Origin of the sequence: Dactylosporangium sp. NPDC005572, assembly GCF_040605515.1 — a bacterium.
In the GTDB taxonomy this organism is placed as follows: domain Bacteria; phylum Actinomycetota; class Actinomycetes; order Mycobacteriales; family Micromonosporaceae; genus Dactylosporangium.
Genome location: NZ_JBEXCY010000012.1, coordinates 1 through 54,760, shown reverse-complemented (window position 1 = coordinate 54,760; position 54,760 = coordinate 1). Strand labels below are relative to the sequence as shown.

Here is a 54,760-nt window from a genome sequence, read left to right as displayed (position 1 = left end):
CGGGAGCCCGGGAAATCCTGTGCATCCGTGTGCTCGGTGGCTCGGGTCGCCGCTATGCAGGCATCGGCGACATCATCGTGGCCACGGTGAAGGACGCGATCCCGGGCGCCGGCGTGAAGAAGGGTGACGTGGTCAAGGCCGTCGTCGTCCGGACCACCAAGGAGCGGCGCCGCCCGGACGGTTCCTACATCCGGTTCGACGAGAACGCCGCCGTGATCATCAAGGACGGCGGGGACCCGCGTGGCACCCGCATCTTCGGCCCGGTCGGGCGTGAGCTCCGGGACAAGCGTTTCATGAAGATCATCTCGCTCGCGCCGGAGGTGCTGTAGCCATGAAGGTGAAGAAGGGCGACACCGTCCTGATCCTCGCCGGCAGGGACAAGGGCCAGACCGGCAAGGTGCTGACCGCCCTCCCGCGCGAGGACAAGGTCATCGTCGAGGGCGTCAACCGCGTCAAGAAGCACACCCGCATCCGCACCACCCAGCGGGGCTCCAAGACCGGCGGGATCGTGACGCAGGAAGCCCCCATCCACATCTCCAACGTGATGGTGGTCGACTCGGAGAACAAGCCGACCCGGGTCGGCTCCCGCATTGACGAGAACGGCGTGAAGACCCGCGTGTCGCGCCGCTCCGGTAAGGATCTGTGATGACGACGGTCGAGAAGGTGAACCCTCGCCTCAAGCAGCGGTACCGCGACGAGATCGCGGGCCAGCTGCGTGAGCAGTTCAACTACGCCAACCCGATGCAGATCCCGGGCGTGGTCAAGGTCGTCGTCAACATGGGTGTCGGCGAGGCGGCCCGCGACTCGAAGCTCATCGACGGCGCCGTCCGCGACCTGGCCACCATCACCGGCCAGAAGCCGCAGGTCCGCCGGGCCACCAAGTCCATCGCGCAGTTCAAGCTGCGTGAGGGCATGCCGATCGGCGCGAAGGTCACCCTGCGCAACGACCGGATGTGGGAGTTCCTGGACCGGCTGCTGTCGATCGCGCTGCCGCGTATCCGTGACTTCCGCGGCCTCGACGGGCGCAAGCTCGACGGCAACGGCAACTACACCTTCGGCCTCACCGAGCAGTCGGTCTTCCACGAGATCGACCAGGACAAGATCGACAGGCCGCGAGGGATGGACATCACCGTGGTCACCACCGCCCGCACGGACGAGGAGGGTCGCGCGCTGCTCAAGCTGCTCGGCTTCCCCTTCCGTGAGAACTAGGGAGAACTGACCATGGCGAAGAAGGCGCTCGTCCTCAAGGCCGCCGCGAAGCCCAAGTTCGCGGTCCGCGCGTACACCCGCTGCCAGCGCTGCGGCCGGCCGAAGGCCGTCTACCGCAAGTTCGGTCTGTGCCGCGTGTGCATCCGCGAGATGGCGCACCGTGGCGAACTGCCCGGCGTTTCCAAGGCTTCCTGGTAATCCTCCTTCGCCGTAGGCCCGCCAGTGGGCGAGGAACCGCGGCGAGAAAGGCTGACAAGCAATGACCATGACCGACCCCATCGCAGACATGCTCACGCGTCTGCGTAACGCCAACCAGGCGTACCACGACCGGGTGTCGATGCCATATTCGAAGATCAAGGCGAACATCGCCGAGGTGCTCAAGTCCGAGGGCTACGTGTCCTCGTGGCTGGTGCAGGAGCCGGAGGAGGGCAAGGTCGGCAAGACCCTTGTCGTCGACCTCAAGTACGGCCAGAACCGTGAGCGCAGCCTCGCCGGCATCCGCCGCGTGTCGAAGCCGGGCCTCCGGGTGTACGCGAAGTCGGTCGAGATGCCGCGCGTGCTCGGTGGCCTCGGTGTGGCCATCATCTCGACGTCCCAAGGGCTGCTCACCGACCGGCAGGCCCGCAAGCGAGGGGTGGGCGGGGAAGTCCTCGCCTACGTCTGGTGAGGAAGGTCTCCAATGTCGCGAATCGGACGTAAGCCCATCACGGTGCCCTCCGGCGTCGAGGTCAAGATCAATGGCCCGGTCGTCACCGTCAAGGGCCCCAAGGGCGAACTGAGCCACACCCTCGCCGAACCGATCACCTGCGAGCGGGCCGAGGACGGCAGCTTCAACGTCGTCCGCCCCAACGACGAGCGCAAGGCCAAGGAGCTCCACGGCCTGTCGCGCACGCTCATCTCCAACATGGTGGTGGGTGTCACCGAGGGGTACCGCAAGAGCATCGAGATCGCCGGCACGGGTTACCGCGTGGCCGCCAAGGGCTCGGACCTGGAGTTCGCGCTCGGGTTCTCGCACCCGGTCGTCGTCACCCCGCCGCCCGGCATCACCTTCTCGGTCGAGAAGCCGACGCTGTTCCACATCGCCGGGATCGACAAGCAGCAGGTCGGCGAGGTCGCTGCGAACATCCGTAAGATCCGCCCGCCCGAGCCGTACAAGGGCAAGGGCATGCGGTACCAGGGCGAGGTCATCCGCCGCAAGGCCGGAAAGGCTGGTAAGAAATGAGCGCCACGCTGCTCAAGCGCCGCAACTCCGGCGGCGTTGCCGCCGCGCGCCGCACGGGGCGTGCTCGCCGGCACTTCCGCATCCGCAAGCACGTCAGTGGTACCGCCGAGCGTCCCCGCCTGGTGGTCACCCGTTCGCTGCGGAACATCACCGCGCAGATCGTCGACGACCTCAAGGGTCACACCCTGGCCTCGGCCTCGACGCTCGACGCGACCATCCGGGGCACCGATGGCGACAAGAAGGCGCAGGCCGCGAAGGTCGGCACCCTCCTCGCCGAGCGGGCCAAGGCCGCCGGTGTGGGCAAGGTCGTCTTCGACCGTGGCGGCAACCGCTACGCCGGCCGCCTCGCGGCCCTGGCGAACGCCGCCCGCGAAGCCGGACTCGAGTTCTAGGAAGGGAAACGTTCATGCCTGGTCCTCAGCGCAGGGGCGGCGGGTCCGGTAGCACCCAAGAAGGTGGCGGCCGTCGCGAGAACCGTCGCGAGGGTGGCGGCCGCGGCAACGCGCCCGCCGAGAAGACGCCGCATCTTGAGCGGGTCGTCGCGATCAACCGCGTCGCCAAGGTCGTGAAGGGTGGTCGTCGCTTCAGCTTCACCGCCCTGGTCATCGTCGGTGACGGCGACGGCACGGTCGGCGTCGGCTACGGAAAGGCCAAGGAGGTGCCCGCGGCCATCGCCAAGGGCGTCGAGGAGGCCAAGAAGCACTTCTTCAAGGTGCCGCGGCTCGCGGCGACGATCCCGCACCCGGTGATCGGTGAGGACGCGGCCGGTGTGGTGCTGCTCAAGCCGGCCTCCGCCGGTACGGGCGTCATCGCCGGTGGCCCGGTCCGCGCCGTCCTGGAGTGCGCCGGCATCCACGACGTGCTGTCGAAGAGCCTCGGGTCGTCGAACGCGATCAACATCGTCCACGCGACGGTGGCGGCGCTGAAGAAGCTCGAGTCGCCGGAGGCGGTGGCCGCGCGCCGTGGCCTCCCGGTGGAGGACGTCGCGCCGGCCGCCATGCTGGCCGCACGGGCCGGGGCGGGGGCGTAGCCATGGCTCGTCTCAAGGTCACCCAGATCCGGTCCGAGATCGGCTCCAAGCAGAACCAGCGGGACACCCTGCGGTCGCTCGGGCTGAAGCGGATCCGCGACGTGGTCGTCAAGGAAGACCGCCCGGAGATCCGCGGCATGATCCACACCGTGACGCACCTGGTCACCGTGGAAGAGGTGGAGTAATCCGATGACGATCAAGCTGCACCACCTCCGGCCCGCCCCCGGCGCCAAGACCGAGAAGACCCGCGTGGGTCGCGGTGAGGGCTCCAAGGGCAAGACGGCCGGGCGTGGCACCAAGGGCTCCAAGGCCCGCAAGAACATCTCGGCGGCGTTCGAGGGTGGGCAGATGCCCCTCCACATGCGCCTGCCGAAGCTGAAGGGCTTCAAGAACCGCAACCGGATCGAGTTCCAGGTTGTGAACCTTGCACGCCTGGCCGAGCTGTTCCCGCAGGGCGGCGAGGTCGGCGTGGCCGAGCTGGTCGACGCCGGCGCCGTCCGCAAGGGCGAGCTGGTCAAGGTCCTCGGCGACGGCGAGCTGGGCGGCGTCAAGCTGCAGGTCAGTGCGCACAAGTTCAGTGCGACAGCGCGCACGAAGATCGAGGCCGCCGGCGGCACGGTCAAGCTGCTGGGCGGCGAAACCGAATAGAGCGCTATCGTGGCGTCCACCGGACCGGTGGGCGCCACGCGGTGCCTCAAAGCCGGGCGTGATGTGCTCTCGACATCCTGTTAGAGTCCGTTGCGCAGTAACACGTTCGACTCATACGTTCGACATCGTCACAAGCACCACCAGGACCCCACCTCGTCGGCCGACCGGCCGCCTTGCGCAGGAGGATGAAGTTGCTCTCCGCCTTTGCCAGTGCGTTCCGAACGCCTGACCTGCGCAAGAAGATCTTCTTCACGTTGTTCATGATCGCCATCTACCGGCTCGGCGCGACGCTGCCCAGCCCCGGCGTGTCGTACGGCAACGTGCAGAAGTGCCTCAACATCCTGGAGAACGGTCAGGACAACCAGGTCTTCACCTTGTTGAACCTGTTCTCCGGCGGTGCATTGCTGCAGCTGTCGGTGTTCGCGCTGGGCATCATGCCCTACATCACCGCCAGCATCATCCTGCAGCTGCTGACGGTCGTGATCCCCCGCCTCGAGCAGCTCCGCAAGGAGGGCCAGTCCGGCCAGGCGAAGATCACGCAGTACACGCGCTACCTGACCCTCGGTCTGGGCATCCTGCAGGCCTCGGCGTTCGTCGCCCTGGCGCGGTCCGGCCAGCTCTTCGGCGGCGCGTGCGACCAGTCGCAGTACCCGATCATCCCGGACACCGGCAAGATCCCGATGTGGCTGACGCTCACCGTCCTGGTCATCACGATGACCGCCGGCACCGGCGTCATCATGTGGCTCGGCGAGCTCGTCACCGACCGCGGCGTCGGCAACGGCATGTCCGTCCTGATCTTCACCTCGATCGCGGCCCGCCTCCCCAGCGAGGGCCTGCAGATCTGGCAGGACAACAAGACCACGTTCTTCGTCATCGTCGGCCTGGCCGTGGTGGTCATCGCGTTCGTCGTCTTCCTGGAGCAGGCCCAGCGCCGCATCCCGGTCCAGTACGCGAAGCGCATGATCGGCCGCCGGATGTACGGCGGGACCTCGACCTACATCCCGCTGAAGGTCAACCAGGCGGGTGTCATCCCGGTCATCTTCGCCTCGTCGCTGCTCTACCTGCCGCAGCTGGCGACCTCGTTCGCCGGCTCCGACACGACGAACAGCACGATCCTGTGGATCAACCGGAACATCGTGGCCCAGGACAAGCCGGCCCACATCATCCTGTACTTCCTGTTGATCATCTTCTTCACGTACTTCTACGTCTCGATCACCTTCAACCCCACCGAGGTGTCGGACAACATGCGGAAGTACGGCGGGTTCGTGCCCGGTATCCGCCCCGGCAAGCCCACGGCCGAGTATCTTGACTTCATCCTCAGCCGCATCACGCTCCCCGGCGCGCTCTACCTGGGCATCATCTCCATCCTGCCCAACCTGCTCATCGGTATCGTGGGTGGCGGGCAGGCTCTGCAGAACTTCCCGTTCGGTGGCACCGCGGTGCTCATTATTGTTGGTGTGGGCCTCGAGACGGTGAAGCAGATCGAGAGCCAGCTGATGCAGCGCAACTACGAAGGGTTCCTCCGGTAGTGAGGCTGGTGCTGGTAGGTCCCCCCGGGGCGGGCAAGGGGACCCAGGCCGAGTTCATCGCCGCGCACCTCGCCGTGCCCAAAATCTCCACAGGCGACATCTTCCGCGCCAACGTGGGGCAGGGCACGCCGCTGGGCGTGGAGGCGAAGCGGTACATGGACGCCGGCCAGCTGGTGCCGGACGAGGTCACCATCAACATGGTGTCCGACCGCCTCGCCGAGGGGGACGCGGCCGACGGGTTCCTGCTCGACGGGTTCCCGCGCACCGTCCCCCAGGCCAACGCGCTCGACAAGCTGCTCGCCGACCTGGGCACCGGGCTCGACATCGTGCTCGAGCTCGTCGTGGAGAACGAAGAGGTCATCCGGCGGCTCTCCGGCCGCCGGACCTGCCGCGGCTGCGGCAAGATCTGGCACGTCGAGTTCGACGCGCCCACCCACGACGGGGTGTGCGACCGCTGCGGCGGGGAGCTGTTCCAGCGCGACGACGACAAGGCCGAGACGATCGCCGAGCGCCTGAAGGTGTACGCGCGGGACACCTCGCCCCTGGTCGACTACTTCGGCGCGCAGGGCAAGCTTGTCGGCATCGACGCCACCGGGCCCGTCGAGGACGTCACCGTCCGCGCGATCGACGCCCTCCGTTCGTACGGCGGCTGAAAGCTCCACATGGCCCACCAGGTCGAGATCGAGCTCAAGACCCCGGAACAGATCGGCCTGATGCGCCGCGCCGGGCTCGTCGTCGCGGACGCCCTGGCCCGGATGCGGGCCGCGGTCGCGCCCGGAGTCTCCACCGCCGACCTCGACCGCATCGCCGAGGAGACGATCCGGTCGGCCGGCGCCATTCCCTCCTTCATGGGGTACCACGGCTACCCGGCGTCGATCTGCTCCTCGGTCAACGACCAGGTCGTGCACGCCATCCCCAGCCCGCGGCAGGTGCTGCGGGAGGGCGACCTGATCTCCATCGACTGCGGCGCCGAGCTCGACGGCTGGCACGGCGACGCCGCGATCACCGTCGGGGTCGGTGAGGTCCACGCCGACCAGCGCCGGCTGATCCGGGTCGCCGAGGACGCCATGTGGTCGGGTATCGCGGCGGCGGCCCGTGGCGCCCGCTCCGGCAAGGGCCGGCTCACCGACATCTCCTTCGCGATCCAGTCGTCGATCCGCAAGGCCGGGCGGTACGGCATCGTGGAAGGCTATGGCGGGCACGGCATCGGCAGTGCCATGCACCAGGACCCCTTCGTCGAGAACAAGGGCCGCCCGGGCAAGGGCCCGATGCTGCGGCCCGGCATGGCGCTCGCGATCGAGCCGATGATCACGCGGGGCCGGCCGAAGGTCGCCGAGCTCGACGACGGCTGGACCGTCGTCACGGTCGACGGCTCCGTCGCGGCGCACGTCGAGCACACGATGGCGATCTGCGACGACGGTGTGTGGGTGCTCACCGCCGAGGACGGCGGCCGCTCCCGCCTGGGCGACCTCGTGACGGCGCGGGAGCCGGCGGTCAGCGGTACCACCTAGGGCCCAGTCCGGGGTGGAACGCTCGCCTGGCGGATGGGATGCTGTCTGCACCCGAATTGGGGTGAAGGGGGAGCAGTGGCAGACCGGCGGGAAGACCTGCGTGCGGCCGACGTCGACCGGCAGTTCGTGGCGGAGCGCCTCAAGGCAGCGCTCGACGAGGGCCGGCTGTCCCTGGGCGAGTATGACGACCGGCTCAAGGACGCATACGAGGCCCGGACCTACGGCGACCTCGACAAGATCCTCAAGGACCTTCCGGGCTTCCACCCGCAGGCGGAGTCGCAGCTGGCGCGCTCCTCCTCCCCGGCGGCGTCGTCCGACGGCGAGGAGCGCGACGAATCGCGCAATCCCCGGTGGCTGATCGGCGTGTGGAGCGCCTGGCTGGTCGCGGTCTCGGTCAACATTGTGATCTGGATCCTGGTCAGCATCTCCAACGGTGAGCCCGTCTACTTCTGGCCCATGTGGGTGGCCGGTCCGTGGGGTGCGGTGCTGCTCGCGACGACGTTCAGCATGAAGGTGCTCGGCAACGAGCCACCGCGCCAGCAGAAGCGGTACCGCGACAGCTGACCCCCGATTTGGTCCCACGCGCTTTCGTGCGTAGACTTGCGCATTGGCGCAAAGCGTCCACTCCGGCATGCCTCCACGCGCTTCCAGTGGCATGTTCGGAGCCGCGGCTGGCTCGAGATCCCCGGCACACGTCGGTGACCTCGTGAAACGGATGCAAGCGTCACCCACCAGACCCGATGTCAGGTAGCGGAGGACATGCCGAAGAAAGACGGGGCCATCGAGATCGAGGGCCGAGTGATCGAGCCACTCCCGAATGCGATGTTTCGGGTTGAGCTCGCCAATGGCCACAAGGTCTTGGCGCACATCAGCGGCAAGATGCGGCAGCACTACATCCGCATCCTGCCCGAAGACCGTGTTGTCGTGGAGCTTTCGCCCTACGACCTCACTCGCGGGCGCATCGTCTACCGCTACAAGTAATCGGGTTCGGTTCCCAGGTAACGGTCGGGCCTGCGGCCCCAAACGCGGGCGCGCAGCGAGAGTTAGGCACACCGTGAAGGTCAAGCCGAGCGTCAAGCGGATCTGCAACAACTGCCGGGTCATCCGGCGGCATGGCCGGGTCATGGTCATCTGCAGCACTGACCCGCGCCACAAGCAGCGCCAGGGCTGAGTCCCCGGCACCGCACGTTTTGTTACAGCCCGTTCCAGCCACGGGTCGCCGCGAACAGCGGCGCGCGTGGACACACCCCCGGTCGGAGGCCGGGGCCCGTCTGTGGGCAGACGGGGGCGGAGCGGGCACAGACCTCCGCACATTTGAGGAGTCAGCCCACCTATGGCACGTCTCGTTGGTGTCGATCTCCCGCGCGAGAAGCGCACCGAGATCGCACTCACCTACATCTACGGCATCGGGCGTACCCGGGCCGTCGAGACTCTGGCCGCCACCGGCATCGACCCGAACAAGCGGGCTCGTGACCTGACCGATGAAGAGATCGTGCAGCTGCGCGACTACATCGAGGCCAACTACAAGGTTGAAGGCGACCTGCGCCGCGAGGTCGCCGCGGACATCCGTCGCAAGGTCGAGATCGGCTGCTACGAGGGCATCCGGCACCGCAAGGGCCTGCCGGTGCGCGGTCAGCGCACCCGGACCAACGCGCGCACCCGCAAGGGTCCGAAGCGCACGGTCGCCGGCAAGAAGAAGCCGGGCAAGAAGTAGTAGCCGGTCCGAGATCCGCAAACGTAACTAGGAGCGCATAGAGAATGCCGCCGAAGGCTCGCGCCGGCGCGACCGCTGTCAAGAAGGTCCGGCGCAAGGAACGCAAGAACGTCGCCCACGGGCAGGCGCACATCAAGAGCACGTTCAACAACACCATCGTGTCGATCACCGACCCGACCGGCGCCGTGATCTCCTGGGCGTCCGCCGGGCAGGTGGGCTTCAAGGGCTCGCGCAAGTCGACCCCGTTCGCCGCGCAGCTGGCCGCCGAGGCGGCCGCCCGTCGCGCGATGGAGCACGGCATGCGCAAGGTCGACGTGTTCGTCAAGGGTCCCGGCTCCGGCCGCGAGACCGCGATCCGCTCGCTGCAGGCCGTCGGCCTGGAGGTCGGGCAGATCTCCGACGTCACGCCGCAGCCGCACAACGGTTGCCGTCCGCCGAAGCGCCGCCGGGTCTAAGGGAAGAGACTGACACATGGCTCGTTACACAGGTGCCGACTGCCGTCGCTGCCGGCGCGAGAAGATGAAGCTGTTCCTCAAGGGCAGCAAGTGCGACGGGCCGAAGTGCCCGTTCGAGTCGCGTCCCTTCCCGCCCGGCCAGCACGGCCGCGGCCGGCCGAAGGAGACCGAGTACCTCCTGCAGCTGCGCGAGAAGCAGAAGGCCCGCCGCATCTACGGCGTGCTGGAGCGGCAGTTCGAGGGCTACTTCGACGAGGCTGTGGCCAAGCCGGGCAAGACCGGTGAGGAGCTGCTGAAGATCCTCGAGTCGCGCCTCGACAACGTGGTCTATCGGGCCGGCCTCGCCACCTCGCGCGACGCCGCCCGCCAGCTGGTCGGCCACGGCCACATCCAGGTCAACGGCAAGAAGGTCGACATCCCGTCGTACCGCGTGCGCGAGCACGACATCGTGCAGGTCCGCGAGAAGTCGCGTGAGCTGACGCCGTTCCAGATCGCCCAGGGCCTCGCGGGCAGCAAGACCGTCCCGGCGTGGCTGGAGTTCATCCCGAGCGAGTTCAAGGTCCTGGTGCACAGCCTGCCCGCGCGGCAGGTCATCGACACCCAGGTCCAGGAGCAGCTCATCGTCGAGCTCTACAGCAAGTAGGCAATGCAGGCGGGGCCGCTCCCGGCCCCGCCTTCGGAGCGCGTCATATAGCGGGCGCGCAACGAATCGGAGGAAACGAAAGTGCTCATCTCACAGCGTCCGAGTCTCGCCGAAGAGTCCATCAGCGAGGTCCGGTCCAAGTTCACCATCGAGCCGCTCGAGCCGGGCTTCGGCTACACGCTCGGCAACTCGCTGCGGCGCACCCTGCTGAGCTCCATCCCGGGTGCGGCGGTCACCAGCATCAAGATCGACGGCGTGCTGCACGAGTTCACCACGATCCCCGGCGTCAAGGAGGACGTGGTCGAGCTCGTCATGAACATCAAGGAGCTGTGCGTCAGCTCCGAGCACGACGAGCCGGTCTCGATGTACCTGCGCAAGCAGGGCCCCGGCGACGTCACGGCGGGCGACATCCAGCCCCCGGCCGGCGTCTCCGTGCACAACCCCGACCTCAAGCTGGCCACCCTCAACGGCAAGGGCCGGCTCGACATGGAGCTGACCGTCGAGCGTGGGCGGGGCTACGTGACCGCCAACCAGAACAAGCAGCAGGGCCAGGAGATCGGCCGCATCCCGGTCGACTCGATCTACTCCCCGGTGCTGAAGGTCACGTACCGCGTCGAGGCGACCCGCGTCGAGCAGCGCACCGACTTCGACCGGCTCATCATCGACGTCGAGACCAAGGCGTCGCTGACCCCGCGCACCGCGCTGGCCTCGGCCGGCTCGACGCTGGTGGAGCTGTTCGGCCTGGCGCGCGAGCTCGACGAGACCGCCGAGGGCATCGACATCGGCCCGTCCCCGCAGGACGCGCAGCTCGCGGCCGACCTGGCGCTGCCGATCGAGGAGCTGGACCTCACCGTCCGCTCGTACAACTGCCTCAAGCGCGAGGGCATCAACTCCGTCGGTGAGCTGATCAGCCGCACGGAGGCCGACCTCCTCGACATACGGAATTTTGGTCAGAAGTCGATCGACGAGGTCAAGATGAAGCTCGCCGGGATGGGTCTGGGTCTGAAGGACTCCGCCCCGACGTTCGACCCGGCCCACGTCGTGGACGCGTTCGGCGACGTGGACTACGACACCGACGACTACCGCGAGACCGAACAGCTCTGAGCGAGCTGTTGTACTAGAGGAGTCCCAACCATGCCCACGCCCACCAGAGGTCCCCGCCTCGGCGGTAGCCCCGCGCATGAGCGGCTGATGCTGGCGAACCTCGCCACCTCGCTGTTCAAGCACGGTCGCATCAAGACCACCGAGACGAAGGCCAAGCGGCTGCGCCCGCTCGCCGAGCAGCTCATCACCAAGGCCAAGCGCGGCGATCTGCACGCGCGCCGTCAAGCGCTCTCCGTGGTGCGGGACAAGGACGTGGTGTACACGCTGTTCGACCAGATCGCGCCGCGCTTCAGCAACCGTCAGGGTGGCTACACCCGGATCGTGAAGACCGGCCCGCGTAAGGGCGACGCCGCCCCCATGGCGATCATCGAGCTGGTTGAGGAGCTGGAGGTCGTCGCGACGTCGACGCCGCGCAAGGCCACCGCTCGCAAGGCCGCCAAGGCCGACTCGATCGCGGTTCTGGCCGGCGAAGAGGACGAGACGCCGTCGGCGTCCTCGTCGGCTCCCGCCGCCGCCTCCTCCGCCTCCTCCTCCGACGACGACTCGAAGGACGACGAGGCCAAGGCCTGATCAGGGCCCTGTCTCGGACGGCCCGACACTCTCCGTAACGGGAGTGTCGGGCCGTTTGGTTGGAGGGTGTACGTTGATGAGCAAACGAATCCGCGTCGACGTGGCCTATGACGGCACGGACTTCTCAGGGTGGGCCGTCCAACCCGGACGCCGCACCGTGGCCGGTGAGCTGCTGGCCGTCCTGGAGCGCCTGTTCGGCGCGGTCGAGGGTCTCACGGTCGCCGGCCGCACCGACGCGGGCGTGCACGCGACGGGCCAGGTGTGCCACATCGACGTCCCTGAGGACCGCTGGGCCGCCCTCGGCGACTCGCTGGTCCGCCGCCTGTCCGGCCTCCTCCCGCTCGACGTCCGCGTCCTGGCCGCGACGGAGGCACCCCCGGAGTTCGACGCCCGCTTCTCGGCACTGTCACGCCGCTACGAGTACCGCGTGACGGACGCCCCCTACGGCGCCGCGCCGCTCCGCCGCCGGGACACCCTGGCCTGGCCCCGCCCGCTGGACCTGACGCTGCTGAACGCTGCGGCGGCGGGCCTGGTGGGCGAGCACGACTTCGCCGCCTTCTGCCGCCGCAAGGAGCACGCCTCGACGATCCGCGCGGTGAGCCGGCTGTCCTGGCGGCGCGACCCGGACGGCATCCTGGTCGCGACGGTGCAGGCGGACGCGTTCTGCTGGTCGATGGTGCGCAGCCTGGTGGGGGCGCAGCTGCCGGTGGGGGACGGGCGCCGGCCGCCGTCGTGGCCGGCGGGCCTGCTCGGTCGTAGCGTGCGGGCCGACGAGGTGGGGGTGGTGCCGGCGCACGGGCTGACGCTGGTCGAGGTGGTGTACCCGGCCGATGTGGCTGCCCTGCGCGAGCGTGCCGAGCTCACCCGTCGGCGGCGCGACGTGGCCGCCTGACGCCGCGGGGCGCGTGGGGGTCGTCACCGCTGTGTGCGCGCCTGACGCCGCGGGGTCGTCGCCGCTACATGCCTACCCGCCGCCGCGGACCGCACCGCCATCGCGACCTGCTGACGTGCCCGGCTGGCCCTGTAGCGCCGCCGTGACCTGCTGACTTGACGTGCCCGGCTGTCGCTGGAAGCCGCAGGCCGCACCGCCTCCGCGACGTGCCGGCGCTGCGGGCCGCGGCACCAAATAACGCCGGTCGCGGGTCAACTGCGGCGCGCGCCATGATCGATGGAGAGATCTGGTCGTCATGGCAGCCAGAACTTGCCATCGATCATGAACGGTGCGTGGCGGGGGCTAGCTCGCCGGGGGTTGGGAGCCTGCGGACGCCGGCAGCGACGCGGCCGGGGTGGCCTCGGGCTGGATGATCGCGCGGTTGCCGATGATGCCGTTCTCCAGGTACGTCTCGACGATGTCGAACGTGATCTGGTTCGGGTACGGGTCGTCCGGGGTGAACGCGTTGCCGTCCACGCGGGCGATCACGCAGTACGCGATGAAGTGGCCCTTGTAGTTCCAGCCCAGCTGGGTCGGGGCGCGGACCAGGGCGTCGGTACCGGTGCCGGCGCCCACGCTCATGCCGGAGAAGCGGCCCTTCTGGCCGTCGACGATGGGCTTCACGGCGTCGAACGCCTTGGCCGCGGCCTCCTCCGTGTCCAGGTTGAACAGGCCGGCCGTGATCAGGTACTCCTCGTTCGGCGACTTCATCGTCGCGCGGACGACCTCGCTGCAGCCCGCGTTCATCAGCAACGTCGCCAGGTCGTCCGTCGCCGCGGTCTTGCAGTCGGGGGACGCCTTCGTCGAGAGGATCAGGTACGGGGGCTCGTTCGGGACCGCGACGATGTTGTTGCTCGGGAAGACCTCCGCCTCCGTCAGCGGGTTCGGGTCGACCTTGCGGCTGCTGATGTCGCGCTTCTTCGGGCCGTCCGTGGTGCTGGAGCGGGCCGACTCCGGGCCGTCGCGCTCGTCGCGGAAGATGAACCAGGTGCCGATGCCGCAGGCGGCCAGCACCACCAGGACCGCGATCGCGCTCAGCATCGCCACCCAGCGGTGCGGACGGTGGGGCGACTCCATGGCCGCCGGCCGTGGGTGAGTGCCGGTGCCGCCCCTGCCGGGCCGTGCGGGTGGCCGGCCGGAGCCGCCCGGGCGGTCGCGGAGCGCGCGGGCGCCCGAGCCGGTGAACTCACCGGTACCGCGGCGGCGGGCCGGCGGCGGGTCGTCGTAGCCGCGGCCCGGCATCGCGTCGTCCGGGGCGCGGCGCGGGTGTGGCGGGTCGTCGAAGGACGGGCGGCGGCGCGGGGCGTCGACGTCCGGCGGGGCGCTCGCGGCGAAACCCGCGGACGCCATCCGGCCGCGGGGGCCGGTGGGAGGGTCGTCGTACGGGCGGGGGCCGCCGAACTCGTCCTGGCGCTGCCGGCGGAACGCCGTGGTCTCGTCCGCCCGGCCGCGCCGGCCACCGAGGTCGCCGCTGCCGTCACGGCGACCGAGGTCACCGGTGCCGTCACGGCGACCGCCGAGGTCGCCCGGGAACTCGCCAGTGCCCTCACGCCGGCGTCGCCCGCCGGCGTCACCCATGCCCGGCTCGGCAAAGCGCCGTCCGGCCACGTCGCCGGTGCCCGGCTCGGCAAAGCGTCGACCAGCCACGTCGCCCGTAGCAGGCTCGCCGAAGGGGCGGCCCGTGCCACGCTCCGCGAAGCCGCGGCCAGCGACGTCTTCCGGGGCAGCGGCGCGGCGGCGTGCCGCGATGTCGCCCGTGGGCGGGCCGGCGTCGTCGCGGGCGCGGCGCCGTCCGCCGGGCTCGTGGTCGCGCGGCGCCTCCTCGGCCGCGCGGCGGCCACGGCGGCCGCTGGGCGGTGCGTCCGGGGGCGGCGCGTCGGGGCGCACCGACGGGAAGATCGGGACGAGCGGAGGCGGCTCGGCCGAGGGCTGCGCCGGCGTGTAGTCCGCCAGCGGCTTGATGATCGGGGTCAGCTCCGGCCCGTGGTCGTACGACTCCGAGGGGCGACGGGGCGGTTCGATCTCACGGGCCCGGCGGCGACCGCTGGGCGCCGCGGGACCGGGGTCGCTCGGAGGGGCGGTGCGGAACGAACCGCTCGGCGACTCTCCGGAGTCGTCGCGGCGACGGCGGCCGATGGCCTGCGTCGCGTCGATCGCGGGCGGCCGCGACGGTGGCGGCGCCGGGGGCAGCATCGCCGGGCTGAACACGCCGCTCGGCGAGTCGCCGGGCTCGTCGCGCGACCGCCGGCTGAACTGACCGCTGGGCGAATCATCGGGGCGCCGACCGAACTGACCGCTGGGCGGATCGTCAGGGCGGCGGCTGAACTGGCCACCGGGCGGATCATCGGAGCGCCGGCTGAGCTGGCCACTGGGCGGATCGTCAGGGCGCCGACCGAACTGACCGCTGGGCGGATCGTCGGGGCGGCGGCTGAACTGGCCGCTCGGCGAATCGTCGGGGCGGCGCCGGCCCCGCGGCGGTGGCGGAGCGTCGAACGCCGGATGCTCGAACGGCGCCGGCTCGGGCGGCGGCGCGGAGAACGGGTCAGGCTCGCCTCTGCCGCTGCCGCGAAGGCCCGCCAGCCAGTTGTCGGCTTCGTCCGCCTCGTCCCGGCGGAACGAGTCGGAACGCCGCTTCCGGCGCTGCTCGTTCCCAGAAGTCATGTCGCACAGGGTAGCCGACACCCGCAGGGGGTGCCGTATCGGCAATGTTTCGCACAAATCCGAACGGGTGGCCCTACGGCGTGGCCGTCAGCTATGCGGGGGAGAATGCGTTGCATGGCGTCCGGCGAGCACTATTTCACGGCCGACCCCGCGGTCGCCCACGAGCGGCACGAGGTCGTGTTCACCGTGGACGACCACGAGTTTCGCCTGGCCACGGCGTCGGGCGTGTTCTCCTGGCGGGGGCTCGACCCGGGCACCGCGGCCCTGCTGCACCACGCCCCCCGGCCGGGGCCGGGGACCACCGGCACCCTGCTCGACCTGGGCTGCGGCTACGGGCCGATCGCCAGGACCCTCGCCCACGCCGCGCCGCGGGCGACGATCTACGCCGTCGACGTCAACCAGCGCGCGCTGGAGCTGACGAGGGAGAACACCGCCGGTACCAACGTGGTGGCGGTCACGCCCGACGAGGTGCCGCCGACTGTCAGGTTTGCGCAGATCTGGTCCAACCCGCCGATCCGCATCGGCAAGCCCGAGCTGCACGCGCTGCTGCTGCGGTGGCTGCCGCGGCTCGCCGACGACGGCGTGGCGTGGCTGGTCGTGGCCAGGAACCTGGGGGCCGACTCGCTGCAGCGCTGGCTCGGCGAGCAGGGCTTCCCGGCCGAGCGCCACGCCAACCACAAGGGGTTCCGGATCTTCGCCGTGCGGAAAAACACCGCGACTGTGGTACCGCCGTCGCGTTGAATGCCTGACCGTGGGATACGTCGACGTGGCAGGGGTCGGGCACACGCTGCCGGACGGCCGGGAGCTGTTCTCCGAGGTGTCGTTCCGGGTCGGTGAGGGCGCGAAGGTGGCCCTCGTCGGGCCGAACGGCGCCGGCAAGACGACGCTGCTGAAGATGGTGGCGGGCGACCTGCCGGTGCACACCGGCGCGGTGGCGCGCTCCGGCGGGCTCGGCGTGATGCGGCAGTTCATCGGCATGATCGGCGACGACCGCACGCTGCACGACCTGGCCCTGGAGCTGTCGCCGCCGGCGCTGCAGGCCGCCGGGGAGCGGCTCGCGAAGGCCGAGCGCGTGATGCACCAGGACGACAGCGAGAAGGCGCAGCTGCGCTACGCCAACGCGCTCGCCGTGTGGGGCGAGGCCGGCGGCTACGACGCGGAGGTGCTGTTCGACACCGCGAGCGTGGCCGCGCTGGGCCTGTCGTGGGACGAGTCGCGGGACCGGCCGGTGCGGACCCTGTCGGGCGGCCAGCAGAAGCGCTTCGCGCTGGAGCTGCTGCTGCGCGGGGAGGACGAGGTACTGCTGCTGGACGAGCCCGACAACTTCCTCGACGTGCCCGGGAAGCGCTGGCTGGAGGAGCGGCTGCGGGAGTCACCCAAGAGCGTCCTGTACGTGTCCCACGACCGTGAGCTGCTGGCGCAGTCCGCCGACCGGGTGGTGGCCGTCGAGGGCGGCTCGGCCTGGGTCCATCCCGGCGGCTTCGCGTCCTGGCACGAGGCGCGGGTGGCCCGCCACGAGCGGCTCGACGAGCTGCGCCGCCGCTGGGACGAGGAGCACGAGAAGCTCAAGGCGCTCGTGCTGATGTACAAGACGAAGGCCGCCTACAACGACGGGCTCGCGTCGCGGTACCAGGCGGCCCAGACCCGGCTGCGCAAGTTCGAGGAGGCCGGCCCGCCGCCGGCGCCCCCGAAGGACCAGGACATCCGCATGCGGCTGTCCGGCGGGCGCACCGGCAAGCGGGCGGTCGTGGCCGAGCGGCTGGAGCTCGACGGCCTCACCTACCCGTTCGACCTGGAGCTCTGGTACGGCGACCGGCTGGCCGTCCTCGGCGGCAACGGCACCGGCAAGTCGCACTTCCTGCGGCTGCTGGCGCGGGGCGGCACCGACCCGGTGGAGACGCCGATCGGGGCGCAGCTGGCGCCGGTGCTGCACGACGGCGTGGTGCGCCTGGGCGCGCGGGTGCGGCCCGGGCACTTCTCGCAGACCCACGACCGTCCGGAGCTGCTGGACAAGACGCTCGCCGAGATCCTGTGGCGGGGCGACGACTGGCGGGCGGGGCTGCCGCGGCCGCAGGCGATGCCGGCGCTGTCGCGGTACGAGCTGGCGGCCCAGGCCGACCAGCGGTTCGGCACCCTGTCGGGTGGCCAGCAGGCGCGGTTCCTGGTGCTGCTGCTGGAGCTGTCGGGGGCGACGCTGCTGCTGCTCGACGAGCCGACCGACAACCTCGACCTGGCCAGCGCCGAGGCCCTGGAGGAGGGGCTGCGGACGTTCGACGGCACGGTGATCGCGGTGACGCACGACCGCTGGTTCAGCCGGTCGTTCGACCGGTTCCTGCTGTTCCGCGCCGACGGCGAGGTCGTCGAGGTGCCCGAGCCGGTCTGGGAAGGGCGCGGCTAGCGGACGAATTGTGCGGGCCGCCGTTTACGAAGCGTGGTCAGCTGAGTGCCGTGGAACCGACTGTGGTGCTCACCATCGGCGCGACGGACTCGTCCGGCGGCTCCGCGTTGCAGGCCGACCTGCGGACCCTGGCGGCCCTGCAGATGCACGCCGCGTGTGTGGTGACGGCGGTGCTGTCCCGCAACACGCGCGGCACGACCGATGTGTACGCGCAGCCCACCACGGTCGTCGCCGCCCAGCTCGGCAGCGTGCTGGCGGACCTCCCGGTCGCCGCGGTCAAGACGGGCATGTTCCCGACCGCCGAGGCGGTGGTCGCGGTGGCCGCGCGGGCCCGCGCGGGCGCGCTGCCGAACCTGGTCGTCGACCCGGTCCTCGCCACCACGAGCGGCTCCCGGCGGGGGCTGATCGCGGCGTTCGGGCGGCTCCTGCCGCACGCCGTGGTCGCCACGCCGAACCGCGAGGAGGCCTCGGCCCTGCTCGGCTGGGAGGTGGTGACCCCGGCCGACATGGCCGGGGCGGCGGCCCAGCTGGCGGCGGGCGGCTCGCGCTACGTGGTGGTGACCGGCGGTGACTTCGTCGCCGGTGGGGAGGCGATCGACGTGCTGTGGGCCGACGGCGCCGCCCGGGTGCTGCACAGCCCGCGGATCGCCAGCCGGAACACCGACGGCAGCGGCCCGACGTTCGCGACGGCGATCTCGGCCCGGCTGGCGGCCGGGGACGCCCCGCCGGACGCGGTGGTGTGGGCGAAGGGGTTCGTCGGCCGGGCCATCGGCGACGCCGCCGAGTGGCGGATCGGGGCCGGGACCGGCCCGATCGACCAGTTCGGCTGGTCGGCGCTCACGTTACGGTGACCACACCGCGATCACCCCGCTCTGGTGGATGATGCATGGCATGGACGAGAAGACGTTGGTCCACCAGATCTCCACGCTGGTCGACGACGAGCACAAGCTGCGCACGCAGCTCCAGCAGGGCAAGATCACCGAGCAGGAGGAGCACGACCGGCTCCGGTTGATCGAGGAGCAGCTCGACCAGCTGTGGGACCTGATGCGCCGCCGTCGCGCGGCGAAGCTGCAGGGCGTCGCCCCGGACGAGGTCGAGGCCCACTCGATCGACGAGGTCGAGCACTACCTCCAGTGAGCCCGACGGGCGCCGCCCTTCCCCGAACGCGCCGCGATCTTGGAGGCGTGGTCCCGACTGTATCCGCGTAAGTCGGACAAATCCGGGACCACAACTCCAACATCGCGCGCGGAGGGTGCGGCGCTCACGGCGCGGGGGCGCGGCGCGGATGGTGGGGCCGCCGCGCGCGGCGGCGCCCCGCGTCAGTCGACGCGGAGGCGGTAGCCGCGCTTCACCACCGTCTGGACGAACGCCGAGCCGCCCAGCGCCGCCCGCAGCCGCGCCACCGCCATCTCGACCGCGTGCTCGTCGGCGCCGCGGGGCAGCTCACGCAGCAGCGCGGCGCGGGACAGGACCCGGCCGGGGGAGGCGGCCAGCGCCCGCAGTACCGCCATGGGACCCGGCGCCAGCGGCTTGAGGGTGCCGTCGATGATCGCGGCGTGGCCCCGCAGGGTGACCGCGGCACCGGCCACGTACAGCGTGGGCGCCCGCTTCGGCAGCTCGTCGACGAGGATCCGGACCAGGGCGCCCAGCCGGGCCCGGGCCGGGGCCGCGACCGGCACGCCGAGGCGCTTGAGCGGCGCCGCCGTGACGGGGCCGACGCAGGCCGCCAGGACGTCCGTGCGCAGCGCCTCCAGCACCTCGGGGGCCTCGGCGCCGGCGACCCGCAGCAGGGAGCCGACGGCCGGCGCCGACGTGAAGGTCACCGAGTCGACGAGGCGGGAGCAGATGAGGTCGACCAGGCGGCGCAGGGGGGCCGGGTCGACGGGAGGCGCCCAGCGGTACACCGGGATCTCCACGACGATCGCGCCGGCGTCGCGCATCGCGGACGTGAACTCGGGGTGCGGCTCGCCGTGCAGCTGCACCGCGATGCGGCGGCCGGCGATCCCGCCCGGGTAGCCGCCGCCCAGCAGGTAGTCGAGGACCTCGTCGCAGCTCTCGGCGTCGGGCGACCAGGCCTCCATCATGCCGGCGGCCCGGACGGCGCCCTTGGCCTTCGGGCCGCGGGCGATGAGGAACGACTCGCCGAGCCGGGTCCGCAGCGCCTCGCCCAGCCCCCAGCCCTCGGCCGCCTCGATCCAGCCGCGCAGCCCGATCCCGGTCGTGGCGACCACGATGTCGGGCGCGATGTCGACGCAGGAGATCGTCGCCGCCTTGAGCTCGGTGTCGTCGGCGACCGGCACGATCCGCAGCGCGGGGGCGAGCACGACGCGAGCGCCCCGCCGTTCCAGCAGGGCGCTCAGTTCGTCACGGCGGCGGTCGGCGGTGACGGCGACGGTGAAGCCCGCGAGGGGGAGCTCCTCGCCCGAGTCCGGCCGCGCTTCCAACGTGCTGCTCGCGCTCACGTGCTCACCGCGACTTCCACCAGGCCGTCGCGGATCCGGACCGGGTAGACGGGCACGCGGACGCCGGGCGCGTCGAGGCACTCGCCGCTGCGCAGGTCGAACGCCTGCTTGTGCATCGGGGACGCGACGACCGGCACGTCGCCGCGGCTGCCGACGATGCCCCGCGACAGCACGGCCGCGCCGCTGATCGGGTCGAGGTTGCCGATGGCGTGCACCTCGCCGCCGAAGACCCGGAACACCGCGACCTGGGCCCCGTCGATCAGGGCCGCCACGCCGCGCTCGGGCTCCAGCCGAGGGTAGGGGCAGACGACGGTCCATTTCATGGGCGCACTCCCAGGACGACGGGCACGGGCTGTCCGCGCTCGGATACGAAGGAGATCGTCGGGTCGGGGGTGTCGGGTGCGTTCACGAACGACACGAACCGGGCCAGCCGCTCGGGGTCCTCGACGGTGGCCTTCCACTCGTCGACGTAGGCCTGGATGTTGCCGGCCATCATCACCTCGAGCTCGCCGGCGATGCCGAGCGTGTCGTCGACGATGACGCCGCGGAGGTACTCCAGGCCGCCGTCCATCGCCTCGATCCAGGCCGACGTGCGCTGCAGCCGGTCGGCGGTGCGGATGTAGAACATGAGGAAGCGGTCGACGATGCGGATCAGCTCCTCCGTCGACAGGTCGCTGGCCAGCAGGTCGGCGTGGCGGGGCCGGAAGCCGCCGTTGCCGCCGACGTAGAGGTTCCAGCCGTTGTCGGTGGCGATGATCCCGAAGTCCTTGCCCCGCGCCTCGGCGCATTCCCGGGCGCAGCCGGACACCGCCGACTTGATCTTGTGTGGTGCGCGGAGGCCGCGGTACCGAAGCTCGAGCTCGACGGCGAGCCCCACCGAGTCCTGCACGCCGTACCGGCACCAGGTCGACCCGACGCACGACTTCACCGTGCGTAACGCCTTGCCGTAGGCGTGCCCGGACTCGAAGCCGGCCGCGACGAGCCGGCCCCAGATCGCCGGCAGCTGCTCCACCCGCGCGCCGAGCAGGTCGATGCGCTGCCCACCGGTGATCTTCGTGTAGAGGTTGAAGTCCCGCGCGACCTCGCCGATCACGATGAGCTTCTCCGGCGTGATCTCGCCGCCCGGGATGCGCGGCACCACCGAGTACGTGCCGTTGCGCTGGATGTTGGCCAGGAAGTGGTCGTTGGTGTCCTGCAGCGAGGCCTGCTCGCCGTCGAGGACGTAGTCGTTGTGCAGCGACGCCAGGATCGACGCCACCGTCGGCTTGCAGATGTCGCACCCGCGGCCGGTGCCGTGCTCGGTGACCAGCTGCGAGAACGTGCGGACGTTACGGACCCGGACGATGTCGAACAGCTCGGCCCGCGAGTACGTGAAGTGCTCGCACAGCGCCTTGCTCGCCGCGACGCCGTTCTCGGCGAGCAGCTGCTTGAGCAGCGGCACGCACGAGCCGCAGCTGGTCCCGGCCCGCGTGCACGCCTTGAGCTCGGCGACGTCGCCGCAGCCGTCGGTGATCGCCGCCGTGATCTGGCCCTTCGTGACGGCGTTGCAGGAGCACACCTGGGCGCCGTCGGGCAGCACCGCCCGGCTCTCGCCGTCGGCCGGCGGCGCCAGCAGGCTCAGCGGGTGGCCGGGGAGCGGGCCCCCGACGCTCGCCCGCAGCGTCGGATAGGCACCGGCGTCGCCGACCAGGATGCCGCCGAGCAGCGTCTGCGCGTCGTCGGAGAGGACGAGTTTCGCGTACCGCCCGTTCGCCGGGTCCAGGTACACCACGTCGAGCAGGTCGTCACGCAGCGCGTCCCCGAAGCTCGCCACGTCCACGCCGAGCAGCTTGAGCTTGGTCGACGTGTCGGCGCCGGGGAACTCGGCGGCCCCGCCGAGCAGTCGGTCCGCGACGACCTCGGCCATCGCGTAGCCGGGCGCCACCAGGCCGTAGCAGCGCCCGTCGATCTCGGCGCACTCGCCGATCGCGTAGACCGCCGGGTCCGCGGTGCGGCAGCTCGCGTCGACGACCACCCCGCCGCGCGCCCCCGTCGCCAGCCCCATCGTGCGGGCCAGCTCGTCGCGCGGACGGATGCCGGCGGCCACCACCACGATGTCGGCCGGCACGTGCGCGCCGTCGGACAGCGTGAGGCCGAGCCGGCCCGTGGGGGACGCCTGCCGGATCGCGGTCGTGCCCGCGCCGAGGTGCACGCGGACCCCGAGCTTCTCCACGTACTGCCGCAGGACCGCGCCGCCGGCCTCGTCGACCTGCACCGGCATGAGCCGCGGCGCGAACTCGATCACGTGGGTGCGCAGGCCCAGCAGGCGCAGCGCGTTGGCGGCCTCCAGGCCGAGCAGGCCGCCGCCGATGACCGCGCCGACCTCCTTGCCGTCCGCGTGGGCGCGGATCGCCTCCAGGTCGTCCAGCGTGCGGTACACGAAGACGCCCGGCGCATCGACGCCGCTGATCGGGGGCACGAACGCCGACGACCCGGTGGCCAGGACGAGCGCGTCGTACTCGTAGACGCCCTGTGCGGTGGTGACCTTGCGGGCGTGCCGGTCGATCGACAGCGCCGGCTCGCCGAGCCGCAGGTCGATGCCGTCCGGCAGGTCGTACGTGAGGTCGTCGGCGGAGGCGCCGTCGAAGAACGCCGACAGCCGCACCCGGTCGTAGGCGGACCGGCCCTCCTCCGCGAGGACGGTGACCCGCCAGCGACCCTCTGTGTCCCGCGCCCGTAACGCCTCGACGAACCGGTGGCCGACCATCCCGTGACCCACGACGACGACGTGCACCTGGTCGGTGTGCACCTGGTCGGAGTGCGCTTCGGAGTCGTGCGCTGCGGACATGGCCAAAAGGCTGCCGGGAGGGGGTTTCGCTCCCGGGTCCCGAATGTTTCCTGCCTGCTAAGAGCGCCTCACACGGGCCTTGAGCAGGACGTTACCGAACCGTGGCGGAATCGGTGTCGACCTTGGTCGATGAGGTCCAGATCGATGGCCAGGTGTGCCACATCTTCCCACGGTAGGGTGGCGACGGTCCGCGGCTGGGTAAGACAGGCACGGACCCCTATGGAACAGCGAGGAGGAAGCAGATGCGCACGACCGGCAAGGCCGCCCTGGCGGCTGTTGCGGTGTTCGGCATCGGGCTCGCCGGATGCAGTGGCAACGGTGCGACCCCGGGCTCGTCGACCTCGGCGGGCGCCTCGGGCGGACCGTCGTCGACGGCTCCCTCGGGCAGCGCCTCCGCCGGCGCAGGCGGTGGCGCCGGCGCGACCGGTGCCGCGGCCTCGTGCCTGGTCGGCACGTGGAAGGCGAGCAACCTGACGGGCAAGCTGAGCGGCCCGGTGAACGGCACGTTCACGGGCGGCGGCGGCACCCTGCTGACCATCGACCCGGCCGGCAAGACCCAGGTCGACTTCGGGCCGATGCAGCCGGTGACCTTCACGTTCAACGTCTCCGGCAACGACGTGAAGGGCAGCTTCGCCTACGGCGGCAAGGTCGGCGGCACGGTGAAGACCCCGACGACCAGCAGCGGCACCCTGGAGCCCACGGGCACGGTCGACTTCTCGACCCTGACGGTGACGGTGGACCTGTCCGCCCCGGCAACCGTGCGGGTCGCCGACAAGATGCCGATCAGCGAGTTCACCGGCACCGGCACCGCCGACACCGGCGGCGCCGTGGACGCCCAGCCGGTGCTCAAGAAGAGCCAGTACGACTGCAGCGGCAACACCCTGAAGCTGTCCCCGCCGCAGGGTGGCGCCGACACCGGAACCTGGACGTTCACCAAGTCCTGATTCCTTAGTCTCTTGTGGCGCCGGGCGCTCCGGGATCTTCCGGGGCGCCCGGCGGCGCGTTCTCACAACCCCGCCGGCAGAGAAGGCGGGGAAGACGTTGCAGCGGCGACAACAAACGGTGCGGCCGGTGGTAACGACGCGTCCATAGCGTCCCGCACCATGACGATCGCCGTGGAAGAAGCGCCGGCTGCTCGTGGCAGCGGGCGCTGGATCGACGACTGGCGCCCGGAAGAGACCGGCTTCTGGGAGCAGGCCGGGGCGAAGATTGCCCGGCGCAACCTCATCGTGTCCATCCTGTCCGAGCACATCGGGTTCTCGATCTGGAGCCTGTGGTCGGTCTTCGTGCTGTTCCTCGGCCCGAAGTACGGCTTCGACGCCGCCCAGAAGTTCCTGCTGACCAGCGCGCCCACGCTGGTCGGGGCGGTCCTGCGGCTGCCCTACACGTTCGCGGTCGCCACGTTCGGCGGGCGCAACTGGACGATCTTCAGCGCGCTGATGCTGCTCGTGCCCACCGTGGCCGCCGGCATCGTGCTGGAGCCCGGGGTCAGCTTCACGACGCTGCTGATCGTCGCCTCGATCGCGGGCGTCGGCGGCGGCAACTTCGCCAGCTCCATGGCGAACATCAACGCCTTCTACCCGCAGCGGCTCAAGGGCTGGGCCCTGGGCGTCAACGCCGGCGGCGGGAACATCGGCGTGCCGGCCGTGCAGCTCGTCGGGCTGCTCGTCCTGGCGACCGCCGGCGCCGCCCACCCGCGGCTCATCATCCTGATCTACCTGCCGCTCATCGTCGTCGCCGCCGTCCTGGCCGCCCTGTACATGGACAACCTGCGGCACGCGTCGAACGACAAGCACGCCATGCGGGACGTCATCAAGGACCGGCACGCCTGGATCATGTCCCTGCTGTACATCGGGACCTTCGGCTCCTTCATCGGCTTCGGCTTCGCGTTCGGGCAGGTCCTGCAGGTGCAGTTCAAGGCCGAGTTCGACACGCCGGTGAAGGCCGCCTACCTCACCTTCATCGGGCCGCTGCTCGGCTCGCTCATCCGGCCCGTCGGCGGGCTGCTGGCCGACCGCTACGGCGGCGCCCGGATCACGTTCTGGAACTTCGTCGCGATGGCGGCCGGGGCGACGACGGTGCTCATCGCGTCGCGGCAGCACTCGCTGCCGATGTTCGTGACCGGGTTCGTCTTCCTGTTCATCTTCAGCGGCATCGGCAACGGCTCGACGTACAAGATGATCCCGGCGATCTTCAAGGCGAAGCACACCGAGAACGAGAACGAGGCCAGGCGGCTGGCGACGGCGCTCATCGGGGTCGCCGGCGCGGTCGGCGCGGCCGGCGGCGTGCTCGTGAACCTCGCGTTCCGCGAGTCGTTCCTCACCTACAAGACCGGTGACGGGGCATACATCGCATTCCTGGCGTTCTACGCGGTCTGCTTCGCGGTCACCTGGGTCGTCTACATGCGTGAGCGCCCGGGCCGGTTGGCCGGGGTGTAGGCCCCGATTTTGTCCCGCGGGGGGACGCCGAGTATCGTGGAATGCTGTTGTGCGATGACAAGGCGTCCCCATAGTTCGGGTACGCTGGGTGGTCGTGCGCGCCTAGCGCCGCCATCGAGAGCGCACCCCAGACCGACGACGTGGAAGACAAGGTAGACCTGTGGGTACGTACAGCCCGAAGCCGGGTGAGATCGAGCGCACGTGGCACGTCATCGACGCCACCGACATCGTGCTCGGCCGTCTGGCCACGCACGCTGCGACGCTGCTGCGCGGCAAGCACAAGCCGACGTTCGCCCCGCACGTGGACACCGGCGACTTCGTCATCGTGATCAACGCCGGCAAGGTGGCGCTGACCGGCAACAAGCGGCAGACCAAGGTCGCCTACCGCCACTCGGGCTACCCGGGCGGCCTCAAGGCGGTCGGTTACGAAGAGCTGCTGACCAAGCACCCCGAGCGGGCGATCGAGCTGGCCGTCAAGGGCATGCTCCCGCACAACCGCCTCGGCGCGCGCCAGATCCGCAAGCTGAAGGTCTACGCGGGCGCCGAGCACCCGCACGCCGCCCAGCTGCCCCAGCCGTTCGAGATCAAGCAGATCGCGCAGTGAGCGCGGACGAAGGACAGAGCGTGACCGACGAGACCATCGACGCCCCGACGCCGACCCCGGCGACCCCGGCCGCCCCGGCCGCTGTCGCGACCGTCGAGACCCCGGCGCCGCCCGCTGCTGCCACCGCCACGGCGACCGCCCCCACCCGGGCCCGCCGCGCCGGCCAGCCGATCCAGACCGTGGGCCGCCGCAAGGAGGCCATCGTCCGGGTCCGCCTGGTGCCCGGCACGGGCAAGTTCCAGCTCAACGGCCGCGAGCTGGAGAACTACTTCCCGAGCAAGGTCCACCAGCAGTCGGTGCGCGAGCCGCTGGTCATCGTGGAGAAGGCCGAGACGTTCGACGTCTACGCCAACCTCCGCGGCGGCGGCACCACCGGCCAGGCCGGTGCGCTGCGCCTCGCCATCGCCCGCGCGCTCGTCGAGAACGACGCCGACGACCGCGGTGCGCTCAAGAAGGCCGGCTTCCTGACTCGTGACGCGCGTGCGACCGAGCGTAAGAAGTACGGCCTGAAGAAGGCCCGCAAGGCTCCGCAGTACTCCAAGCGCTAAACACGCCTGTCGGCCGGGTGCCACCCTGGGAGGTGAGCGCCCGGCCGATTCTGCCTGCGCGGAAGTACGACCATGGGAGGTACGCAATGGGGCGACTCTTCGGCACCGACGGGGTGCGCGGACGGGCGAACGCCGACCTGACTCCCGAGCTCGCGATGGCCGTCGCCGTCGCGGCCGCGCAGGCGCTGTTCGAACACGACCACTCCCACGCGCCGGTCGCCGTCGTCGGGCGCGACCCGCGGGCGAGCGGCGAGATGCTGGAGGCGGCCGTCGTGGCCGGCCTGACCAGCGCCGGCGCCAACGTGGTGCGGGTGGGTGTGCTGCCGACCCCGGCCGTGGCGTACCTCACCGGCGTGCTCGGCGCCGACATCGGCGTGATGCTGTCGGCCTCGCACAACCCGATGCCCGACAACGGGATCAAGCTCTTCGCCGCCGGCGGGCACAAGCTGCCCGACGAGGTCGAGGACGAGATCGAGCAGCTGATGGCGAGCGGCACCCGGCGCCGCCCCACCGGCGCCGGGATCGGCCGGGTCACCGACTACGCCGACGGCGAGGACCGCTACGTGCGGCACCTGCTGACCTCCCTGCCCAGCCCGCTCGCCGAGCTCAAGGTCGTCGTCGACTGCGCCAACGGCGCCGCCTCCTCGGCCGCCCCGGAGGCCTACCGCCGGGCCGGTGCCGCCGTGGTCGCGATCAACGCCGACCCCGACGGGCTCAACATCAACGAGGACTGCGGCTCCAACCACCTCGACCAGCTGCGCGCCGCCGTCGTCGAGCACGGCGCCGACCTGGGCATCGCCCACGACGGCGACGCCGACCGCTGCATCGCGGTCGCCGCCGACGGCAGCGACATCGACGGCGACCAGATCATGGCGATCCTGGCCGTGGCGATGCGCGAGTCCGGCAGCCTCACCGGCGACACGCTCGTCGCGACCGTCATGAGCAACCTGGGCCTGAAGCTGGCCATGGCCGAGGCCGGCATCCGGCTGCTGGAGACCAAGGTCGGCGACCGGTACGTGCTGGAGGAGCTGCGGGCCAAGGGCCTCGCCCTCGGGGGCGAGCAGAGCGGCCACATCGTCATGCCGGCCTACGCCACCACCGGCGACGGCGTGCTGACCGCGCTGCACCTCATGGGACGCATGACGACCACCGGCCGGGGCCTGAAGGACCTGGCCTCCGTGGTACACCGGCTGCCCCAGGTGATGATCAACGTGCCCGTCTCCGACCGGGCGGCCGCCGCCCGCTCGCCGCAGGTCCTCGACGCCGCCAAGCAGGTCGAGGCCGAGCTCGGCGGCACCGGCCGGGTGCTGCTGCGGCCCTCGGGCACGGAGCAGCTCGTCCGGGTCATGGTCGAGGCCGGCACGCAGGAGACGGCCCGGGAGGCCGCCGAGCGGATCGCGGCGATCGTCCGCGCCGTCTAGCTGATGTTGGTCGGGGCCTGTCGGCGCTGAACCCGGTCTGGTACCGGCTAGTAACGTGCGGGCATGACCAACGCCCGCACCGTCATCGTCACCGGCGCCTCCCGCGGCATCGGCAAGGCGACCGCCGTCGCCTTCGCCGCCGAAGGCTGCAACGTCGTGCTGACCTCCCGCAAGATCGAGACTCTGGAGGAGGTCGCCGCCGAGATCACGGCGGCCCACCCCGGCGTGGGCGTGCTCGCCCACGCGGCGCACGCCGCCGAGCCCGAGCAGGCCGCCGCGGTCGTCGACGCCGCCATGGAGCGCTTCGGTGCCGTCGACGTCCTGGTGAACAACGCCGGCACCAACCCGTACTTCGGGCCGCTCATGGAGATCGACCCGGTCCGGGCCGAGAAGACGGTCCGGCTCAACCAGTTCGGCGTCGTGCTGTGGAGCCAGCTGGTGTGGAAGGCGTCGATGTCGGCCCGGGGCGGCGCGATCGTCAACGTGGCGTCGGTCGGCGGGCTGCTCACCGAGCCCGGCATCGGGTACTACAACGCCACCAAGGCCGCGGTCATCCACCTGACCCGGCAGATGGGCGCCGAGCTCGCGCCGGCCGTGCGGGTCAACGGCGTCGCCCCCGGCATCGTGCGCACGCACCTCGCGCGGGGACTGTGGGAGAACAACGAGGAGTACCTCAACGACCACCTGCCGCTGCGCCGCATCGGCGAGCCGGACGACGTCGCGGACGTGATCACGTTCCTGGCGGGCCCCGCCTCGCGCTGGATGACCGGCCAGACCCTGGTCGTGGACGGCGGGGCCCAGATCCGCTCCTCGCTCGCCTGACGCCCGGCGCCGCCTCCCGGAGGCGGCGCCATGTCACCCACCCGTTTGTGCGCAGATGCCGTGCGCATTGACGACAGTTTCGCGCACGGGCACTGCTCGATCTTCTGCTACGGTACTCACCATGTGCGGAATCGTGGGGTATGCCGGCGCGCGCCCGGCCCTGAACATCGTTCTGGACGGACTGCGGCGTCTGGAGTACCGCGGCTACGACTCGGCCGGGGTGGCGATCATCGACGGCGGGCTCTTCACCGCCAAACGGGCGGGCAAACTCGCCAACCTCGAGAAGGCGCTCCAGGACGAGGCCGGCCTCGGCGTCGGCACCACCGGCATCGGCCACACCCGCTGGGCCACCCACGGCGGCCCCACCGACCGCAACGCCCACCCCCACCGCTCCGCCGACGGGCGCGTCGCGGTCATCCACAACGGCATCATCGAGAACTTCGCCAAGCTGCGCGCCGAGCTCGAGGCCTCCGGCATCGAGTTCGCCTCCGACACCGACACCGAGTGCGCCGCGCACCTGCTCGCGATCGAGCTGGAGAGCGCCGCCGGGGACACCCCCGGGCTCCGCCTGGCCGAGGCCATGCGGGCCGTCTGCCGGCGCCTCGAAGGCGCGTTCACCCTCCTCGCCGTCGACGTGCAGGCCCCCGGCGTCGTCGTCGGCGCCCGGCGCAACTCGCCGCTCGTCGTCGGCCGCGGTACCGGCGAGCACTATCTGGCCAGCGACGTCTCCGCGTTCATCGAGCACACCCGCGAGGCCGTCGAGCTCGGGCAGGACCAGGTCGTCCTGATCAGCGCCGACGACATCGTCATCACCGACTTCCTCGGCAACCCGGCCGAGGGCAAGACCTTCCACATCGACTGGGACGCCTCCGCCGCCGAGAAGGGCGGCTACGAGTACTTCATGCTCAAGGAGATCGCCGAGCAGCCCCACGCCGTCGCGGAGACGCTGCTCGGCCGGCTCAACGAGCACGGCGACCTGATGCTCGACGAGGTCCGCCTCACCGACCAGGACCTGCGCGACGTCGACAAGGTGTTCATCGTCGCCTGCGGCACGGCGTACCACTCGGGCATGGTCGCGAAGTACGCCATCGAGCACTGGACCCGCATCCCGTGCGAGGTCGAGCTGGCCAGCGAGTTCCGCTACCGCGACCCGGTCCTCGACCGCTCGACGCTCGTCGTGGCGATCTCCCAGTCCGGCGAGACCATGGACACCCTCATGGCCCTGCGCCACGCCAAGGAGCAGAAGGCGCGCGTCCTCGCGATCTGCAACACCAACGGCTCCACCATCCCGCGCGAGTCCGACGCCGTCCTCTACACGCACGCCGGCCCGGAGATCGCCGTCGCCTCCACCAAGGCCTTCCTCACCCAGCTCGTCGCCTGCTACCTCGTCGGGCTGCACCTCGCGCAGGTGCGCGGGGTCAAGTACGCCGACGAGGTGGCCGCCGTCGTCGCCCAGCTCCAGGAGATGCCGCGCAAGGTCGAGCAGGTCCTCGACATGATGGAGCCGATCCGCTCCCTCGCCCGTTCCCTCGCCGAGGCCAAGAGCGTGCTGTTCATCGGCCGGCACGTCTCCTACCCGGTCGCCCTGGAAGGCGCGCTCAAGCTCAAGGAGCTCGCGTACATGCACGCCGAGGGCTTCGCGGCCGGCGAGCTCAAGCACGGCCCGATCGCGCTCATCGACGAGGGCACCCCCGTCGTGTGCGTCGTCCCCTCGCCGCGCGGCCGGGGCGTCCTGCACGACAAGGTCGTCTCGAACATCCAGGAGGTCCGCGCCCGGGGCGCCCGCACGATCGTGATCGCGGAGGAGGGCGACACGGCCGTCGCGCCGTACGCCGACCACCTGTTCTACGTGCCGGTCACCCCGACGCTGCTCGCGCCGCTGGTGACGACGGTGCCGCTGCAGGTCCTCGCCTGCGAGATCGCGTCGGCCCGCGGCCACGACGTCGACCAGCCCCGCAACCTCGCGAAGTCCGTGACGGTCGAGTAGCGGCACGCTTCGCAACCCTCCGTAACCGGACGGTTGGACGGTTTGGTGGGGCGTTGTACGTTGCTTGGCAAAGGTGTCCGCATCGACGTGGTGGCGGATCGCGGTATGGCAGGGTAGGCCTGTGATCGTGTCCGTCGGGATGGACGTCGTCCTGGTCGAGCGGTTCGGCAGGGCGCTGGAGCGCACGCCGCTGCTCGCCGAGCGCCTGTTCACCGGCGCCGAGCGGACGACGTCCTCCGGCAACCCACGCTCCGCCGAGTCGCTCGCGGCCCGGTTCGCGGCCAAGGAGGCCGTGGCGAAGGCCCTCGGCGCCCCGGCGGGCCTGCACTGGCACGACTGCGAGATCGTGACCAACGCCGACGGCCGCCCGTGGCTGACCGTCTCCGGGAGCGTCGCCCAGGCGGCCGCGGAGCTCGGGATCTCCCGGTGGCACCTGTCGCTGTCCCACGACGGCGGGATCGCCTCGGCGATGGTGGTCGCCGAGCGCCTGCCGGCCGAGACGGGGAGCCCGGCTTGAGACTGACCGACGCGGGGAATAGCAGCGAGAGCATCGCCGACACAGGGAGTCCAGCGTGAGAGCTGCCTGGCGCGTCGCCCAGGTTCGAGCGGCCGAAGAGGCCCTCATGAAAGTCCTCCCCGGAGGCGCGCTCATGCAGCGCGCCGCCGCCGGGCTGGCGCGGCGGTGCGCCGAGACCCTGCCCCGGGTCTACGGCAGCCGGGTGCTCCTGCTCGTCGGGCCCGGCAACAACGGCGGGGACGCGCTGTACGCCGGGGCCATGCTCGCCCGGCGCGGCGCGGGGGTGTCGGCGCTGCTGCTCGACCCCGAGCGGGTCCACCAGGGAGGTGCCGCGGCGCTGCGGCAGGCCGGCGGCACCGTCACCCGCGACGTGCCCGCCGCGGTCGACCTCGTCGTCGACGGCATCCTCGGGATCGGCGGGCGGGGCGGGCTGCGGGAGCCGGCCGCCAGCCGGGTCGCCGAGGTGTCCAGCGTCCTGCGCGGCGCGCCGGTCATCGCCGTCGACGTGCCGTCCGGGGTCGACGCCGACACCGGCGCCGTCAACGGCATGGCCATCCACGCCGACATCACCGTCACGTTCGGCGCGCTCAAGCCCGGGCTGCTCGTCGGGGCCGGCGCCGTCCACAGCGGAATCGTCGAGCTCGTCGACATCGGCCTCACGCCGTACCTCGACGGTGACCCCGCCCTGTACCTCCCCGACGCCGACGACATCGCCGCCTGGTGGCCGCGTCCCATGGCGAACGACAACAAGTACTCCCGCGGCGTCGTCGGCATCGCCACCGGCTCCGACCGCTACCCGGGCGCCGCGGTGCTCTCCGTCGCCGGCGCCCTCGCCGGCCCGGCCGGCCTGGTCCGGTACGCGGGCAGCGCCGCCGACCGGGTCCGCGGCCACCACCCGACGGTGATCTCCACCGACCGCGTCCCGGACGCCGGCCGCGTGCAGGCGTGGGCGTGCGGCAGCGGCCTCGGCACCGACGAGCGCTCGTACGCCGAGCTGCGCACCGTCCTCGGCGCCCCCGTCCCCGTCATCCTCGACGCCGACGCGCTCACGCTCCTGGTCGACGCCCGCATGGCCGACTGGCTGCGCGACCGGGACGCCCCGACCGTGGTGACCCCGCACGACGGCGAGTTCCAGCGGCTCGCCGGCGGCGCACCGGGCGACGACCGGGTGGCGGCCGCCGTGCACCTCGCCGAGCGCATGGACTCCGTGGTACTGCTGAAAGGCGACCGGACCATCGTCGCGACACCGGACGGCCGGGTCCTCGTCAACCCGACCGGCACCGCGGCCCTCGCGACCGGCGGCACGGGCGACGTCCTGGCCGGCCTGCTCGGGTCGCTCCTGGCCGCCGGCCTGCCCGCCGAGCAGGCCGCCATCGCCGCCGCCTTCGTCCACGGCCTGGCCGGTCGGCTGGCCGCCGAGGAGGGCCCGGTGACGGCGGCGGACGTGGCCGCCCACCTCCGCCGGGCGGTCCGCTCGCTGTTCTAGCTCCCGTGCGGTGTCCACCGAGGCCCGCGGCGCGCCGGCAGGCGGACCCGAAGTACGTCCTGATCGACTTCAACCAGGGACCACTTACCCTAGGAGGATGTGGCAGGCGCAGGTCCGGGTCGATCTCGACGCGATCCGGCACAATGTCGCGACCCTGCGTGACTACCTCGCGCCCGGCACGCGGCTGATGACGGTCGTCAAGGCCGACGCGTACGGCCACGGCATGCTGCCCGTGGCCCGCGCCGCCCTGCAAGCCGGCACCGACTGGCTCGGCGTCGCCACGCTCGACGAGGCGATCACCCTCCGCGACGGTGGAGTCACCGCACCGGTGCTCGCCTGGCTGCACAGCCCGGGCCGGCCGCTCCACGCCGCCGTCGAGCGGGACATCGACCTGTCCGCCGCCTCGGTCGACGCCCTGCGCGAGATCGTGCAGAGCGCCAGAAAAGCCAAGAAAGCGGCCCGTGTCCACCTCAAGATCGACACCGGTCTGTCCCGCGGCGGCGCCGCCCAGAAGGACTGGCCGGCCCTGCTCGAGCGGGCCGCCAAGGCCGAGGGCGACGGCGACGCCGAGATCAGGGCCGTCTGGAGCCACCTCGCCTGCGCCGACGAGCCCGGCCACCCGTCGATCGCCCGGCAGCTCGCCGCGTTCCACGACGCGCTCGAGGCCGCCGAGCGGCACGGCATCCGCCCGGAGCTGCGCCACCTGGCCAACTCGGCGGCCACCCTGACCCTGCCCGAGACGCACTTCGACCTGGTCCGGGTCGGCCTGTCCACGTACGGCCTGACGCCGATCAGCGGCGCGGGACCGGACCTGCGCCCGGCGATGAGCGTCCACGCCCGGGTCGCCCTGGTGAAGGAGGTCGCCGTCGGCGAGGGCGTCTCCTACGGCCACACGTACAAGACCTTGAAGGACACCACCCTGGCGCTGGTCCCGCTCGGGTACGGCGACGGCGTCCCACGCGCCGCGAGCAGCCGCGGGCCGATCTGGCTCGCCGGCAAGGTCCGGCGGATCGTCGGGCGGGTGTGCATGGACCAGGTGGTGGTCGACTGCGGCGACGACGAGGTGCGCCCCGGCGACGAGGCAATTCTCATACAAGAGCAGGGCCCCACCGCCGACGACTGGGCCCTGGCCTGCGACACCATCAACTACGAGATCGTGACGCGGATGGGGAGCGCGCGGACGCCGCGGATCTACGTAGGGGAGCGGACATGACGGAAGTCGAAGTCGCCAAGGGCAGCAGCCGGCGGCGCAAGGCGGGCATCATCGGCGCGATCGTCGGCCTCGCCGCCGCCGGTGTCGCCGCCGGTGTGGCCACCGAGCGGTACATCGTCAGCCGCTCCAAGAAGGTCGACGACCCCTACGCCGACGAGGAGTTCGGCGTCTGGGACTTCGACGAGGAGCTCACCGTCACCACCGACGACGACATCGACCTGCACGTCGAAGTGGTGGACGGCCCGAAGGACGGCCCCACCCTGGTCTTCGTCCACGGCTTCTGCCTCGACATGGGCACGTTCCACTTCCAGCGCAAGGCGTTCGAGGGCAAGTACCGCATGGTCTTCTACGACCAGCCCGGGCACGGCCGCTCGGGCCGCCTGACCAAGGGCGAGTACACGCTCGACGCGCTCGGCGCCGGCCTGCGCGCGGTGCTGCAGGCGACCGCCCCGACCGGCCCGGTGGTGCTCGTCGGCCACTCCATGGGCGGCATGACCATCATGGCGCTGGCCGAGCAGGTGCCGGGGCTGTTCGAGAACCGGGTCGAGGCCTGCGTGCTGATCTCGACGTCGGCCGGCAAGCTCGACGCGGTCAACTTCGGCCTGCCCGAGATCGTGGCGCGGTTCCGCCGGCCGCTAATGCCGGTGCTCGGGTTCGCCGGCCCGATCAGCTCGGCCGTCGTCGACCGGGCCCGCAAGGCGTCGACCGACCTGGCCTGGCTGCTGACCCGGCGGTACGGGTTCGGCACCCAGCGCCCCAGCCCGGCCCTGGTGTCGTACGTCGAGAAGATGAACTCGACCACCTCGACCGACGTGATCGCGCGGTACCTGCGGACCCTCTACACCCACGCGCGCCTGCTCGTGCTCGGGCCGCTGCGCCGGGTGCCGGTGCTGCTCGTGTGCGGCGACCGCGACGTGTTGACACCGATCGCGCACACCCGCGAGATAGCCTCTGTGCTGCCGGAGGCGGAGTTCGTCGAGGTCGCCGACGGCGGCCACGTCGTGCTGCTCGAGCACGCCGACGAGGTCAACGAGGCCATGAACACGTTCTTGACGAAGGTGCTGGACCAGTGAGCCGAATCCTGTCCACTGCGGACGACACGCGCGCCTTCGGGCGGGCGCTTTCCGAGGTACTGCGGCCCGGCGACCTCGTCGTGCTGACCGGCCCGCTCGGTGCCGGCAAGACGGCGCTCGCCCAGGGCGTCGGCGCCGGCCTGAAGGTCAACGGCGACGTCACCTCCCCGACGTTCGTGATCGCCCGCGTGCACCGGGGCGGCCGCATCCCGATGGTGCACGTCGACGCGTACCGGCTCGGCGCCGTCAGGGACCCGCTGGGCGAGGTCGACGCGCTCGACCTCGACGCGACGCTGGAGGACTCGGTCACGCTCGTCGAGTGGGGCGAGGGCCTGGTCGAGCAGCTCAGCGACGAGCACCTGGAGGTCCGCCTCGACCGCCGCGAGGACGACTCGCGGGTGGTCGCGCTGATCCCGCGCGGCGGCGACTGGGAGCACCGCACCGCCGGCATCTGAAAGCAGCGTGCAAGGCGGTGTGACCCTCCGCGCGTCATAGATGGCGGAGGCGATCGATGGACAAGGCAGCCGAGCGCGAGTTCAGCGAGTTCGTGGCGGCCCGCGGCGCGACCCTGCTGCGGGTGGCGTACGCGCTGACCGGCGAGCAGCACGCGGCCGAGGACCTGGTGCAGACGGCCCTGGCCAAGGCGATGCTGCGCTGGACCCGCATCCGCGGCGACGCCGAGCCGTACGTGCGCAAGATCATGTACCACGAGCACGTCTCCTGGTGGCGCCGCCTGCGACATCGCCGCGAGGTCGTGACGGCCGAGCCGCCCGAGCGTGGCAGCGCCGACGAGGACCCCCACCTCCGGCTCACGATGCGCGCGGCACTGGCCACGCTCCCGGCCCGCCAGCGGGCGGTGCTGGTCCTGCGCTACCTGGAGGACCTGAGCGAGCAGCAGGTCGCCGACCTCCTCGGCGTGTCCACCGGCACCGTCGGAAGCCAGGCCTCGCGCGCCCTGGCCACCCTGCGCCGCCGCCTGCCGGATCTCGACGGAACGGGGGTGCGCCGGTGAACCGCGACGCAGAGCTGGACCGCCTGGTCCGCCACACGCTGGCCGGCCTCGCCGCGGAGGCTCGTCCGGTCCCCTTGGCGGCTGCAGCGGTACTGCGGGCAAAGCGCATCCGCCGCCGCCGGCTCGCGGCGGCGGCCGGGGCGACCGCGGTCCTGCTGGCTGCCCTGGCGATCCCGCTGAACCGCGACCACGACGACCAGCCGGCCCCGCCACGACCGGCCCCGTCGGCGACCCCGTCGGCGACGCCGTCGGCAACGTCCTTCACCGTGTCCGAGGCCCCGCCGACGCTGCGCCCGGTCGAGCTGCCGGGCGGCCTCACGCTGGTCGCGGTGCCGGGCCCCGGCGACAGCACGTGGGTGTACGACCGGACCACCGGCGGCTACGTCACCGTGCCCTTCGCGGACGTCCGGCCGGCCCCGGCCGGCGACCTGGCGCTGGCGCTGTCCGCGCGGACCGGCTCCGCGGTGCTGCTCGACCTGGACGACCACACCGTCCGCGACCTGCCGCTCGCCACGGTCCCGGCGCAGCTGAGCTGGTCCCCGGACGGCCGCCGCCTGCTGTACTCGGACCCCTCGGTCGGGCGCCTCACGATCATCGAGGTGACCGCCGGCCAGGCGCGGTCCCGGGTCCTCCCGTTCGACGCGGCCGCCCACGACTGCCCGAACGGCGGATGCCCGGCGGGCTGGACCCGGACCGGCCAGGAGCTGGCGGTGACCTCCGTGGAGGGCGGGAGCCTGGCCCTGATCTCCGCCGAGGACGGCCACATGGTCCGCCCGGTTCCGGTGGACGGCCCGATCGAGGACGCCTGCGCCTGGTCGACCGACGGCCGCCACGCGGTGACCAACTGGCGCATCGTCGACACGGCGACGGGCGCCACGACGGCCGACCTGCCGGGCACCCGCCCGGCGCTGTACTCACTCTGCTGGGCCTCCCCGACCGACCTGCTCGTGTCGGTCACGGGCGAGGTCCAGGTGTACTCCCCGACGGGCACCCTCCGCGAAACCATCCCCACGACCACAGGCGCCCCCGACGGCAACCACAAGGTCATCCTCGGCCCCCGCTGAACGCCGCGACCGCACAACGAGGCCTCTTTTCGTCGAATCCTGACGTAGAGTGGCCTTGTCGTGCTCATCCGGCGCGGAGGTGTCGTGTCGTGCTGCTCCGGTTCCTGGCCGAGAACCATCGTTCGATCGACGGCCCCGTCGAGCTGTCGATGATCGCCGTCGACGAGGACCGGCCCGCCGCCCGGGCGTTCGACCTGCTCAACGAGCGGGTGCTGACGGTGGGCGGCGTCTACGGCGCCAACGCGTCGGGCAAGTCCAACGTGCTCGCGGCGCTGGCCTGGTTGTCCACGTTCGTGGCCCTGTCGCTGCGGTCGTGGGACGACGCCATCCCCCGCGAGCCGTTCCGGTTCGCGGGCGGGCCGTCGCGCTCGTCGAGGTACGAGATCGACCTCATGGTCCACGGCGTCCGGCACGCCTATCAGGTGGAGCTCGACGACTCGACGGTGCTGTTCGAGGGCCTCTACAGCTATCCGAAGAAGCTGCGCCGGGCGCTGTTCGAACGCGAGGGCGGCACCATCTCGTTCCGGCGCGGCCTCGGGACGATCTCGGGCACCCGCGAGCTGCTGACCCCCACGACCCTCGCGCTGTCCGCGGCGATGCGGTTCGACGAGCCCGAGGTGCGGGCGTTCGGCCGGGCGCTGGCCGGCACGCGGATCCTCGGCCTGCGCGGCCGGCGGATCCGCGGCGGAGATGACGGCTTCCTCCCCACCGACGAGCTGGTGCGCGCCGGTGGCGACGGCCCCGGCATCGTCCTCGACCTGCTGCGCTTCGCCGACCTCGGCATCGACGACCTTCGGCTGGACACCTCCGCGACGCCCAACGAGGTGCGGTTCGTCCACCGGGCCGCGGACCAGGAGCTGCCGTTCGCGATCGAGGACGAGTCGCAGGGCACCCGGAACTGGTACGGCCTGATCGGATCGGTCGTGCACGCCCTGCGCAACGGCCGGCTGCTGCTGCTCGACGAGATCGACGCCAGCCTGCATCCGCGCCTGTCCGCGAAGCTGATCGAACTGTTCCAGGACCCCGAGACCAACCCGGCGGGCGCCCAGCTGGTCTTCACCACGCACGATACGAGCCTGCTCGGCCACCTGAACCGCGACGAGGTCTGGCTGACCGAGAAGGGCCCTGACGCGGCCACCCGGCTCACCGCGCTGGCCGAGTACGGCGGCGAGCGCGTCCGCCGCTCGGTCAACCTGGAGCGGGCCTACCTTCAGGGCCGGTTCGGCGCGGTACCGCAGCTCGATCGGCATCTCCTGCGAAAGGCCCTCGGCCTGACCGCCGAGGTGGCCTGATGGCCCGCAACCGCCAGCCCCCGACCTCGCTGCGCCGCAAGGTCGCCACCCGCCGCCCGCGCAAGACAATCGCGATCTGCTGCGAGGGTCAGCGCACCGAGCCGGAGTACCTCGACGCGCTGCGCCGCGAGCCGGACGTCCGCGACGTGGCGGCGGTCGACATCCGCATCGAGCGCGTCGGCGGCGGCGCGGTCCCGCTGACCCTCGTGCGCCTGGCCGTCGAGGCACGCCGGCGCGCCCTCGCGGAGGAAGGCGAGATCGACGAGTTCTGGTGCGTCTACGACGTCGAGTGGCCGACGCACCACCCGGGTCTCGTGCAGGCTGCGGACCTGGCGGCCCGCAACGGCAGCCGGTGCCCCGACGACAATCCGTCGTCCGGCATGCATCGCCTTGTCGCGGCGGTGCTGCCCGTCGGCTAGGCGGCGGACTGGACGATCTCCCAGACGTCCAGCCAGGCGCCGGCCTCGTCCGTGCCGCGGGCCAGCAGGTGGCGGCCCGCGGCGCAGAACGCCGTGCTCACCTCCGTTGCCGGTGGGAGGTCCGCGCGGAAGACCTCCGTCTCCGTCTCCACGTCGCGCAGCGACAGGGTGCCCGGGTGGGCGGCGGCCAGCAGGCGGCCGTCCGGGCTCGACATCTCCGCGGCGAAGGCGTCCGCGCGGCTCGAGCCGGAGTAGCCGGTGAAGCGGCGCGGCAGGTCCTCGCCCACGACCTTGTCCAGGCGGGCGCCCGTCGCCAGGTCCCACACGGTGGCCACGTCGCGGCGGTAGCGGCCCACCGTCGCCGCGCCCTCGCCGGTGGCCACCAGGCGCCACTCGGCCTCGTTGACCATGACCGCGTCGGGGCGGTGGGCGTCGGAGAAGCTGCTCGTCATCCGGCCCGACAGCACGTCCCAGACGGAGAAGTGGCCCGCCGTGTCCCAGGTGACCAGGGCCAGCTGCTGGCCGGGGCCGAAGGCCAGCTGGCCGCGGGCGGCGGCGCGGCCCGGGCGCAGCTCGGCGATCAGGGCGCCGGTGTCGATCGCGCGGACCTTCACGTACTCGGCCGTGCGGGCGCACTCGACGATCATGCGGCGGTCGGGGAGGAGCAGCCAGTCGCCGGCGACCCGCAGGTGGTGGCGCTTGGCCAGCTGGTACCGCTCGGTCGTCGGCTCGATCCGCACGTGCGCGGCGACCGCGCCGGAGACGACCATGTTGCCGATCGGGATGCGCTGCTCCAGCATGACGCCGTCGGTGCGGCCCGCGGTCAGCTCGTAGACGCGGTCGTCGGCCGTGCGGACCTGGGCGAGGGGGGTGCCCGGTCCGTAGCCCTCGCCCTCCTTGACCAGCCAGCGGACCAGCCGGCCCCGCCCGCCGGGGACGGTCCAGGCCAGCGGCTCGACCCGCCACTGGGGCGGCTCCGCGGGCACGGCGCGGTCGAGCCGGGCGCGGGCCCAGGCCGCCGCACCGCGGAGGACCGCCAGTTCCGGGTCGGCGGGCCGGGTGACCGGGCGGCCGAGGTTGTTGTGCAGGACGGGGGCGACGTTCGGCAGGTGGGCGTGGCCGCCGACGAGGAGCACCGTGGTCACGTCCGCCGGGACGATGCCCGCGCGGGCGATGACCGCCCGGCAGCTGGCGACGAGCCAGCGCATGGCCGGCTCGGTGTGCTGGTCGAGGAGGCGGCGATCCATGCGGTACTGCGGGGCGCCCGGCTCGATCGCCTCGGCGGCCTCCGGCAGGTCGCTGAGCCGGTGCTTGAGCAGCCGGACGATGTCCAGCGCGTGGAAGCCGGCCCGGATGCTGGTCTCGCCACCGGCCGTGAACGCCGGCTCGACCCACTCGGCGAGGGTCGCCCGCAGGTCGGCGGCGAGCACCACGTCGAGGTCGCGGCCGCTGCCGGAGCTCTCCTGGCTCAGCGGTACCGGCTGGCCGCGCTGGATCTGGAGGAGCGTCGCCGACCAGGTCGCGCCCAGGTCACAGACCAGGACGTAGCCGCCGTCGGGGACCTCCAGCATGGTCATCGGGTCGAGCACCGCCGCCGTGGCGTCGCAGACGAGCTCGACGTCGGGGTGGCCGGAGACGGACGCGGCGGCGACGAGCACCTCGCGGCGGGGGTCGTGGGTGCGGTACCCCGTGGGCACCGTCATGACGACCCGCCCGACCGGGCCGTGGGCGCGGCGGGCCTCCTCGACCACGGCGTCGAGCGCGGCGCTCGTCAGCTCCGTCCCGGTGAGCAGCTGGTCGCCGAGCCAGATCGGCCCGTTCGCGTCGACCGCGCGCCGCACGCCGTCGACGTACTGGCGGGGCTGCTGGTCGCGAGCGTGCTCGGCGGCCCCGCCGACGAGCAGCCGGGGCCGGCCCACGCCGGTCTGCAGGGTCGCGCCGCCGGGCCACCGGACGGCGCCGGTGACCGGCTCCCGCACCGGGTGCAGCTGGTCATGCGTGAGGACAGCGGCGGACAAGGCCCAGGACCCCATGTCCACGACCAGGATCGGCTCGGTCATTCCGAATCCTCCTGACCAGCGCGGAGATGTCGGCCGATGGTAAGGCCCGCGCATTGCCACGGCGTTAACTGATCGTGGTGGCGACGTCGCGCTATCTGCGCAGCCGTCTAGAGTTGGGCGCGTGCTGGTGATGGTGGTGGACACGGCGACACCTGCGGTGACCGCGGCGCTCGTGCGGGTCAGTGACGACGACGTGACTCTGCTCACGGAGCGGGTCACCGTCGACGCCCGCGGCGCCGGCGAGCTGCTCGCGCCGCAGATCACCGCCGTGCTGACCGAGGGCGGCGTGGCGCCCGGCGACCTGGCCGCGGTCGTCGCCGGGACCGGGCCGGGGCCGTTCACCGGGCTGCGCGCCGGGCTGGTCACCGCCGCCGCGCTCGGCCACGCGCTCGGCGTCCCCGTCCACGGCGTGTGCTCGCTCGACGGCATCGGCCGCGGGCTGCCGGGCCGGGCGCTGGTCGCCACCGACGCCCGGCGCAAGGAGATCTACTGGGCGGTCTACGCCGGCGGGGTCCGGGTCGACGGGCCCGAGGTGTCCCGGCCCGACGCGGTGTCCCTCGACGGGATCGAGCGCGTCGCCGGCGACGGCGCCGAGAAGTACGCCACGGTGCTCACCCGCCCGCTGGACGGCCCGCGCTACCCGGTCGCGACGGCCCTCGCGGAGCTGGCCGCCGACCGGATCCGCGCCAAGGCGCCCGGCGAGCCGCTGATCCCGCTGTATCTGCGCCGCCCCGACGCCGTGCTGCCCGGCGAACGGAAGCCGGCGCTGCGGTGACGGCCCCGGTCGAGCTCGGCGAGCTGCGCTGGTTCCACATCGAGGAGCTGCTGCCGATCGAGGACGAGCTGTTCGGCGAGGAGCGCTGGTCCGCCGCCATGTTCTGGAACGAGCTGGCGGCCGGCCACCACTACCTCGTCGCGCTCGACGGCGACCGGATCGTCGGCTACGCCGGCCTCGCGCTGAGCCCGCCCGACGAGGCGTGGGTGCAGAACATCGGCGTGCGCAAGGACGCGCAGCGGCGCGGCATCGGCCGGCGCCTGCTGGAGGCGCTGCTCGCCGAGGCCCGCGCCCGCGGCGCGCGGCAGGTCCTGCTCGAGGTGGCGGTCGACAACGCGCCCGCCCAGAAGCTCTACGCCGAGTACGGCTTCGAGGCCGTCGGCATTCGCCGCGGCTACTACCAGCCCAGCAACACGGATGCACTGGTGATGATGCGTGAAGACGACTGAGCCCCTGGTTCTGGGCATCGAGACGTCGTGCGACGAGACCGGCGTCGGGATCGTGCGGGGGCACACCCTGCTCGCCGACGAGATCGCGTCGAGCGTCGACGAGCACGCCCGGTTCGGCGGCGTCGTGCCCGAGGTGGCCAGCCGGGCCCATTTCGAGGCGATGGTGCCGACGGTACAGCGGGCGCTCGACACGGCCGGCATCACGCTCGCCGACGTCGACGCCGTCGCGGTCACCGCCGGGCCCGGCCTGGCCGGTGCGCTGCTCGTCGGGGTGGCCGCCGCGAAGGCGTACGCGCTCGCGGCCGGCAAGCCGATCTACGGCGTCAACCACCTCGCGGCCCACGTCGCCGTCGACACGCTGGAGCACGGCGCGCTGCCGGAGCCGGCGATCGCGCTGCTCGTCTCCGGCGGCCATTCGTCGCTGCTGCGGGTCGACGACCTGGCCGGCGGGGTCGTCCCGCTCGGCGCGACCATCGACGACGCGGCCGGCGAGGCGTTCGACAAGGTGGCGCGGCTGCTCGGGATGCCGTTCCCGGGCGGGCCGCCGATCGACCGCGCCGCCCGCGAGGGGCAGGTCGTCATCCCGTTCCCGCGCGGCCTCACCGCCGCCCGCGACCTGGCCGGGCACCGCTTCGACTTCTCGTTCTCCGGCCTGAAGACGGCCGTGGCCCGCTGGGTCGAGGCCCGCGAGCGGGCCGGCGAGCCGGTACCGGTCAACGACGTCGCCGCCAGCTTCCAGGAGGCGGTCTGTGACGTCCTCACCGCGAAGGCCGTCGACGCCTGCCGGGAGCACGGCATCGAGACGCTGGTGATCGGCGGGGGCGTGGCGGCCAACTCACGCATCCGCTCGCTCGCGCAGGAGCGCTGCGACAAGTACGGCATCGCGCTGCGCGTCCCGCGGCCGAAGCTGTGCACCGACAACGGCGCCATGGTCGCCGCGCTCGGCTCGCACCTGGTCGCGTCGGGCGCCGCGCCGGGCGAGCTGGGCCTGCCGTCGGACTCCGCGATGCCGGTCACGGCGGTGACGGCGTAGAGTCCTGCGCCGTGATCGTGCGCATGTGGGAGGTCAGGGCGCACCCGGAGGCGTTCGACGAACTGCTGTCCTGGGTCTGCGAGGCGATGCTGCCCAAGGTCGAGGTCCACCCGCTGCACCTGAGCAGCGAGGTGTACGCGTCGACCGACCAGCGGCTGGTCGTCGTGTCCAAGTGGCGGGGCAGCACACCCGAGCCGTTCACCGACCCGCCGTCGCACCTGGTCGCCCGCAAGCCCCAGTTCTGGGACTTCACGCAAGTCGACCGCTGACCGACCGCTGACCGGCCGCTGAGAAAAGGTAAGGCGCGGAGGCGGCCGGGCGGGTTACGGTCGGCGGGCCATGATTCGACTGCCCCTGCCCGAGCCCGGCCGGCCCGACAGCCGGTCGGCCGCGCGGTACCTCCTGTGGCTCGCCCGCAGCCAGTGGCGGCTCATCCTCGGCGGGGTGCTGCTCGGCATCGCGTGGATGGTCAGCCAGGCCCTGGTGCCGGCGGCGCTCGGGGCCGGGATCGACGCGCTCGCCGCCCACGACCAGCGGCGGCTGTTCTGGGCCGGGGCCGCGGTGCTCGGGCTCGGCGCCGTCACCGCCGGGTCCGGGATCATGCGGCACCGGTTCGCGGTCAGCAACTTCATGACCGCCGGGTTCCGTACTGTGCAGGTCGCGGTGCGCCACGCCACCCGGCTCGGCGCGACGCTGCCGAAGAAGGTCGCCACCGGCGAGGTCGTGAGCATCGGCACCACCGACTTCGACCACATCGGCTTCTCGATGGACATCACCGCCCGCGGGGGCGGCGCGATCGTGGCCATCGTCGTGGTCAGCGTGCTGCTGCTGCGGGTGTCGGTGCCGCTCGGGCTCGTCGTCGTCATCGGCGTGCCGATCCTGGTCGCCGTCGTCGGCCTGCTGCTGCGGCCCCTGCACCACCGCCGGAAGCTGCAGCGGGACCTGTCCGGCGAGCTGACCAGCCGGGCCGTCGACATCGTCGCCGGGCTGCGGGTGCTGCGCGGCGTGGGCGGCGAGGCGGTGTTCGCCGAGCGGTACCGGCGCGAGTCGCAGCACGTGCGCGCCGCCGGGATCCGGGTCGCCAAGGTCGAGTCGCTGCTCGAGGCGGCGCAGATCCTGCTGCCCGGCTGCTTCATCGCGCTGGTGACCTGGCTCGGGGCCCGGTTCGCGGTCACCGGTCAGATCAGCCCCGGCGAGCTCGTCGCGTTCTACGCCTACGCGGCGTTCCTCATCTCGCCGCTGCGCACGCTCACCGAGTTCGCCGAGAAGGTGACCCGCGGCCTCGTCGCCGCCCGGCGGGTCGTCGACCTGCTCCAGATCGAGCCCGAGGTGGTCACCCCGGCCGGCCCCGAGCCGCTCGCCGACGGCGACCTCGACGACCCCGCGTCGGGGTTCACGGCCCGCCAGGGCGAGCTGACGGCGCTCGCCGCGGCCCGGCCCGAGGACGCGGCCGGGATCGCCGACCGGCTCGGGCTGCTCGTCCCCGGCTCCGCGGCCCGCCTGGCCGGGCGGCCGCTGACCCGGCTCGCCCTCGCCGAGGTGCGCGCCCACATCGTGGTCGCCGACAACGACGACCGGCTGTTCCGGGGTGTGCTGCGGGACGAGATCGGCGGCGGTACCGCCACGCTGCACGCCGCCAGCGCCGAGGACATCGTCGACGCCCTCCCCGACGGGCTCGGCACCGAGATCGCCGAGAGCGGCCGCGACTTCTCCGGGGGCCAGCAGCAGCGGCTGCGGCTGGCCCGGGTGCTCGCGCTCGACCCACCCGTGCTCGTGCTCGTCGAACCCACCAGCGCCGTCGACGCGCACACCGAGGCGCGCATCGCCGACCGGCTGCCGAAGGCCCGCGCCGGGCGGACCACGGTCGTCTGCACCACCAGCCCGCTGCTGCTCGACCGGGCCGACCGCGTCGCCTTCGTCGGCGCCGACGGGCGGGTCGCCGCCGTCGGGTCGCACCGGGAGCTGCTCGACACCTGCCCGCAGTACCGGGGCGTCGTCACCCGCGAGGAGGACTAGATGCTGCCCGTCGCCACCGGCGCCGAGGTCCGCGCCTACCTCCGGCGGCTCTTCGCCGCCTATCCGCGGACGCTGGCCTGGGTGCTCGCCCTGCACCTGCTGGCCGCCGTGGCCGGGCTCGCCGCCCCGTGGCTGCTCGGTGGCCTGGTGGAGCGGGTCTCCCGGGGTACCACCGCCGCCACTGTGGATCGCGTGGCCATCGCCATCGCCGGGTTCGTGGTCGCCCAGGCGGTGCTCGTCCGGGCGGCCCGGCTGGCGTCGGCGCGGCTCGGCGAGGCCGTCCTCGCGCGGCTGCGGGAGGAGTTCGTCGACCGGGTGCTGGCCGTCCCGCTGTCCACGGTGGAGCGGGCGGGCACCGGCGACCTGCTCACCCGGGCGTCGCGCGACGTCGGCCGCACCTCCGACACGGTGCAGCTGGCGGTGCCGACGATCGTCATCTCGCTGCTGCAGATGATCCTCACGTTCGGCGCGATCGCGCTGGTCAACCCGATCCTGCTGCTGCCCTGCCTGGTCGCGGTCCCGGTGCTGTACCCCAGCTCGCGGTGGTACTTCCGCCGGGCCGCCCCCGGCTACCTGCGCGAGGGCGCCGCGTTCGCCGGGCTGACCGACGGGCTGACCGAGACCGTCGAGGGCGCCCGGACCGTCGAGACGCTCGGCCTGCGGCGGCGGCGCATCGACCGCACCCAGGAGCAGCTGGGCCAGACGTACGCGGCGGCCCGGTACACGCTGTCGCTGCGCACGGTCTGGTTCCCGCTCACCGAGTTCGGCTACGTGCTGCCCGGCGCCGTCGCCCTCGTGGCCGGCGGCTGGTTCGTGTTCGAGGGCTGGGCCACGGTCGGCGAGGTCACGGCCGGCGTGCTGTACCTCGTCGCGATCATCGACCCGCTCGACCACATCCTGTCCTGGTTCGACGAGCTCCAGCTGGGCCTGGCGTCGTTCGCCCGGATCGTCGGCGTGCGCTCGGCCGCGGCGCCGGACGTGCCCCCGTCCGCCGCGCGGCCCGGCGACGAGCGGCTGGAGGCGCGCGACGTCCGGTACGCCTACGTGGAGGGCCGCGACGTGCTGCACGGCGTCAGCCTCGACGTGCGGCCCGGCGAGCGGATCGCGATGGTCGGCCCGTCCGGCGCCGGCAAGTCGACCCTCGGGCGGCTCCTCGCCGGCATCCACGCGCCCCGCGCCGGCACCGTCGAGGTCGGCGGGGTGCCGCTCACCGACCTCCCGCTCGACGAGCTGCGCGGGCACGTCGCCCTGGTCACCCAGGAGCACCACGTGTTCATGGGCACCCTGCGCGACAACCTGACCCTGGCCCGGCCCGGCGCCACCGACGACGAGCTCCTCGCGGCGCTCGCCACCGTCGACGCGCTCGACTGGGTGAACGCCCTGCCCGACGGCCTCGGCACCACCGGGCCGGCGCTGTCGCCCGCGCAGGCGCAGCAGCTGGCCCTGGCCCGCCTGGTCCTGGCCGACCCGCACACGCTCGTGCTGGACGAGGCGACGTCACTCATCGACCCGCGGGCCGCGCGGCACCTGGAGCGGTCCCTGGCCGGCGCGCTCGAAGGGCGCACGGTGATCGCGATCGCGCACCGGCTGTTCTCCGCGCACGACGCCGACCGGGTGGCGGTCGTCGAGGACGGCCGGATCACCGAGCTGGGCAGCCACGACGACCTCGTCGCCGCCGGCGGGGCCTACGCCGCGCTGTGGCGGTCGTGGCACGGCTCAGTGGAATAGGGCGTAGAAGGTGCCGATCACGACGACGGCGACGATCGCGAACAGGAACGTGAGCAGGAGCTGCCGGTCGTTGCTCACCGGCTCGGCCAGCTCCCGGCTGAGCTTGGGCAGGTCGACGGTGGCCCGGTGCAGCTCGGCGAGGGTCTTGGCCGCGTAGACGGTGCCGGCGCGCTCGGCGAACTCGTCGAGGGTGAGCCGGCCCGCCTTCGTGTGCCGCTGCAGGTCGGTGATCACCCGCTCGCGGTCTTCGTCGGAGGCGCGCACGGCATCAGGATACGGCTCCTCACCGAGTTGCGATGTCCGCCGTGATCGCGTCCGTCACCTTCACCAGGTCGTCCGGGGCCAGCTCGATCTGCAGGCCGCGGCGCCCCCCGGAGACGAACATCGTCTCGAAGCCCGACGCCGACGCGTCGATGACGATCGGCAGCCGGGAGCGCTGCCCGACCGGCGAGATGCCGCCCGTCACGTACCCCGTCGCGCGCTCGGCGGCGGCCGGCTCGGCCATCGCGGCCCGCTTCCCGCCGACGGCGGCGGCCAATGCCTTGAGATCGAGGGAGCTCGACACCGGGACCACGCCGACGGTCAGCTTGCCGTCGACGGTCGTCACCAGCGTCTTGAACAACCGCGCCGGGTCGACCCCCAGCGCCGCGGCGGCGGCCTCGCCGTAGGAGGCGGCCCGGGGGTCGACCTCGTAGGTGTGCGGGGTGAACACGATCTTCGCTCGCGTCAGCAGTGCGGTCGCCGGGGTGCCCTTGCTCGCCACTGGCCCACAATAGCGAGATGCAGATCGGTGCCGTCCAGATGTACCTCGGCCACGGCCACATCTTCCTGGGCGCCACGACCGCGGTGGATTTGTCCGTGTTCGACGGCGACGGCCCGGTCACGGCGACGGAGCACCACGTCCGGGTCGCGGCGCGGCCGCAGGTCGGGCTGGTGCGGGTGCGGCTGTGGCAGGGGGCCGGCCCGCGGGTCGGGAAGCTGGTCTTCGACGGGAAGCTGGCGCTGCCGGACGGGCGGTTCTGCGTCGAGGAGGCGACGGGGCTGTCGCGGTACGTGACGAAGGCCAACAGCTACGCGCCCCGCGTGCTCGTCGCGGTCGACGACCCCGGGCACGCCTCCCGCGTCGACGTGGTGCTGGAGCCGGAGTTCGTGCCGCGCAGCGCCCAGGTGTGGACGGCCGGCGAGCCGCCGTTCCCGAAGCTGACCGTCGCGCCGACCGTGCCGCGGCACCGGGCCGACGTGTTCGCCGACGCCCTGGCCGGGCACGACTTCCCGATCCGGCGCCTGGTCGCGGCGCTGCAGGTGGTGGCCGAGGAGCGGCGGCAGCGCAACTCGGAGCAGAGCGTGTCCTTCTACGTCAACGAGATCGTCGAGTGGCTGCGCTGGCTGCACGACCGGCTGACGTACGAGATGTGCCGGGACACCGGGCTGTTCCTGATGGAGCAGCTGGGGCGGCGCCAGCCCGAGCTGCTCGCCGAGGACGTGCTGGTCAACCTCCAGCAGCGGCTGGGCCAGCCGCTGTTCTGAGCAGCAGTACCGCCGGCTCGCCCGCGATGCGGGTGAGCGCGACGGTGGCGGGGTTCGAGCCGGTGAGCCGGAGGCTGCGGCGGAGCTCCTCGACGTCGAGGGCGGAGCCGCGTTTGAGGATGGTCAACGGCCCGGTGTCGAGGTCGCGCAGTGCCGCCCGGAGCCGCTTGAGCGCGACGGGCAGGTGCTCGAGGACCTCGTACGTGCGGGCGAAGGGGCCTGTCGCCGGCTCGTCGGTGTAGGTGTAGGCGATCGTCGGGTCGGCGAGGGTGCCGCCGACCGCCGCGGCGAACTCGGCGACGAGGTGCGCGCGGATGACGGCGCCGTCGGGGTCGTGGAGGTACCGCTTCGGCCCGGCGACCGGGGCCTGCTCCCGGCCGGTGCCGGTGAGCTCGTGGGTCGAGGTGGCGGTGATCACAGTGGCCCGGCGGGGCACCTCGGCGAGGGGGCCGCACCAGGCCGCCGCCTCGACCAGGTCGCCGTCGACGCTCACCCATTCGCCCTCGGCGTTGTCGGGCAACAGGTCGTGGTCGATGCCGGGTGCGAGCTTGAGCACGGTGTGCGGCGTGCGGCCGGGCAGGGCGGTGACGAAGTCCCACGGCGGCTCGTACGCCCTGGGGTCGAACACCCGCCGGCCGCCCTTCGTCCGGCGGGCCGGGTCGCAGAAGACGGCGTCGGTCGCTGGTTCCACCTCGGTGGCGTCGCCGTGCTCGACCGTCACGCCCGTGAGGCGCAGCGCCGCGGCGTTGGCCTCCGCGATCCGGGCCGTGGCGGCGTCGGCCTCCACCGCCCGGACCCGCAGCCCGGCCCGCGCGAACGCGATCGTGTCGGCGCCGATGCCGCAGCCGAGGTCGGCGACGCTGGTCACCCCGGCGCGCCTGAGGCGCTGCGCGCGCCGGTCCGCGACGACCGCCCGGGTGGCCTGCTCCAGGCCCGCCCGGGTGAACAGCATCACGGCCGCGTCGGCGCCGAACTTCGCGGCGGCCCTCCGGCGCAGCTCGACCTGGGTGAGCGCGGCGGCGGCGAGGGCGGGTGGAATACCCTGGGCGCGGAGGCGTTCAGCTGCCTTGAGCGGGTCTGCGGTGCCGATCGCCGCGGCGGCCGTCAATGCGCGCTGGCCGGCCTCGCTGAGCAGGTCGTCGACGTCCACCCGACGATTATGCGCGGGTGATTTCGTGGCGTGTTTGGCACTCTCCTTGACGGAGTGCTAGACCGCGACATAACCTCCGATTAGCACTCTCGTGTCGAGGGTGCCAGCCACCCCGGCCGGAGCCGGCACCCGCGACGACGGCTTCACCGGGCACTCGATAGCGCAAGAATCAATACCCCAGGAGGGTATGCCCGTGACTACCGCGACGAAGGTTGCGATCAAGCCGCTCGAGGACCGCATTCTGGTCCAGGCCAACGAGGCTGAGACGACCACCGCCTCGGGCATCGTCATTCCGGACACCGCCAAGGAGAAGCCCCAGGAGGGCACGGTCCTCGCGGTCGGCCCCGGTCGGATCGACGACAAGGGCAACCGGGTTCCGATCGACGTGAAGGTCGGCGACACGGTCATCTACTCGAAGTACGGCGGCACCGAGGTCAAGTACGCGGGCGAGGAGTACCTCGTGCTCTCCGCGCGTGACGTGCTCGCCGTCATCGAGAAGTGACGATCCAGACCAAGTAGCAGTGGCCACCGCCCCGGACCGTGCGCAGGAGCGCAGGCGGCCGGGGCGGTGTCGCTTTGAAGGGAATTCACAAGCATGTCGAAGATCCTGAGCTTCTCCGACGAGGCGCGCCACCTGCTGGAGCACGGCGTCAACCGCCTGGCCGACACGGTCAAGGTCACGCTCGGCCCCAAGGGGCGCAACGTCGTCCTGGACAAGAAGTTCGGTGCCCCGACCATCACCAACGACGGCGTGACGATCGCCAAGGAGATCGAGCTCGCCAACCCCTACGAGAACCTCGGCGCGCAGCTGGTCAAAGAGGTCGCGACCAAGACCAACGACGTGGCCGGTGACGGCACCACGACGGCCACCGTGCTCGCCCAGGCGCTGGTCCGCGAGGGCCTGCGCAACGTCACCGCGGGTGCCAACCCGACCGGCCTCAAGCGCGGCATGGACGCGGCCGCGGCCGCCGTCGTCAAGGCGCTGAAGGAGAAGGCGACCCCGGTCGCGAGCCACACCGAGATCGCCCAGGTCGCCACCATCTCGGCCCAGGACGCCGCGATCGGCGACCTGATCGCGTCGGCGATGGAGCGGGTCGGCCGCGACGGCGTCATCACGGTCGAGGAGGGCTCGACCCTCACGACCGAGCTCGAGGTCACCGAGGGCATGCAGTTCGACAAGGGCTTCATCTCCCCGCACTTCGTGACCGACGCGGAGGCGCAGGAGGCGGTCCTCGAGGACGCCTACGTCCTCATCACCACGCAGAAGATCGCCGCGATCGAGGAGCTGCTGCCCCTCCTGGAGAAGATCGTCCAGGACAACAAGCCGCTGCTGATCATCGCCGAGGACGTCGAGGGCCAGGCCCTGTCGACCCTGGTGGTCAACGCGATCCGCAAGACCTTCAAGGTCGTCGCGGTGAAGGCCCCCGGCTTCGGCGACCGCCGCAAGGCGATGCTGCAGGACATCGCGATCCTGACCGGCGCCGAGCTGGTCGCGCCGGAGCTCGGCTACAAGCTGGAGACCGTCGGCCTGGAGCAGCTGGGCAGGACCCGCCGCGTCGTGGTCGCCAAGGACCTGACCACGATCGTCGACGGCGGCGGCGACAAGTCCGAGGTCACCGCCCGCGTCGAGCAGCTCCGCAAGGAGATCGAGGCGTCCGACTCCGACTGGGACAAGGAGAAGCTGAACGAGCGCGTCGCGAAGCTCTCCGGCGGTGTCGCCGTCATCAAGGCCGGCGCCGCGACCGAGATCGAGATGAAGGAGCGCAAGCACCGCATCGAGGACGCGATCTCGGCCACCAAGGCCGCGGTCCAGGAGGGCATCGTCCCGGGCGGCGGCGCCGCCCTGACCCAGATCGCCCCGGTCCTCGACGGCGACCTGGGCCTGACCGGCGACGAGAAGGTCGGCGTCGCCATCGTCCGCAAGTCCCTGGTCGAGCCGCTGCGCTGGATCGCCCAGAACGCGGGCTTCGACGGCTACGTCGTGGTCGGCAAGGTGCAGGCCCAGGACTTCGGTCACGGCCTGGACGCCGCCACGGGCGACTACGTCGACCTGGTCAAGTCGGGCATCGTCGACCCGGTGAAGGTGACCCACAGCGCGGTCGCCAACGCCGCGTCGATTGCGGGCCTGCTCCTGACCACGGAGAGCCTGATCGTCGAGAAGCCCGAGGCCCCGGAGCCCGCCGCCGGCGGTCACGGCCACGGCCACGGGCACGGCCACTCGCACGGCCCGGGCTTCTGACCCACGCCGTACCGAACGGGGAGCCCTCGCTCGGGGGCTCCCCTTTCGCTGTCCCGCGCCACCCCGTCGTGCGTGTCGCCGGCGCGCCGCTCCGGCATGATCGTGGCAGTTCGTGGGTCGTATGCGGACGGAAACTGCCGTGATCATGCAGGCCCCACCGCTCGGGCCATGATCAAGGGAAGCAAACGGCTGCCAGGGCAGCCATCGGTTTCCCTTGATCATGCGGGCGCCGGAATGATTAGGGTTCCATTACCGGGCTTGGTGGCACGCTGCAGGGCGCCGCATGCTTGGCGGCGTGAGAAGTCGTACGTACGGTGCGCTCGCCGGGATCACCGCTGCCGCCGCGGCCATCGCCGTGGCCGAGGCCGTCGCCATCCTCACCGGTGCGGCGACCGCGCCCCTCGTCGCCGTCGGTGGCGTGGTGGTTGACGCGGTGCCCGCCGGGGTCAAGAACTTCGCCGTCGACGTCTTCTACACGTACGACAAGGTCGCCCTCCTCGTCGGCACCCTCGTCCTGCTCGCCGCGTTCGCCGCCGTCACCGGCGCGCTCGCCGCCACCAGGAACCGGATCTACGGCTACGCGGGCATCGGGATCTTCGCCGCGGTCGGCATCGTGGCCGCGCTGACCAGGCACAACGCCCCGTGGTACGCCTTCGTGCCCACGTTGGTCGGCGGCATCGCCGCGGTCGCGGTCCTCGAGACGACCCTGCGGCCGAAGCCGAGCGAGAGCGGCTACACGTACGAGCAGCGGCGCTGGTTCCTGCGCGTCGCCGGCGGCACCCTCGCCGGCGCGGCCGTCGTCGGGTTCGCCAGCCGGTGGTGGGCCACCCGCCGCGGGGTGCAGGCCGAGCGGGCCGCCGTGCAGGTGCCCGCGGTCAGCGACAGCGCCGCCGGCCTCCCGCCGCAGGCCGACGCCCAGCTGCCCGATCTCGCCCCGTTCGTCACGCCGAACAAGGACTTCTACCTCATCGACACCGCCCTGGTCGTCCCGCAGGTCTCGCCGGCCGACTGGACGTTGCGCATCCACGGGCGGGTCGACCGCGAGGTCACCATCACCTACGACGAGCTGCTCAAGCGCCCGATGATCGAGCGGTACATCACCCTCGCCTGCGTCTCGAACGAGGTCGGCGGCGGCCTGATCGGCAACGCGAAGTGGCAGGGGGTGCGGGTCAGGGACCTGCTGGCGGAGGCGCGGCCGAAAGCCGGCGCCGACCAGGTCGTCAGCCGCTCCGTCGACGGCTTCACCGCCGGCACCCCGACGAGCGTGCTGCTCGACGACCGCGACGCCATGCTGGCCATCGCGATGAACGGCGAACCGCTGCCGATCGAGCACGGCTTCCCGGTCCGGATGGTGGTCCCGGGGCTCTACGGGTACGTCTCGGCGACGAAGTGGCTGGCCGAGCTGGAGCTCACGTCGTTCGCGGACTTCGACGCGTACTGGATCAAGCGCGGCTGGGCGGCCCAGGCCGTCATCAAGACCCAGTCGCGGATCGACACCCCGCGCGACGGCGGCGAGCCGAAGGCGGGGCCGCTCGTCATCGCCGGCGTCGCCTGGGCGCAGCACCGCGGCGTGTCGAAGGTCGAGGTACAGGTGGACGAGGGCGAGTGGCAGCGGGCCGAGCTGCTCGCGGTGCCGTCGGTCGACACCTGGCGGCAGTGGCGGCTGAACTGGACGGCGACCCCGGGGAAGCACCGCCTGACGGTGCGCGCCACCGACAACGGCGGACAGACCCAGACCGACGCGGTGGCGCCACCCGACCCGGATGGCGCCACCGGCTGGCACTCAATTGAGATCGACGTCAGATAAAGCCGGAATGATTCGGCCGAACGGCTGGAAGAAAAGCAATCAACGGGCAGCGGCACGCGTGGACGGGCGACGTTGCGACGGTACCCCGGGCGCCGGGTGCGTCGGGCCCGGCCGGCCGGCCCGCAGCGGCTGCTGCGCGCCCGCCGTGAGGGCCGGCGCCGGGCGCAGGCCCAGCTTCGCCTCCAGCCGCGGCACGTCGACCCGCTGCCGGCGGCGGTCGGCCGCGTCCTCCCAGCCGATCGCCAGCAGCCGCAGCCGCTCGCCCTCGGTGAACCCGCCCCAGACGCCGTACGGCTCCCGGGACGTGAGGGCCTGAGCTGCGCATTCGGCCCGCACGGGGCAGGCCCGGCAGACGTTCTTGGCCGCTGCCTCGCGCCGGCCGCGCGACGCGCCGCGCTCACCGTCGGGGTGGAAGAACTGCGCGCTGTCCCGTCCCCGGCACAGCCCGAGCCGCTGCCAGTCCCAGACGTCAGCGATCGGTCCGGGCAGGCGAGTCACATTCGTCATTCGCTCCTCCTTCCAGGCGTGCGGCCTGGAATTCGCGCAAGGCACAAACCCTGTGCAACGCGCGAGACCGCCTCAGGTAACGGCATGCCGTCGGTCAATTTCTGTAAGGCCAATCGCGGCGAAACCACGTCTAGATCTCGCCATTTCGTGTTTCTCTCTTTGAGAGAGAGGAGCACGACGGTGCGTACGATTTTGGTGTGTGTGCGAACACAGGTCGCGGCACAGACGGTCGCCGCGGCCGCGGCGAGACTCGGCGTGGCACACGCGGTGCGGACCGCCGTCACGATGGTCGAGGCCCTCGCCCGGCTGAGTGAGCTGCCCGTGGACCTGGTGCTGGCGGACCCGGCCCTGGCCCGCCCGGACAGCGCGGAGTTCTCCCGCCGCGTCCTCGCGGTGGCGCCCGGCGCGACGGTGGTCTTCTTCGGCACGGAGGATCCGCGCGCGGCGGCCGCAGCGATCGCCGCCGGCGCGCGGGCGGTCATCCGCGTCGACACGGCCGACCCGGTGACCACGCTCGCGAAGGCGGTGCTGCTGGTGCTGAGCCAGGTGCGCACCAACGGCGAGCCGGTGCTCCAGGCGCGCGTCGGCGCTCCCGCCCACGCCGGCCCGGCCGGCGGGGTGCCGGTGGCCGCCCGCGGGCTGACCCGCACGGCGGCCGC

General features: G+C 72.1%; 60 protein-coding genes and 2 pseudogenes (1 of these 62 cut by a window edge). 53 read left to right on the top strand and 9 right to left on the bottom strand.

What is annotated here, in order from left to right:
* The 22 genes from rplN to truA form a co-directional block, all read left to right on the top strand.
* Positions 1–329 carry the 3' portion of a 50S ribosomal protein L14 gene (gene rplN, locus ABZS66_RS09265; RefSeq protein ID WP_033357657.1) on the top strand. Its footprint begins 40 nt before the window's first position, so only the last 329 of its 369 coding nucleotides appear in the window; its start codon lies beyond the left edge, outside the window; its stop codon occupies positions 327–329.
* Positions 330–331: 2 nt separating this feature from the next.
* Positions 332–646 (top strand): 50S ribosomal protein L24, encoded by a 315-nt coding sequence (rplX, locus tag ABZS66_RS09260; protein ID WP_354756601.1) that lies wholly within the window; start codon positions 332–334, stop codon positions 644–646.
* Positions 646–1,209, top strand: a complete 564-nt coding sequence (gene rplE, locus ABZS66_RS09255) for a 50S ribosomal protein L5 (RefSeq protein WP_354756600.1) — start codon at positions 646–648, stop codon at positions 1,207–1,209. The genes rplX and rplE overlap by 1 nt, the downstream gene beginning before the upstream one ends.
* Before the next feature lie 12 nt (positions 1,210–1,221).
* Entirely contained in the window at positions 1,222–1,407 is a 186-nt protein-coding gene (locus ABZS66_RS09250) for a type Z 30S ribosomal protein S14 (RefSeq protein WP_190249376.1), read from the top strand.
* Between the two features lie 61 nt (positions 1,408–1,468).
* Positions 1,469–1,876 carry a 30S ribosomal protein S8 gene (gene rpsH, locus ABZS66_RS09245; protein ID WP_238007606.1) on the top strand — a complete coding sequence of 136 codons (408 nt, stop codon included), beginning with the start codon at positions 1,469–1,471 and terminating at the stop codon, positions 1,874–1,876.
* A gap of 12 nt (positions 1,877–1,888) precedes the next feature.
* A complete protein-coding gene (gene rplF, locus ABZS66_RS09240) occupies positions 1,889–2,431 on the top strand; it encodes a 50S ribosomal protein L6 (protein ID WP_354756599.1) in 543 nt (180 codons plus the stop codon).
* Positions 2,428–2,823, top strand: coding sequence for a 50S ribosomal protein L18 (gene rplR, locus ABZS66_RS09235; protein ID WP_354756598.1), 396 nt, complete (start codon positions 2,428–2,430; stop codon positions 2,821–2,823). Before rplF ends, rplR begins: the two co-directional genes overlap by 4 nt.
* Before the next feature lie 14 nt (positions 2,824–2,837).
* Positions 2,838–3,461, top strand: a complete 624-nt coding sequence (gene rpsE / locus ABZS66_RS09230) for a 30S ribosomal protein S5 (protein WP_354756597.1) — start codon at positions 2,838–2,840, stop codon at positions 3,459–3,461.
* Positions 3,462–3,463: 2 nt separating this feature from the next.
* Positions 3,464–3,646, top strand: a complete 183-nt coding sequence (gene rpmD, locus ABZS66_RS09225) for a 50S ribosomal protein L30 (protein WP_190249371.1) — start codon at positions 3,464–3,466, stop codon at positions 3,644–3,646.
* Between the two features lie 4 nt (positions 3,647–3,650).
* Positions 3,651–4,109, top strand: coding sequence for a 50S ribosomal protein L15 (gene rplO, locus ABZS66_RS09220; protein ID WP_354756596.1), 459 nt, complete (start codon positions 3,651–3,653; stop codon positions 4,107–4,109).
* Positions 4,110–4,300: 191 nt separating this feature from the next.
* Entirely contained in the window at positions 4,301–5,638 is a 1,338-nt protein-coding gene (secY, locus tag ABZS66_RS09215; protein ID WP_354756661.1) for a preprotein translocase subunit SecY, read from the top strand.
* Positions 5,638–6,291, top strand: coding sequence for an adenylate kinase (locus ABZS66_RS09210; protein ID WP_190249368.1), 654 nt, complete (start codon positions 5,638–5,640; stop codon positions 6,289–6,291). Before secY ends, ABZS66_RS09210 begins: the two co-directional genes overlap by 1 nt.
* A 9-nt stretch (positions 6,292–6,300) precedes the next feature.
* Positions 6,301–7,149, top strand: a complete 849-nt coding sequence (map, locus tag ABZS66_RS09205) for a type I methionyl aminopeptidase (RefSeq protein ID WP_354756595.1) — start codon at positions 6,301–6,303, stop codon at positions 7,147–7,149.
* A 75-nt stretch (positions 7,150–7,224) separates the two neighbouring features.
* Entirely contained in the window at positions 7,225–7,713 is a 489-nt protein-coding gene (locus ABZS66_RS09200) for a DUF1707 domain-containing protein (protein WP_354756594.1), read from the top strand.
* A 195-nt stretch (positions 7,714–7,908) separates the two neighbouring features.
* A complete protein-coding gene (gene infA / locus ABZS66_RS09195) occupies positions 7,909–8,130 on the top strand; it encodes a translation initiation factor IF-1 (RefSeq protein ID WP_007073013.1) in 222 nt (73 codons plus the stop codon).
* A 73-nt stretch (positions 8,131–8,203) separates the two neighbouring features.
* A complete protein-coding gene (gene rpmJ / locus ABZS66_RS09190; protein WP_014440745.1) occupies positions 8,204–8,320 on the top strand; it encodes a 50S ribosomal protein L36 in 117 nt (38 codons plus the stop codon).
* A 162-nt stretch (positions 8,321–8,482) separates the two neighbouring features.
* Positions 8,483–8,863: a 30S ribosomal protein S13 gene (gene rpsM / locus ABZS66_RS09185; RefSeq protein ID WP_190249365.1), complete on the top strand. Its 381-nt coding sequence runs from the start codon at positions 8,483–8,485 to the stop codon at positions 8,861–8,863.
* 44 nt (positions 8,864–8,907) lie between these two features.
* Positions 8,908–9,318: a 30S ribosomal protein S11 gene (gene rpsK, locus ABZS66_RS09180; protein ID WP_033357646.1), complete on the top strand. Its 411-nt coding sequence runs from the start codon at positions 8,908–8,910 to the stop codon at positions 9,316–9,318.
* Between the two features lie 16 nt (positions 9,319–9,334).
* A complete protein-coding gene (rpsD, locus tag ABZS66_RS09175; RefSeq protein ID WP_354756593.1) occupies positions 9,335–9,961 on the top strand; it encodes a 30S ribosomal protein S4 in 627 nt (208 codons plus the stop codon).
* 81 nt (positions 9,962–10,042) lie between these two features.
* Entirely contained in the window at positions 10,043–11,065 is a 1,023-nt protein-coding gene (locus tag ABZS66_RS09170) for a DNA-directed RNA polymerase subunit alpha (protein WP_190249363.1), read from the top strand.
* Between the two features lie 30 nt (positions 11,066–11,095).
* Complete coding sequence (gene rplQ, locus ABZS66_RS09165; RefSeq protein WP_354756592.1) at positions 11,096–11,635, top strand: 50S ribosomal protein L17; 540 nt, start codon at positions 11,096–11,098, stop codon at positions 11,633–11,635.
* Between the two features lie 76 nt (positions 11,636–11,711).
* Positions 11,712–12,527 carry a tRNA pseudouridine(38-40) synthase TruA gene (gene truA / locus ABZS66_RS09160; RefSeq protein ID WP_354756591.1) on the top strand — a complete coding sequence of 272 codons (816 nt, stop codon included), beginning with the start codon at positions 11,712–11,714 and terminating at the stop codon, positions 12,525–12,527.
* Positions 12,528–12,869: 342 nt separating this feature from the next.
* On the opposite strand, the gene ABZS66_RS09155 is transcribed toward truA, so the two are convergent.
* The gene (locus tag ABZS66_RS09155; protein WP_354756590.1) at positions 12,870–15,227 is read right to left on the bottom strand and encodes a hypothetical protein; all 2,358 of its coding nucleotides are present in this window, start codon (positions 15,225–15,227) and stop codon (positions 12,870–12,872) included.
* A 114-nt stretch (positions 15,228–15,341) separates the two neighbouring features.
* Between ABZS66_RS09155 and ABZS66_RS09150 the strand changes: the two genes are divergently transcribed.
* Genes ABZS66_RS09150 through ABZS66_RS09135 form a run of 4 tightly spaced genes read left to right on the top strand, consistent with a single transcriptional unit; the run spans position 15,342 to position 18,762 of the window.
* Positions 15,342–15,968, top strand: coding sequence for a methyltransferase (locus ABZS66_RS09150; RefSeq protein ID WP_354756589.1), 627 nt, complete (start codon positions 15,342–15,344; stop codon positions 15,966–15,968).
* Positions 15,969–15,978: 10 nt separating this feature from the next.
* Positions 15,979–17,625: an ATP-binding cassette domain-containing protein gene (locus ABZS66_RS09145; RefSeq protein ID WP_354756588.1), complete on the top strand. Its 1,647-nt coding sequence runs from the start codon at positions 15,979–15,981 to the stop codon at positions 17,623–17,625.
* Positions 17,626–17,675: 50 nt separating this feature from the next.
* On the top strand, positions 17,676–18,476 hold the full coding sequence (gene thiD, locus ABZS66_RS09140; RefSeq protein ID WP_354756587.1) for a bifunctional hydroxymethylpyrimidine kinase/phosphomethylpyrimidine kinase: 801 nt from the start codon (positions 17,676–17,678) through the stop codon (positions 18,474–18,476).
* Between the two features lie 40 nt (positions 18,477–18,516).
* Complete coding sequence (locus ABZS66_RS09135; RefSeq protein ID WP_354756586.1) at positions 18,517–18,762, top strand: DUF2630 family protein; 246 nt, start codon at positions 18,517–18,519, stop codon at positions 18,760–18,762.
* A 182-nt stretch (positions 18,763–18,944) separates the two neighbouring features.
* Here the strand turns inward: ABZS66_RS09135 and ABZS66_RS09130 are convergent, their stop codons facing one another.
* From ABZS66_RS09130 to nirB, 3 genes are read right to left on the bottom strand one after another with little or no spacing between them, the layout of a single operon-like run.
* Positions 18,945–20,087, bottom strand: a complete 1,143-nt coding sequence (locus ABZS66_RS09130) for a uroporphyrinogen-III synthase (RefSeq protein WP_354756585.1) — start codon at positions 20,085–20,087, stop codon at positions 18,945–18,947.
* Positions 20,084–20,410, bottom strand: coding sequence for a nitrite reductase small subunit NirD (gene nirD / locus ABZS66_RS09125; protein ID WP_354756584.1), 327 nt, complete (start codon positions 20,408–20,410; stop codon positions 20,084–20,086). Before nirD ends, ABZS66_RS09130 begins: the two co-directional genes overlap by 4 nt.
* Complete coding sequence (gene nirB, locus ABZS66_RS09120) at positions 20,407–22,914, bottom strand: nitrite reductase large subunit NirB (RefSeq protein WP_354756583.1); 2,508 nt, start codon at positions 22,912–22,914, stop codon at positions 20,407–20,409. Before nirB ends, nirD begins: the two co-directional genes overlap by 4 nt.
* 242 nt (positions 22,915–23,156) lie before the next feature.
* On the opposite strand from nirB, the gene ABZS66_RS09115 reads away from it, so the two are divergent.
* From ABZS66_RS09115 to ABZS66_RS09040, 16 genes are all read left to right on the top strand, one after another.
* Positions 23,157–23,858: a hypothetical protein gene (locus ABZS66_RS09115; protein WP_354756582.1), complete on the top strand. Its 702-nt coding sequence runs from the start codon at positions 23,157–23,159 to the stop codon at positions 23,856–23,858.
* A gap of 159 nt (positions 23,859–24,017) precedes the next feature.
* The gene (locus ABZS66_RS09110) at positions 24,018–25,352 is read left to right on the top strand and encodes an MFS transporter (RefSeq protein WP_354756581.1); all 1,335 of its coding nucleotides are present in this window, start codon (positions 24,018–24,020) and stop codon (positions 25,350–25,352) included.
* Between the two features lie 160 nt (positions 25,353–25,512).
* Positions 25,513–25,956, top strand: a complete 444-nt coding sequence (gene rplM, locus ABZS66_RS09105; protein ID WP_190249352.1) for a 50S ribosomal protein L13 — start codon at positions 25,513–25,515, stop codon at positions 25,954–25,956.
* 20 nt (positions 25,957–25,976) lie between these two features.
* The gene (gene rpsI, locus ABZS66_RS09100; protein WP_354756580.1) at positions 25,977–26,504 is read left to right on the top strand and encodes a 30S ribosomal protein S9; all 528 of its coding nucleotides are present in this window, start codon (positions 25,977–25,979) and stop codon (positions 26,502–26,504) included.
* Positions 26,505–26,590: 86 nt separating this feature from the next.
* The gene (gene glmM / locus ABZS66_RS09095) at positions 26,591–27,925 is read left to right on the top strand and encodes a phosphoglucosamine mutase (protein WP_354756579.1); all 1,335 of its coding nucleotides are present in this window, start codon (positions 26,591–26,593) and stop codon (positions 27,923–27,925) included.
* A 63-nt stretch (positions 27,926–27,988) separates the two neighbouring features.
* Entirely contained in the window at positions 27,989–28,747 is a 759-nt protein-coding gene (locus ABZS66_RS09090) for an SDR family oxidoreductase (RefSeq protein WP_354756578.1), read from the top strand.
* 121 nt (positions 28,748–28,868) lie between these two features.
* Entirely contained in the window at positions 28,869–30,734 is a 1,866-nt protein-coding gene (glmS, locus tag ABZS66_RS09085; RefSeq protein ID WP_354756577.1) for a glutamine--fructose-6-phosphate transaminase (isomerizing), read from the top strand.
* 121 nt (positions 30,735–30,855) lie between these two features.
* Positions 30,856–31,251 (top strand): holo-ACP synthase, encoded by a 396-nt coding sequence (locus ABZS66_RS09080; RefSeq protein ID WP_354756576.1) that lies wholly within the window; start codon positions 30,856–30,858, stop codon positions 31,249–31,251.
* A 55-nt stretch (positions 31,252–31,306) separates the two neighbouring features.
* Positions 31,307–32,737, top strand: coding sequence for an NAD(P)H-hydrate dehydratase (locus ABZS66_RS09075; RefSeq protein WP_354756575.1), 1,431 nt, complete (start codon positions 31,307–31,309; stop codon positions 32,735–32,737).
* A gap of 97 nt (positions 32,738–32,834) precedes the next feature.
* On the top strand, positions 32,835–33,950 hold the full coding sequence (gene alr / locus ABZS66_RS09070) for an alanine racemase (RefSeq protein ID WP_354756574.1): 1,116 nt from the start codon (positions 32,835–32,837) through the stop codon (positions 33,948–33,950).
* Positions 33,947–35,023 carry an alpha/beta hydrolase gene (locus ABZS66_RS09065; protein ID WP_354756573.1) on the top strand — a complete coding sequence of 359 codons (1,077 nt, stop codon included), beginning with the start codon at positions 33,947–33,949 and terminating at the stop codon, positions 35,021–35,023. The genes alr and ABZS66_RS09065 overlap by 4 nt, the downstream gene beginning before the upstream one ends.
* Positions 35,020–35,478: a tRNA (adenosine(37)-N6)-threonylcarbamoyltransferase complex ATPase subunit type 1 TsaE gene (tsaE, locus tag ABZS66_RS09060; RefSeq protein WP_354756572.1), complete on the top strand. Its 459-nt coding sequence runs from the start codon at positions 35,020–35,022 to the stop codon at positions 35,476–35,478. The genes ABZS66_RS09065 and tsaE overlap by 4 nt, the downstream gene beginning before the upstream one ends.
* Positions 35,479–35,534: 56 nt before the next feature.
* Complete coding sequence (locus ABZS66_RS09055) at positions 35,535–36,035, top strand: SigE family RNA polymerase sigma factor (RefSeq protein WP_354756571.1); 501 nt, start codon at positions 35,535–35,537, stop codon at positions 36,033–36,035.
* Positions 36,032–37,099 (top strand): hypothetical protein, encoded by a 1,068-nt coding sequence (locus tag ABZS66_RS09050; RefSeq protein WP_354756570.1) that lies wholly within the window; start codon positions 36,032–36,034, stop codon positions 37,097–37,099. Before ABZS66_RS09055 ends, ABZS66_RS09050 begins: the two co-directional genes overlap by 4 nt.
* An 89-nt stretch (positions 37,100–37,188) precedes the next feature.
* Complete coding sequence (locus ABZS66_RS09045; RefSeq protein WP_354756569.1) at positions 37,189–38,391, top strand: ATP-binding protein; 1,203 nt, start codon at positions 37,189–37,191, stop codon at positions 38,389–38,391.
* A complete protein-coding gene (locus tag ABZS66_RS09040) occupies positions 38,391–38,810 on the top strand; it encodes an RloB family protein (protein WP_354756568.1) in 420 nt (139 codons plus the stop codon). Before ABZS66_RS09045 ends, ABZS66_RS09040 begins: the two co-directional genes overlap by 1 nt.
* On the opposite strand, the gene ABZS66_RS09035 is transcribed toward ABZS66_RS09040, so the two are convergent.
* On the bottom strand, positions 38,807–40,870 hold the full coding sequence (locus ABZS66_RS09035) for an Hsp70 family protein (RefSeq protein WP_354756567.1): 2,064 nt from the start codon (positions 40,868–40,870) through the stop codon (positions 38,807–38,809). The genes ABZS66_RS09040 and ABZS66_RS09035 overlap by 4 nt on opposite strands.
* A 121-nt stretch (positions 40,871–40,991) precedes the next feature.
* Here ABZS66_RS09035 and tsaB point away from each other — a divergent pair, with 121 nt between their 5' ends.
* From tsaB to ABZS66_RS09005, 6 genes are all read left to right on the top strand, one after another.
* The gene (gene tsaB, locus ABZS66_RS09030) at positions 40,992–41,645 is read left to right on the top strand and encodes a tRNA (adenosine(37)-N6)-threonylcarbamoyltransferase complex dimerization subunit type 1 TsaB (protein WP_354756566.1); all 654 of its coding nucleotides are present in this window, start codon (positions 40,992–40,994) and stop codon (positions 41,643–41,645) included.
* Positions 41,642–42,094 (top strand): ribosomal protein S18-alanine N-acetyltransferase, encoded by a 453-nt coding sequence (rimI, locus tag ABZS66_RS09025; protein ID WP_354756565.1) that lies wholly within the window; start codon positions 41,642–41,644, stop codon positions 42,092–42,094. The genes tsaB and rimI overlap by 4 nt, the downstream gene beginning before the upstream one ends.
* Positions 42,081–43,127 carry a tRNA (adenosine(37)-N6)-threonylcarbamoyltransferase complex transferase subunit TsaD gene (gene tsaD, locus ABZS66_RS09020; RefSeq protein WP_354756564.1) on the top strand — a complete coding sequence of 349 codons (1,047 nt, stop codon included), beginning with the start codon at positions 42,081–42,083 and terminating at the stop codon, positions 43,125–43,127. The genes rimI and tsaD overlap by 14 nt, the downstream gene beginning before the upstream one ends.
* Before the next feature lie 11 nt (positions 43,128–43,138).
* On the top strand, positions 43,139–43,396 hold the full coding sequence (locus ABZS66_RS09015) for a hypothetical protein (RefSeq protein WP_354756563.1): 258 nt from the start codon (positions 43,139–43,141) through the stop codon (positions 43,394–43,396).
* 70 nt (positions 43,397–43,466) lie between these two features.
* Complete coding sequence (locus tag ABZS66_RS09010) at positions 43,467–45,143, top strand: ABC transporter ATP-binding protein (RefSeq protein WP_354756562.1); 1,677 nt, start codon at positions 43,467–43,469, stop codon at positions 45,141–45,143.
* Positions 45,144–46,871, top strand: coding sequence for an ABC transporter ATP-binding protein (locus tag ABZS66_RS09005; RefSeq protein ID WP_354756561.1), 1,728 nt, complete (start codon positions 45,144–45,146; stop codon positions 46,869–46,871). It abuts the gene before it with no gap.
* On the opposite strand, the gene ABZS66_RS09000 is transcribed toward ABZS66_RS09005, so the two are convergent.
* Entirely contained in the window at positions 46,860–47,135 is a 276-nt protein-coding gene (locus ABZS66_RS09000) for a DUF1707 domain-containing protein (protein ID WP_354756560.1), read from the bottom strand. The genes ABZS66_RS09005 and ABZS66_RS09000 overlap by 12 nt on opposite strands.
* A 19-nt stretch (positions 47,136–47,154) precedes the next feature.
* Positions 47,155–47,634: a Cys-tRNA(Pro) deacylase gene (ybaK, locus tag ABZS66_RS08995; RefSeq protein WP_354756559.1), complete on the bottom strand. Its 480-nt coding sequence runs from the start codon at positions 47,632–47,634 to the stop codon at positions 47,155–47,157.
* 17 nt (positions 47,635–47,651) lie between these two features.
* On the opposite strand from ybaK, the gene ABZS66_RS08990 reads away from it, so the two are divergent.
* Positions 47,652–48,398 carry a hypothetical protein gene (locus tag ABZS66_RS08990; RefSeq protein ID WP_354756558.1) on the top strand — a complete coding sequence of 249 codons (747 nt, stop codon included), beginning with the start codon at positions 47,652–47,654 and terminating at the stop codon, positions 48,396–48,398.
* On the opposite strand, the gene ABZS66_RS08985 is transcribed toward ABZS66_RS08990, so the two are convergent.
* The gene (locus ABZS66_RS08985) at positions 48,361–49,548 is read right to left on the bottom strand and encodes a class I SAM-dependent methyltransferase (RefSeq protein ID WP_354756557.1); all 1,188 of its coding nucleotides are present in this window, start codon (positions 49,546–49,548) and stop codon (positions 48,361–48,363) included. The two genes, ABZS66_RS08990 and ABZS66_RS08985, sit on opposite strands and share 38 nt — an antisense overlap.
* A 187-nt stretch (positions 49,549–49,735) precedes the next feature.
* Between ABZS66_RS08985 and groES the strand changes: the two genes are divergently transcribed.
* The 3 genes from groES (at position 49,736) to ABZS66_RS08970 (ending at position 53,594) form a co-directional block, all read left to right on the top strand.
* On the top strand, positions 49,736–50,050 hold the full coding sequence (gene groES, locus ABZS66_RS08980) for a co-chaperone GroES (RefSeq protein WP_190249331.1): 315 nt from the start codon (positions 49,736–49,738) through the stop codon (positions 50,048–50,050).
* 93 nt (positions 50,051–50,143) lie between these two features.
* Entirely contained in the window at positions 50,144–51,787 is a 1,644-nt protein-coding gene (groL, locus tag ABZS66_RS08975; protein ID WP_354756556.1) for a chaperonin GroEL, read from the top strand.
* A 295-nt stretch (positions 51,788–52,082) separates the two neighbouring features.
* Positions 52,083–53,594, top strand: a complete 1,512-nt coding sequence (locus ABZS66_RS08970) for a molybdopterin-dependent oxidoreductase (protein ID WP_354756555.1) — start codon at positions 52,083–52,085, stop codon at positions 53,592–53,594.
* Between the two features lie 168 nt (positions 53,595–53,762).
* Here ABZS66_RS08970 and ABZS66_RS08965 read toward each other — a convergent pair.
* A pseudogene (locus tag ABZS66_RS08965) lies at positions 53,763–54,101 on the bottom strand (WhiB family transcriptional regulator); the annotation flags it as partial.
* 201 nt (positions 54,102–54,302) lie between these two features.
* Here ABZS66_RS08965 and ABZS66_RS08960 point away from each other — a divergent pair.
* Positions 54,303–54,760, top strand: a pseudogene (locus ABZS66_RS08960) (helix-turn-helix transcriptional regulator); the annotation flags it as partial.

Coding starts and splice junctions, on each gene's coding strand:
- rplX (WP_354756601.1), top strand. CDS start 332: ATGAAGGTGAAGAAGGGCGACACCGTCCTGATCCTCGCCGGCAGGGAC.
- rplE (WP_354756600.1), top strand. CDS start 646: ATGACGACGGTCGAGAAGGTGAACCCTCGCCTCAAGCAGCGGTACCGC.
- ABZS66_RS09250 (WP_190249376.1), top strand. CDS start 1,222: ATGGCGAAGAAGGCGCTCGTCCTCAAGGCCGCCGCGAAGCCCAAGTTC.
- rpsH (WP_238007606.1), top strand. CDS start 1,469: ATGACCATGACCGACCCCATCGCAGACATGCTCACGCGTCTGCGTAAC.
- rplF (WP_354756599.1), top strand. CDS start 1,889: ATGTCGCGAATCGGACGTAAGCCCATCACGGTGCCCTCCGGCGTCGAG.
- rplR (WP_354756598.1), top strand. CDS start 2,428: ATGAGCGCCACGCTGCTCAAGCGCCGCAACTCCGGCGGCGTTGCCGCC.
- rpsE (WP_354756597.1), top strand. CDS start 2,838: ATGCCTGGTCCTCAGCGCAGGGGCGGCGGGTCCGGTAGCACCCAAGAA.
- rpmD (WP_190249371.1), top strand. CDS start 3,464: ATGGCTCGTCTCAAGGTCACCCAGATCCGGTCCGAGATCGGCTCCAAG.
- rplO (WP_354756596.1), top strand. CDS start 3,651: ATGACGATCAAGCTGCACCACCTCCGGCCCGCCCCCGGCGCCAAGACC.
- map (WP_354756595.1), top strand. CDS start 6,301: ATGGCCCACCAGGTCGAGATCGAGCTCAAGACCCCGGAACAGATCGGC.
- infA (WP_007073013.1), top strand. CDS start 7,909: ATGCCGAAGAAAGACGGGGCCATCGAGATCGAGGGCCGAGTGATCGAG.
- rpsM (WP_190249365.1), top strand. CDS start 8,483: ATGGCACGTCTCGTTGGTGTCGATCTCCCGCGCGAGAAGCGCACCGAG.
- rpsK (WP_033357646.1), top strand. CDS start 8,908: ATGCCGCCGAAGGCTCGCGCCGGCGCGACCGCTGTCAAGAAGGTCCGG.
- rpsD (WP_354756593.1), top strand. CDS start 9,335: ATGGCTCGTTACACAGGTGCCGACTGCCGTCGCTGCCGGCGCGAGAAG.
- rplQ (WP_354756592.1), top strand. CDS start 11,096: ATGCCCACGCCCACCAGAGGTCCCCGCCTCGGCGGTAGCCCCGCGCAT.
- truA (WP_354756591.1), top strand. CDS start 11,712: ATGAGCAAACGAATCCGCGTCGACGTGGCCTATGACGGCACGGACTTC.
- ABZS66_RS09155 (WP_354756590.1), bottom strand. CDS start 15,227: ATGACTTCTGGGAACGAGCAGCGCCGGAAGCGGCGTTCCGACTCGTTC.
- ABZS66_RS09150 (WP_354756589.1), top strand. CDS start 15,342: ATGGCGTCCGGCGAGCACTATTTCACGGCCGACCCCGCGGTCGCCCAC.
- ABZS66_RS09135 (WP_354756586.1), top strand. CDS start 18,517: ATGGACGAGAAGACGTTGGTCCACCAGATCTCCACGCTGGTCGACGAC.
- nirD (WP_354756584.1), bottom strand. CDS start 20,410: ATGAAATGGACCGTCGTCTGCCCCTACCCTCGGCTGGAGCCCGAGCGC.
- nirB (WP_354756583.1), bottom strand. CDS start 22,914: ATGTCCGCAGCGCACGACTCCGAAGCGCACTCCGACCAGGTGCACACC.
- ABZS66_RS09115 (WP_354756582.1), top strand. CDS start 23,157: ATGCGCACGACCGGCAAGGCCGCCCTGGCGGCTGTTGCGGTGTTCGGC.
- ABZS66_RS09110 (WP_354756581.1), top strand. CDS start 24,018: ATGACGATCGCCGTGGAAGAAGCGCCGGCTGCTCGTGGCAGCGGGCGC.
- glmM (WP_354756579.1), top strand. CDS start 26,591: ATGGGGCGACTCTTCGGCACCGACGGGGTGCGCGGACGGGCGAACGCC.
- ABZS66_RS09090 (WP_354756578.1), top strand. CDS start 27,989: ATGACCAACGCCCGCACCGTCATCGTCACCGGCGCCTCCCGCGGCATC.
- glmS (WP_354756577.1), top strand. CDS start 28,869: ATGTGCGGAATCGTGGGGTATGCCGGCGCGCGCCCGGCCCTGAACATC.
- alr (WP_354756574.1), top strand. CDS start 32,835: ATGTGGCAGGCGCAGGTCCGGGTCGATCTCGACGCGATCCGGCACAAT.
- ABZS66_RS09065 (WP_354756573.1), top strand. CDS start 33,947: ATGACGGAAGTCGAAGTCGCCAAGGGCAGCAGCCGGCGGCGCAAGGCG.
- ABZS66_RS09055 (WP_354756571.1), top strand. CDS start 35,535: ATGGACAAGGCAGCCGAGCGCGAGTTCAGCGAGTTCGTGGCGGCCCGC.
- ABZS66_RS09040 (WP_354756568.1), top strand. CDS start 38,391: ATGGCCCGCAACCGCCAGCCCCCGACCTCGCTGCGCCGCAAGGTCGCC.
- ABZS66_RS09035 (WP_354756567.1), bottom strand. CDS start 40,870: ATGACCGAGCCGATCCTGGTCGTGGACATGGGGTCCTGGGCCTTGTCC.
- ABZS66_RS09010 (WP_354756562.1), top strand. CDS start 43,467: ATGATTCGACTGCCCCTGCCCGAGCCCGGCCGGCCCGACAGCCGGTCG.
- ABZS66_RS09005 (WP_354756561.1), top strand. CDS start 45,144: ATGCTGCCCGTCGCCACCGGCGCCGAGGTCCGCGCCTACCTCCGGCGG.
- ABZS66_RS08990 (WP_354756558.1), top strand. CDS start 47,652: ATGCAGATCGGTGCCGTCCAGATGTACCTCGGCCACGGCCACATCTTC.
- groES (WP_190249331.1), top strand. CDS start 49,736: ATGCCCGTGACTACCGCGACGAAGGTTGCGATCAAGCCGCTCGAGGAC.
- groL (WP_354756556.1), top strand. CDS start 50,144: ATGTCGAAGATCCTGAGCTTCTCCGACGAGGCGCGCCACCTGCTGGAG.